Annotated in this window: 49 protein-coding genes (1 of these 49 running past the window's edge); 8 read left to right on the forward strand and 41 right to left on the reverse strand. The window is 35.8% G+C overall.

Annotated features, from left to right (window positions below):
* Window positions 1-287 precede the first annotated feature (287 nt).
* Both AC2CGN_RS23070 and AC2CGN_RS23075 read left to right on the forward strand, forming a co-directional pair.
* Window positions 288-965 carry a hypothetical protein gene (locus AC2CGN_RS23070; RefSeq protein WP_429980317.1) on the forward strand — a complete coding sequence of 226 codons (678 nt, stop codon included), beginning with the start codon at window positions 288-290 and terminating at the stop codon, window positions 963-965.
* A complete protein-coding gene (locus tag AC2CGN_RS23075) occupies window positions 965-2221 on the forward strand; it encodes an efflux RND transporter periplasmic adaptor subunit (RefSeq protein ID WP_484516477.1) in 1257 nt (418 codons plus the stop codon). Before AC2CGN_RS23070 ends, AC2CGN_RS23075 begins: the two co-directional genes overlap by 1 nt.
* A 685-nt stretch (window positions 2222-2906) precedes the next feature.
* Here the strand turns inward: AC2CGN_RS23075 and AC2CGN_RS23080 are convergent.
* Both AC2CGN_RS23080 and AC2CGN_RS23085 read right to left on the reverse strand, forming a co-directional pair.
* Window positions 2907-4400 (reverse strand): S-layer homology domain-containing protein, encoded by a 1494-nt coding sequence (locus AC2CGN_RS23080; protein WP_484516479.1) that lies wholly within the window; start codon window positions 4398-4400, stop codon window positions 2907-2909.
* Between the two features lie 177 nt (window positions 4401-4577).
* Entirely contained in the window at window positions 4578-7712 is a 3135-nt protein-coding gene (locus AC2CGN_RS23085) for an S-layer homology domain-containing protein (RefSeq protein ID WP_484516481.1), read from the reverse strand.
* Between the two features lie 511 nt (window positions 7713-8223).
* Here AC2CGN_RS23085 and AC2CGN_RS23090 point away from each other — a divergent pair.
* Window positions 8224-9648 carry an MBOAT family O-acyltransferase gene (locus tag AC2CGN_RS23090; RefSeq protein ID WP_484516483.1) on the forward strand — a complete coding sequence of 475 codons (1425 nt, stop codon included), beginning with the start codon at window positions 8224-8226 and terminating at the stop codon, window positions 9646-9648.
* Between the two features lie 10 nt (window positions 9649-9658).
* Window positions 9659-10840 (forward strand): DHHW family protein, encoded by a 1182-nt coding sequence (locus AC2CGN_RS23095; RefSeq protein ID WP_484516485.1) that lies wholly within the window; start codon window positions 9659-9661, stop codon window positions 10838-10840.
* Window positions 10841-10994: 154 nt separating this feature from the next.
* Here the strand turns inward: AC2CGN_RS23095 and AC2CGN_RS23100 are convergent, their stop codons facing one another.
* On the reverse strand, window positions 10995-12002 hold the full coding sequence (locus AC2CGN_RS23100) for an acyltransferase family protein (protein WP_484516487.1): 1008 nt from the start codon (window positions 12000-12002) through the stop codon (window positions 10995-10997).
* A gap of 170 nt (window positions 12003-12172) precedes the next feature.
* Between AC2CGN_RS23100 and AC2CGN_RS23105 the strand changes: the two genes are divergently transcribed.
* Window positions 12173-12400 carry a hypothetical protein gene (locus AC2CGN_RS23105; RefSeq protein WP_054770203.1) on the forward strand — a complete coding sequence of 76 codons (228 nt, stop codon included), beginning with the start codon at window positions 12173-12175 and terminating at the stop codon, window positions 12398-12400.
* A 56-nt stretch (window positions 12401-12456) separates the two neighbouring features.
* Here AC2CGN_RS23105 and AC2CGN_RS23110 read toward each other — a convergent pair whose 3' ends face one another.
* The 23 genes from AC2CGN_RS23110 to AC2CGN_RS23220 all read right to left on the reverse strand — a co-directional run bounded on the left by AC2CGN_RS23110 (window position 12457) and on the right by AC2CGN_RS23220 (window position 41737).
* Window positions 12457-14157, reverse strand: coding sequence for a phospho-sugar mutase (locus AC2CGN_RS23110; RefSeq protein WP_484516489.1), 1701 nt, complete (start codon window positions 14155-14157; stop codon window positions 12457-12459).
* Window positions 14154-15443 (reverse strand): glucose-6-phosphate isomerase, encoded by a 1290-nt coding sequence (locus AC2CGN_RS23115; RefSeq protein WP_484516491.1) that lies wholly within the window; start codon window positions 15441-15443, stop codon window positions 14154-14156. The genes AC2CGN_RS23110 and AC2CGN_RS23115 overlap by 4 nt, the downstream gene beginning before the upstream one ends.
* A gap of 89 nt (window positions 15444-15532) precedes the next feature.
* On the reverse strand, window positions 15533-16408 hold the full coding sequence (galU, locus tag AC2CGN_RS23120) for a UTP--glucose-1-phosphate uridylyltransferase GalU (protein ID WP_484516493.1): 876 nt from the start codon (window positions 16406-16408) through the stop codon (window positions 15533-15535).
* Between the two features lie 12 nt (window positions 16409-16420).
* Window positions 16421-17341 carry a glycosyltransferase family 2 protein gene (locus AC2CGN_RS23125; RefSeq protein WP_484516495.1) on the reverse strand — a complete coding sequence of 307 codons (921 nt, stop codon included), beginning with the start codon at window positions 17339-17341 and terminating at the stop codon, window positions 16421-16423.
* A gap of 46 nt (window positions 17342-17387) precedes the next feature.
* Complete coding sequence (locus AC2CGN_RS23130; protein ID WP_484516497.1) at window positions 17388-17951, reverse strand: sugar transferase; 564 nt, start codon at window positions 17949-17951, stop codon at window positions 17388-17390.
* Window positions 17952-17953: 2 nt separating this feature from the next.
* A complete protein-coding gene (locus AC2CGN_RS23135) occupies window positions 17954-18832 on the reverse strand; it encodes an NAD-dependent epimerase/dehydratase family protein (protein WP_484516499.1) in 879 nt (292 codons plus the stop codon).
* Between the two features lie 2 nt (window positions 18833-18834).
* Window positions 18835-19971 carry a glycosyltransferase family 4 protein gene (locus AC2CGN_RS23140; RefSeq protein WP_484516501.1) on the reverse strand — a complete coding sequence of 379 codons (1137 nt, stop codon included), beginning with the start codon at window positions 19969-19971 and terminating at the stop codon, window positions 18835-18837.
* Window positions 19956-20966, reverse strand: a complete 1011-nt coding sequence (galE, locus tag AC2CGN_RS23145; protein WP_484516503.1) for a UDP-glucose 4-epimerase GalE — start codon at window positions 20964-20966, stop codon at window positions 19956-19958. Before galE ends, AC2CGN_RS23140 begins: the two co-directional genes overlap by 16 nt.
* 51 nt (window positions 20967-21017) lie before the next feature.
* Window positions 21018-22091, reverse strand: a complete 1074-nt coding sequence (locus tag AC2CGN_RS23150) for a glycosyltransferase (RefSeq protein ID WP_484516505.1) — start codon at window positions 22089-22091, stop codon at window positions 21018-21020.
* An 11-nt stretch (window positions 22092-22102) separates the two neighbouring features.
* A complete protein-coding gene (locus tag AC2CGN_RS23155; protein ID WP_484516507.1) occupies window positions 22103-22978 on the reverse strand; it encodes a glycosyltransferase family 2 protein in 876 nt (291 codons plus the stop codon).
* A gap of 17 nt (window positions 22979-22995) precedes the next feature.
* On the reverse strand, window positions 22996-24111 hold the full coding sequence (locus AC2CGN_RS23160) for an O-antigen ligase family protein (RefSeq protein ID WP_484516509.1): 1116 nt from the start codon (window positions 24109-24111) through the stop codon (window positions 22996-22998).
* Window positions 24112-24456: 345 nt separating this feature from the next.
* Window positions 24457-25278 carry an SP_1767 family glycosyltransferase gene (locus AC2CGN_RS23165; RefSeq protein ID WP_484516511.1) on the reverse strand — a complete coding sequence of 274 codons (822 nt, stop codon included), beginning with the start codon at window positions 25276-25278 and terminating at the stop codon, window positions 24457-24459.
* A 176-nt stretch (window positions 25279-25454) separates the two neighbouring features.
* A complete protein-coding gene (locus AC2CGN_RS23170) occupies window positions 25455-26978 on the reverse strand; it encodes an oligosaccharide flippase family protein (RefSeq protein WP_484516513.1) in 1524 nt (507 codons plus the stop codon).
* Window positions 26978-28801, reverse strand: a complete 1824-nt coding sequence (locus AC2CGN_RS23175) for a polysaccharide biosynthesis protein (protein ID WP_484516515.1) — start codon at window positions 28799-28801, stop codon at window positions 26978-26980. Before AC2CGN_RS23175 ends, AC2CGN_RS23170 begins: the two co-directional genes overlap by 1 nt.
* Before the next feature lie 22 nt (window positions 28802-28823).
* The gene (locus AC2CGN_RS23180) at window positions 28824-29750 is read right to left on the reverse strand and encodes a Wzz/FepE/Etk N-terminal domain-containing protein (protein ID WP_484516516.1); all 927 of its coding nucleotides are present in this window, start codon (window positions 29748-29750) and stop codon (window positions 28824-28826) included.
* On the reverse strand, window positions 29734-31296 hold the full coding sequence (locus AC2CGN_RS23185) for an O-antigen ligase family protein (RefSeq protein WP_484516518.1): 1563 nt from the start codon (window positions 31294-31296) through the stop codon (window positions 29734-29736). Before AC2CGN_RS23185 ends, AC2CGN_RS23180 begins: the two co-directional genes overlap by 17 nt.
* The gene (locus AC2CGN_RS23190) at window positions 31289-31840 is read right to left on the reverse strand and encodes a tetratricopeptide repeat protein (protein WP_484516520.1); all 552 of its coding nucleotides are present in this window, start codon (window positions 31838-31840) and stop codon (window positions 31289-31291) included. The genes AC2CGN_RS23185 and AC2CGN_RS23190 overlap by 8 nt, the downstream gene beginning before the upstream one ends.
* A 621-nt stretch (window positions 31841-32461) precedes the next feature.
* Window positions 32462-36451, reverse strand: coding sequence for an S-layer homology domain-containing protein (locus AC2CGN_RS23195; protein ID WP_484516522.1), 3990 nt, complete (start codon window positions 36449-36451; stop codon window positions 32462-32464).
* A gap of 444 nt (window positions 36452-36895) precedes the next feature.
* Window positions 36896-37609 (reverse strand): WecB/TagA/CpsF family glycosyltransferase, encoded by a 714-nt coding sequence (locus tag AC2CGN_RS23200; protein ID WP_286925023.1) that lies wholly within the window; start codon window positions 37607-37609, stop codon window positions 36896-36898.
* Complete coding sequence (locus AC2CGN_RS23205; protein WP_484516524.1) at window positions 37606-38877, reverse strand: nucleotide sugar dehydrogenase; 1272 nt, start codon at window positions 38875-38877, stop codon at window positions 37606-37608. Before AC2CGN_RS23205 ends, AC2CGN_RS23200 begins: the two co-directional genes overlap by 4 nt.
* Before the next feature lie 270 nt (window positions 38878-39147).
* On the reverse strand, window positions 39148-40101 hold the full coding sequence (locus AC2CGN_RS23210) for a nuclease-related domain-containing protein (RefSeq protein ID WP_484516526.1): 954 nt from the start codon (window positions 40099-40101) through the stop codon (window positions 39148-39150).
* Window positions 40102-40178: 77 nt separating this feature from the next.
* On the reverse strand, window positions 40179-41024 hold the full coding sequence (locus AC2CGN_RS23215; RefSeq protein ID WP_484516528.1) for a flagellin N-terminal helical domain-containing protein: 846 nt from the start codon (window positions 41022-41024) through the stop codon (window positions 40179-40181).
* A 239-nt stretch (window positions 41025-41263) separates the two neighbouring features.
* On the reverse strand, window positions 41264-41737 hold the full coding sequence (locus AC2CGN_RS23220) for a transcriptional regulator (RefSeq protein ID WP_283870748.1): 474 nt from the start codon (window positions 41735-41737) through the stop codon (window positions 41264-41266).
* A gap of 211 nt (window positions 41738-41948) precedes the next feature.
* On the opposite strand from AC2CGN_RS23220, the gene AC2CGN_RS23225 reads away from it, so the two are divergent.
* Together AC2CGN_RS23225 and AC2CGN_RS23230 are read left to right on the forward strand one after the other, a co-directional pair.
* Window positions 41949-43523 (forward strand): hypothetical protein, encoded by a 1575-nt coding sequence (locus AC2CGN_RS23225; protein ID WP_484516530.1) that lies wholly within the window; start codon window positions 41949-41951, stop codon window positions 43521-43523.
* Complete coding sequence (locus AC2CGN_RS23230) at window positions 43520-46282, forward strand: DEAD/DEAH box helicase (RefSeq protein ID WP_484516532.1); 2763 nt, start codon at window positions 43520-43522, stop codon at window positions 46280-46282. The genes AC2CGN_RS23225 and AC2CGN_RS23230 overlap by 4 nt, the downstream gene beginning before the upstream one ends.
* 271 nt (window positions 46283-46553) lie before the next feature.
* On the opposite strand, the gene AC2CGN_RS23235 is transcribed toward AC2CGN_RS23230, so the two are convergent.
* Complete coding sequence (locus AC2CGN_RS23235; protein WP_286925016.1) at window positions 46554-46976, reverse strand: single-stranded DNA-binding protein; 423 nt, start codon at window positions 46974-46976, stop codon at window positions 46554-46556.
* A 316-nt stretch (window positions 46977-47292) separates the two neighbouring features.
* Between AC2CGN_RS23235 and AC2CGN_RS23240 the strand changes: the two genes are divergently transcribed.
* Window positions 47293-47718, forward strand: coding sequence for a YwpF family protein (locus AC2CGN_RS23240; RefSeq protein WP_484516534.1), 426 nt, complete (start codon window positions 47293-47295; stop codon window positions 47716-47718).
* A 94-nt stretch (window positions 47719-47812) separates the two neighbouring features.
* Here AC2CGN_RS23240 and AC2CGN_RS23245 read toward each other — a convergent pair whose 3' ends face one another.
* From AC2CGN_RS23245 to AC2CGN_RS23310, 14 genes are all read right to left on the reverse strand, one after another.
* Complete coding sequence (locus tag AC2CGN_RS23245; protein WP_429980288.1) at window positions 47813-48205, reverse strand: hypothetical protein; 393 nt, start codon at window positions 48203-48205, stop codon at window positions 47813-47815.
* A gap of 108 nt (window positions 48206-48313) precedes the next feature.
* Window positions 48314-48697: a hypothetical protein gene (locus tag AC2CGN_RS23250; protein WP_429984276.1), complete on the reverse strand. Its 384-nt coding sequence runs from the start codon at window positions 48695-48697 to the stop codon at window positions 48314-48316.
* A gap of 172 nt (window positions 48698-48869) precedes the next feature.
* The gene (fabZ, locus tag AC2CGN_RS23255; protein ID WP_429984275.1) at window positions 48870-49307 is read right to left on the reverse strand and encodes a 3-hydroxyacyl-ACP dehydratase FabZ; all 438 of its coding nucleotides are present in this window, start codon (window positions 49305-49307) and stop codon (window positions 48870-48872) included.
* Between the two features lie 61 nt (window positions 49308-49368).
* The gene (locus AC2CGN_RS23260; protein WP_484516537.1) at window positions 49369-49653 is read right to left on the reverse strand and encodes a DNA-directed RNA polymerase subunit beta; all 285 of its coding nucleotides are present in this window, start codon (window positions 49651-49653) and stop codon (window positions 49369-49371) included.
* Window positions 49654-49699: 46 nt separating this feature from the next.
* Window positions 49700-50539 (reverse strand): flagellar hook-basal body protein, encoded by an 840-nt coding sequence (locus tag AC2CGN_RS23265; RefSeq protein ID WP_484516539.1) that lies wholly within the window; start codon window positions 50537-50539, stop codon window positions 49700-49702.
* 24 nt (window positions 50540-50563) lie between these two features.
* Window positions 50564-51397: a flagellar hook-basal body protein gene (locus tag AC2CGN_RS23270; protein ID WP_286925009.1), complete on the reverse strand. Its 834-nt coding sequence runs from the start codon at window positions 51395-51397 to the stop codon at window positions 50564-50566.
* Between the two features lie 21 nt (window positions 51398-51418).
* On the reverse strand, window positions 51419-52414 hold the full coding sequence (mreB, locus tag AC2CGN_RS23275; RefSeq protein ID WP_286925008.1) for a rod shape-determining protein: 996 nt from the start codon (window positions 52412-52414) through the stop codon (window positions 51419-51421).
* A 1-nt stretch (window position 52415) separates the two neighbouring features.
* Window positions 52416-52562: a hypothetical protein gene (locus tag AC2CGN_RS23280; RefSeq protein ID WP_484516542.1), complete on the reverse strand. Its 147-nt coding sequence runs from the start codon at window positions 52560-52562 to the stop codon at window positions 52416-52418.
* 222 nt (window positions 52563-52784) lie between these two features.
* Window positions 52785-53045 (reverse strand): sporulation transcriptional regulator SpoIIID, encoded by a 261-nt coding sequence (locus AC2CGN_RS23285; protein ID WP_010858004.1) that lies wholly within the window; start codon window positions 53043-53045, stop codon window positions 52785-52787.
* Between the two features lie 214 nt (window positions 53046-53259).
* Window positions 53260-53925, reverse strand: coding sequence for a peptidoglycan DD-metalloendopeptidase family protein (locus tag AC2CGN_RS23290; RefSeq protein ID WP_484516544.1), 666 nt, complete (start codon window positions 53923-53925; stop codon window positions 53260-53262).
* 37 nt (window positions 53926-53962) lie between these two features.
* A complete protein-coding gene (gene spoIID, locus AC2CGN_RS23295) occupies window positions 53963-54898 on the reverse strand; it encodes a stage II sporulation protein D (protein WP_286925005.1) in 936 nt (311 codons plus the stop codon).
* A gap of 178 nt (window positions 54899-55076) precedes the next feature.
* Window positions 55077-56390, reverse strand: coding sequence for a UDP-N-acetylglucosamine 1-carboxyvinyltransferase (gene murA, locus AC2CGN_RS23300; protein ID WP_484516546.1), 1314 nt, complete (start codon window positions 56388-56390; stop codon window positions 55077-55079).
* 628 nt (window positions 56391-57018) lie between these two features.
* Window positions 57019-57258: a DUF1146 family protein gene (locus tag AC2CGN_RS23305; RefSeq protein ID WP_286925003.1), complete on the reverse strand. Its 240-nt coding sequence runs from the start codon at window positions 57256-57258 to the stop codon at window positions 57019-57021.
* 104 nt (window positions 57259-57362) lie between these two features.
* Window positions 57363-57671, reverse strand: partial view of a F0F1 ATP synthase subunit epsilon gene (locus AC2CGN_RS23310; protein ID WP_286925002.1) — the 3' portion only. 99 nt of this gene lie beyond the right edge of the window; 309 of the gene's 408 nt are visible here — the last part of the coding sequence; its start codon lies off the right edge, out of view — the gene reads right to left on this strand; its stop codon occupies window positions 57363-57365.

Consider the following 57671-nt stretch of genomic DNA (forward strand, 5'->3'; position numbering starts at 1 on the left):
CCTGGAACGGAAATCACCTTCATTTTGACTAAATATTCACAAAGAGTCCCTTGACCATTTAGTTTTTCAACACTATGGAATTATGTGCATTGATCCTGCACATAATTTGGCAACCCAGTGAATTTACTAGAAAAAAAGCTTTTGATGATACATCTTATAAATTTGATTAGAAATGTCTCTTAATCGAGAAAATTCCATGGAAAATAAGCATTTATCCTATGTTATTTACCAGTAATCAGGTGTATACTACATCTCTACTATTTAATTTACTAGAAAGGGAGCTCTATATGTTTTATCACTATAAGTTTTGGCATAGCTTAACGCATCCCAATTACTTTACCCAAGCCGTTGAAGAAGGAGAAATAAGAGGCTATAAAAAACGATCCTTCACTGTTTTTATACTCTTCATGCTACTATTCATCGTTCGTGAATTTTGGGGCATGGGAACTGAAAGCTTAACAACATTATTTGCAATGAATCATCAGGATGAATACTATACTGCTCGTTTACTTTCAATGGTAGGCGCTATTGCCTGGGGAATCATTTATTATGCCTTTCATTACTATGGCGTTACATATTTGTTGCATCTGTTAACTGACATACCATATAAATGGATACAAAAAGTACAACTTTATGTCATGGTATTGTTATTAATTGAAAAAACAATATTATTTACTGTGTTCTATTTAGTAGGCTATACAACAACCTTCTCCTTCCTATCACTTGCACCTCTTGTTCAGCAAGTCTTAGAGACAGATGTAGTATTATTTGTTATTAATCAATTAACTATAGCAACTCTATTCACTATAATTGTGCAATATACCTTTCTTTCTAAATGGGAAGAAGAATCAGATCGTAAGGTTTTGCTAGCAAAAATAATTATTCTTCATGTGCTAATGGCTGTTTTTGTAGGAATGATTAGTGTATTGCCTTTACAAGAATGGATTACAAGGGGGTTAGGATGATGCGCTTTTTTAAATCCAGACCTTGGACTAGTTTAAGTATGATTGTGCTAGCGACACTAATCGGCGTGAATGCTTATTTTGTATTTAAAGATGACAGTAAGGTTGCTCGTTCCTATTTTATCGATGAATTCCAAAGAGCTACCGTTGGTGATCGTGTAGAAACAATCAAAAAGGATGCAATAGTTGCTCCAGCACAAACATATACCATCTCTGCCGATGCAAAAAGCCTTTCTGCGATCGATGTAACACGTGGCCAGGAAGTTCGCAGCAGCGATGTATTAGCTACCTATAAAACGGAAGAAGTTGACGATGAATTAACAAAGCTTGAAGCTGAGCGTGATGCTTATGAAACGGAATTAAATGATCTAGAATCCGCTTTAGCACAGATAGAATCGGAATATGGTGGGCAAAGCAATCCTAAAAGCTCTATCGATACAGATCAAATTAGTGATAAGCTAAATGTCACGGTTAAATTAGAATTAGGCCAGCAAAATTCGCCTTCATCTGCAGTGGCGATATTAAATCGTCATATTGCAGAGGCAACTAGACAAGTAGCATTAATGGATGCTCAAATAGCCCAAATTCAGGCACGTCAAGGTGTTATCAGTCCAGTTGACGGCGTTATTTCAAACATAATAGAAGAAGCTGGTGCAGTAACATTTGAAATTTATTCATTAGAAAAATCCATGCTTGCCTATTTATCTGAGGATGAATGGCAGAAGGTAAATGATGGACAAACTGTTAATTTTGACTTGCAACATTATGAGGATGATTTATCTGGCATTGTGCTTCAAAAACAACTTATAGCGACTAATAATGAATCGCATTGGGCGAATGAATTAACTAAATCAGTAAAGCTGCCACAGCCTTCAAGCTATGAGGTCATATTGCAGCAGGACAATGTTTTAGACAACATTCCATTCTCTACAGTTGGTCAGGCCTCCATAATTGTGAATGAAGCCTTTGATGCCTTTAAAATTGATTCTACTTGGGTAAAGTCCACAAAGAAGGGCCAACAGAGTGTTTATATGATTGGTGAAGACGGTAAGATTCGTCTTGAGGATATAGATGTTGCCTTCAAAACGGCAGATGCTACAATTTTTACAGGCTATATGGAAGCTGGGACACCGATGATTGATAATGAAAAACGTAATATCTTAGCCCGTACCTTCCGTTCTATGCCAGTAAAAAGAATTGAATGGCAACAGTTTAAAGAAATAGGATGGAAAGACTATGTAAAATATATTGTCTTTTAACATATCAAAAACCTCCCTGTAAGCTAGGGAGGTTTTTTAGTGTTGAAAATCAAAATGGAAATTTCGTGAATACTAAGTCAAAATGAAGGTGATTTCCGTTCCAGGCTACTCGCTTTGTTGCTGACGCTTCGCTTTCGCACAGAGCCAAGCTTCCAGTGGGCGAGCGACGAGCCGCTTCCTGCGCTGACGCTCCGTGCAGGGTCTCGTCTGTCTCGCTAATCCCACGGGAGTCGAGTAGCCTTCCACTCCAATCAGCAATAGTTAAAACTTTAAATATTTTCTTGTCTCAAAAGTAAAGTAAAGGCATGTTACCCATCATCATTAAATGGATAGAATAGGGGTAAAATTCTTTAGCTGCCAACCTATTTTATGCATAAAACTACTTCGTAACTTTACATAAAATGCTAATCTGCTTTTGCATAGAAAAATGTTACCAAGGCACTATACTTATTCAATAATAAATAATGAAATGGCTAAGTCATCAATTTATCACTACAAAAATGCCGAAAGTAGATACTTTGAGTAGTGGTTGGTTGAAGTGTAGACTGAGTGGCTCATCGGACGCCCCCAGGAAAGCACTCAGTCGGTACGGAGACAAACCTCACCTTTTGAAAAAGGGCTATACTTTTTTTATTTGACACCTTGATTTCATTGACATAGTAGGATTTCAACAACGTGGTACCTTTTAATAAAAGGGTGTATTCTTCATTTGTTCTTCTGTTGCAAACTCATAATACATCGTTGTGACTCCACTTACTTCATAGATCATGCCATGAACATAAAGCTTCTCACCTTTTGTACCAGTTAGACGAATAGAGAAGAGCGAATCCTCTTTAGCTACTCCCTTTATCGTAACACCCCCTGGTGAAAGCTCCGCATCGATGATTTGATGATCATATCTTGCTCCTGTATATTGCTCTACTTTAATATCCTTTACTGTGAAGCCAATATCACTCATTGAAATAAATGCACTGTTTATTTCAACTGCGGACGTTGTATATATATCATAGCCGCTCGATTCGGCATGAATGCCAACTCGTACGGATTGGCCTTTATCGTCTGATAATGTTGCAATATAATCACCTGCTTGCAACAGCTTTAGCTCATAGCTTCCACCTTTCGGAATCATTTCTTCTTCCCAGCCCTCAAAATTCACTGGCTGATAGCTGTATACTTTTTCACTTACAGCATGTCCTCCAGCCGTCGTTAGCTGAATGTTTTTTGGATCAAAGCCTAAATCCTCCTCCAACAGCATTGCTATGCCTGGAGTCACCTCATCGGATTGCTGGCAATTCATCTGAAGCTTACCATCTACTTTGCTAACAGTAACTTTATATTTCATCATCTCTATCATTTCAAAATTTTCTTCATTATCGATATTGTAGCCCATTAGCATAAAATAGCCTGATCCTTCTCGTAATGCCTCAATTTTCACTTCATTATTAGTTTGATACATACGGAAAGATTCATGCTCACCATCTATCGACTGATTGTCTGTTGCATATGCCTCAATAAAATTAGAATCAAGATCTTTTGCCGTAAACGTTTGGGTCACTCGTTTAGCCTGCATCGCCTCCATACGCTGAATAAATACTGCAAGCTGTGAACGTTTTACAGTCTCCTTTAATCCAAACTTTGTTGGCGTAATCCCCTTCGTTATCTGATTTTCAAACAATGGCGCTATCGCATAATAAGCTTCGGAATATTTCACAATATCAGTAAAGGGTAAATTATCCACGTCAGTGCTTTCTAACTGGTAAGCAGCCGTTAACATTTGTGCTAATTGTTCACGTGTAATAGCTTGATTGACACCAAAGCTACCATCAGCCAAGCCTAGTAACGCCCCTTTATTTGCCAAGGCTGCAATAGCTCCATAATAGTCGTCACTCGGCTTAACATCCGTAAATTTAGGGTCTTCTACATTCTTTGTATCTAAATGTAATACATTGGCCACAATTTTCGCAGCCTGTCCACGCGTAACATCAGCAAATGGTTTAAATGTACCATCCGCATATCCTTTTATAATCCCCTGCACCGCCAAGTCCTTTATAGCAGCCCCATATTCCTGTGTATAATCAACATCCGTAAATTTTTCTGCTGCCTGTGCAGTCGGTACCACAATAGCACTTGTTGTTAGAGCAGCAATTAATGCGCCCTGAAATAAAGTATGCTTCTTCACCAGTTCAACTCCTCAACACGTTTTATCTATTTTACTATGATAATACGTGTAAGAGAAACCAAAAGTTTCATAATATACCAACACAACACTGATAGCCCAGCTTTTCTAGTATTTTAACCAGAAAAAAACAGTGGAGTGTTCGATTTACTCGAATCTCCACTGTTTAGAAAAACTATCTTATTTATTGAAGTCCTGTTTTGCTGTCACTTTTACAGGTGTTGCACTTTGACCACCAATGTTCACACGAGCATTGAATACGTCGTTTGCTTTACCTGTAGCGGCTGCAGTATCAGTACCGTTATTGCTGAATACTACTTCACCAGAAACTTTAGATAAAGTTAAAGTTGTAGCAGCAGTTGCAACACCGTTGAATGTTGCTTTACCTTTGTTAGCACCATTCTCATCAACTTGTGCCATTACACCGTATTGGTCAGTAACAACTACGTCCGCTAAACCGAAGAATGCATCTAAATTGAATGTTGTATCTACATTGTAAGAGTGAGTTGTTACAAGGTTCACAGATTCACCTGCAATAAAGTTAGCAGCTTTGTTGTTTTCTACAACAGCTACTTTTTCAACTTTAGGTGCAACGTTAGAGAAAGTTACATCTTTAACGATTTCTTCACCTGTAGCATTGATTGTAATTGTTACTTTTGCAGTTGCTGTTTTTGCATCTTTATCAAACACTACATTCGCAGCGTCAGTAGTCGTAATATTACCATCAGCTACACTTGTAAGAACTGCTGATTTTACAGTGTAATCAGAGCCAGCTGAAAGTGTAACTTCTCCACCATTTGCTGTTATAGCTTTTACTACGATATCTTTACCATAACCAGCTGGGATAGCACCATCAGTTACATAGATAGGTTTGATATCTTCTACTTTATAAGAAGTGAATGAGCTATCTTTTACTACTGAGAATTGTTTTGAGTAAGAGCTTGCTTCGTTAGCAGTGTTGTCTGCAATTTTTACAAGCTTAAATGTAACGTTTGCAGTCGTTTTCGTAGCGCCTGCTTTGTATTCTACTGTAATTTTGTTGTTAGCAGCATTTTTAATTTCACCAGTTACAGTAAATGGTGCATCCGCATCTGTAAATGCTTTAATTGTGTAGTCTGCAGTTGCAAGTTTTGCAAGAAGTTCGTCTGTAGAAATTACTTGACCAAATTGATCCTCCACTACGATGTCTTTTGCTGAGATGTCAACTTTAGCACCTGTAAGTTCTCGGATAGATGTGCTTACTTTGCTATCTAAGCCAGTAATTACTTTAGGTGCAGTTGCAGCTTTAGGAATAACTGTTTGTGTAGCCACTTTACCAGTTGAAGAAGTAACAACAACTGTTACAGGTGTGTTTTCTACTACGCCAGCGCCTGCTACTTTTGCATAAAGCTCACCGTCTTTTTCAAATAAAGTACCGCCAGTAATTGTGATACCTTTAGTGCCGTTTAATGCAGTAGCTTCTTTAATAGCATTGCCTTGTTTATCTAATACAGATAATGGGAATAAAATATCTGCTCCAGCAGTGACAACTTTTGTTGGCGCTCCTAATGTAACTGAATCAGCACGTACACCCTCAGCTACCTTCACTGCAGTTTGACCGTTTTTACCAGTTGCTTTAGCAATCACGATTACGTTTGTGTCACCTGCTGCTACGATGTTTGTAACAGGTAATACGATTACATCTTTTCCGTCGATAGTTTGTTTTTCAAACGCACCGAATGTTGCAACAGCTTGGTTTGTGTTTGTTACAAGAACCTCAGAATTTGCTCCATTTAAACGGTTAAGATCAGTAATTTCTTTACCATATTGATCCTTTACAGTAACAGGAAGATAGAATTTATCTTTTGCTAAATTAACATCTTCACTGAATGCTTTGCCATCTTTATTATAAAGAGCGCCAATAGTAATATCAGATGCTACAGTTTTAGCAGAAACTGTTACAGTTTTAGTAGTTGTTGTTGCAGTTTGACCGTGGATAGCAGTCACAACTACTTTATCGCCTTCTTTAAGTCCAGCAGCTTTTGTAATTGTGATAGAGCCATCTGCATTTGCAACAGCTGAATCAGCGCCTGCAGCAGTTAATGTTAAAGCAGAAGCATTAAGCTTTGTAATATCTTCACCATATTGGTTTTTTACTTGGAAGCCAACTGTAGCTGTTGTGTTGCTTGTAGATGGTGCTACTTCACCAAGAATTTCAATACCAGCAACTTTTTCATCTTCCGTTTTCACAGTGCCAGTTACTGCTTGATCAGCAACGCCAGATACGCTAACTGTGAATTCGCCTTTTGTAATTTTGCTAGTTAATTCAATTGTTGCAACAGTTTTGTCTTCGTTCCATGTAATAGAAGTAAAGTTAGATTTGAAGCCATCTTTTTTAAGCTCAAATTTAGCTTTTTCTGTTTCAACTGGTTTGTTGAATGTTACTGCTAATGTTTTTGCATTGACTGCATCAACAGTTTTTACTTTTAACTCAGTTACATATGTAACTACAGCTGAATAAGTTTTACCATCAATTACAAACTCTACATTTGTTTCTTTATTTTCTGGAAGTGGAGTTGGTAATGTTACTGTATGTTTTTTGTCATCAGAAAGTGTAACTTCTAATGTAGTTGCATCGACAACTTTAGCTTCTTTAACAGTTAAAGGTGCTTCTTCACCGATGTTAGAAATTGTACGGTGTAAGAATGATGCAAATTGACCGCGTGTTAATGTGTTTTTAGGATTGAACGCTTTCACGTTTGTAAGTCCAGCATATTCTAACGCGATGATTGCTTCACGATTTTCTGTAGCTGTAGCTTTGTCTAAATCAGTGATTGTTGATTTGAAGTCAGATTCTTTATAATCTGCCACTAGATCTACGTTATAAACCGTTTTGATAGCACGTACTAAAACAACTGCCATTTGCTCACGGTTCATGTTATTTGTGTGCATTAATTGGTTATTTGAGCCTTTGAATACGCCAGCATCTTTTACAAGAGCTGCATATTGTAATAACTCTTTGTCTGGAGCTGTTGTTGGTAGGTCAGTGAAGCGTGCTTCTGTAGCATAATCTGTAGGAATCTCATAGTTTTCAGATACTAACCATTTCCCTAAGAATTTTGTTACGTTCCCACGAGTAACAACTGCATTTGGCTTGAATGTTCCATCTGGATAACCAGCTACAATTTTAGCATCTGCTAAAGCTAAGATAGCCTCCTTGTGGTCACTTGATTCAATATCAGAAAAGCTTGCTGCGCTTGCTACTGGTACGATTGCTGATGCTACTAGGGCTGCTGATGCTGCGCCGACAACCCACTTACTATATTTTTGTTTCATATGCAATAACCTCCTAGATAAATTAGCCACTTTTGGTGACTACGAATCTATTATAAGATTACAAGATAATAAATTTCAAAGGGCAAGATTTGGAATGAAATATGTGGTAACGTTAGATTTATAGAGGGTTTATAACCATATTTTACTTAAATAGATGGGGAGCATCCATCCTTAAAATTAACATACAAACCTTACTGCCATGCGAAAAATATACCATATTGCCCATGTCATTTTTACCAACTAAATTTCGACAAAAATCGACTTTTACCCATTATTTAGTAAAAATCCACTGGTGAACAATTCGTGAATTTACGTTACAATAAGGTAGGTAATTTATTCATGCATTTCCTTGATTATATTAGAACTTTCTAGCAGTTTTGCAGATTATCACGATTATCAGTTATTTTGAATGTTTTAAACCGTTTATAGCAGTATAAGCAATGTATATGGCAATCTTCACAGTGACCATGTAGATGCATTTACAATAAATAAGAGATGGGGATTTGAAGGAATGGTTTTTAGTAGCCTTATATTTTTATATGTCTTTTTGCCATTAGTGCTCATTGTGTACTTCATCTCTCCAAAGATGTTACGCAACACGATTTTACTATTGGCTAGCCTATTCTTTTACGCATGGGGCGAACCGAAATATGTACTTTTAATGATGATTTCGATTTTACTTAACTATATTTTGGGCATAGTCATTGAAAATACGATTTCGCAGTCTAAACGAAAAGCCCTTCTTTGGTTAGTAATTTTCAGTAACTTAGCTATTCTAGGCTATTACAAATATGCCGGCTTTTTTGTAGATATCATAAACAACTATTTAGTGGAAGCAATTGAATGGCAGGCTGTACCTCTTCCAATTGGTATTTCATTCTACACGTTCCAGGCTCTTAGCTATGTAATTGATGTTTATCGAAAGGATGTTAAAGCCCAACGTAACTTTTTGGACTTATCACTCTTCATTACATTGTTTCCTCAGCTTGTGGCAGGACCGATTGTACGCTACCAAACAGTTGCAGAGCAAATTAAAAAACGACTCTCCACAGCGGAGGACTGGATGATTGGTACCCGTCGTTTTGTACAAGGGTTAGCTAAAAAAGTATTGATTGCCAATCCAATGGGCGAGGTTGCTGATCATGTTTTTAGTTTATCAGGCGGAGATTTAACAACAGGGACTGCGTGGATAGGAATTCTAGCGTACTCGCTTCAAATTTATTTTGACTTCTCAGGCTATAGTGATATGGCCATCGGGTTAGCGAGGATATTTGGCTTTAAATTTGAGGAGAACTTTAACTATCCATATATTGCACAATCAGTAACAGACTTCTGGCGTCGTTGGCATATATCACTCAGCAGCTGGTTTAGAGATTATGTTTACTTCCCACTTGGTGGCAGTCGTGTTAGCCATGAATGGAAGCTTTATCGAAATCTATTAATAGTTTGGACATTAACAGGCTTTTGGCACGGAGCCAGCTGGACGTTTATGGCATGGGGCTTTTATTATGGACTATTAATTTGCCTTGAAAAATGGGTGCTTTTAAAATGGCTAGAACGTATACCTCGTTTCCTACGCCATATTTATATACTTATTATTGTGATGATCGGCTGGGTATTCTTTAGAGCGAATGACTTTGCATATGCTTTTAGCTTTATCAAAACGATGTTTGGACTATCCGATGCAGCACTTTATAATTATGAAACGATATTACTAACAAAGGATTATGCAGTTTATTTTGTCATTGCCATTATTTTCGCAATGCCAATCTATCGACTATATCAAACTTGGAGTGAAGAAAGAGCTACTAGTTCTCTAACATTTGACTGGAGCCTACGTCTTGGACAAACAATTTACTATGGTGCACTGTTACTCTTTATTACAATGTTTTTAGTCAACGCAACACATAATCCATTTATATACTTTAGATTCTAGGTGGGACAGCATGCGAAAAATTCAAATGTATCTATTACCAATAACCTTTTTTTGCATCATTTTCGGTGGTCTTGTCATACATGCTATGACTGTGGATCGTAAACAGTCAGAAATGGAAAATCGTCCATTAGAAACTGCCAATCTATCACCTAGCTCACAGGAAATCTTCTCTGGCGCATGGTCAAAACAGGTAGAATCCTATATTTCTGATCAATTTCCTGCCCGTGATACATGGATGCGCAATTATGTGCACTTCCAGCGAGTAATTGGCAAAACCTATTTAAACGATAAGTACGCAGTAGACGATACTAGTGGCTGGATTATTTCAAAGCCAGCCCCAGCAAAATCTGATGAGGAACTTGCTGCCTTTGCCCATGATTTGCGAAAGCTCAGTGAGGGATTAGCTGAAAAAGAAATTCCGTTTACGTTTTACTCACTGCCAGCGAAGGCAACTTACTCACGGGAGCCGAGTCCTAGCTATATGCCAGAGGATGCTGGAATAGCCAATAATGAGCGCTTACATAAGCTTGTTACGGCTGCTGGCGTCGACAATATCCGTCTCTATGATGAAATGAAGACTGACTTCTCTGCAGAACAGTACTTCTTTAAAACAGATCATCACTGGACTATGCACGGTGCATACACAGGCTACGAGGCACTAATAAAAACAATGAGCGAGCGACTTGGTGAAGCTATTCAGCCCATTCCCTACAAGGAAGACAACGTCTATTGCTTATCCAATAAGTTTGCTGGCTCCTGGAATAAAATCTTATACATGACCGTCGATAACCACGATCAAATTTGCTACAACGAATCACCTTCGTTTGCAACACAATTCACAATCTATGACGGTACAATCGAGGGAGGCGTAACGGCCCCATATCAAGCTGTATATGGTCGCGCAAAAAAAATGAGCCCTGACACAGTCGTAAATTACGCAGATGCCTATAGCAGAGACTTTGCAGAGCTGACAATAGTTAATGAAGACTATGACAGTGATAAACATATTGTTGTCATCAAAGATTCCTATTTTAATGCTATTCAATTTCATGTAGCTAGCCATTTTAAAAAGCTAACCATTTTGGATTTACGATACTTGGAGAAGGATATTATTCCATATTTACAAAATCTACATCCAGATTATGTCGTGCTAGCATACAATGATCGAAATTTAAAATTAATGCCAGAATGATTTACTTTGTAAACTAGTGGTGGTATTTTTACTTTTACCAGCGATTGTGTTGAGGTTACCGGCGATATTAAAACTTCTAGCGGCGATCTCGGTGAAGCTACTGGCGATGATACAAAAAAGCAGTGATTTCTACTTTAAAAGAAATCACTGCTTTTTACTGTGTAGCACGTCTTTTTATTTTCCCCACAATAAATTGACTAAATGGCAGTAATGAAATGATTTTGGTCAACAGTAAACAAACAACTAACGTCCATAGCAACAACAATGGTACACGGACTAGCGTACTATCGAAATGCTCTACAAACCAGCCAGTTGATATACGCAAAACCTCCCAATGCATGAGATAAATCATAAACGCATATTGACTAAGTACTTTAACAATTTTTATATACGGTAAAGACTGCCCCCAGGCAATCACAAATAGCACCATACTAATCACAAATGGTATTAAATCGAGACGCCTTGAATGCACCTCTACGTAACCCAGAAGTAAACGAATATACAAAAAGACAGCAGCCAGCACAACTAATACAATCGTCGCATATCGATATTTTCGAGCTAATGCTGCAATCTGTGCATAATAGATACCCATTGCATAGGCAACAGCAAAATAACCAAGCCAGCCCGTAAAGAAAAATCGTAGCCAAATACTATTTTCTTGAAAAATAGGATAGGGCAATAAAATCACAGTATGATGAATAAGCGTAACCAACACACTTAATGGTAAAAACCATGCTATAGACCATTTAAAACGTGTTAGCAGCGTAAAAATCACATATAGCTGCATAATAACCACAACAAACCAGCCAACAAACTCTCCATAAACAATATTATCAAAATACTTTTCCCATAATAAACCCTTTTGATAAATGGTCTCAACAACTAATGCATCGACAAAAGCCCATACTAAATAGGGAATAAAAATATATTGAATCCTACTTGACCAAAAATTTCTCGGTATATTCTCATGATAACGATTAGCCAATATTAAAATAGACAATACAATAAACGTCGGTGTCGCATAGCACAACGCAATCCTTAAAAAAAGATAGATCGTCTGCTCTGGCTCTACCCCAACCTCCATAATAACCCATGAAGATGTGTGTAATAGTAAAATAGACAGACACGCCACCACACGTAGGTAATCCCACTCTTTAATCACTACAACATTCTCCTAGTTCTTTTATCTCTCTTTTAAGCATGTCATATTTTGTCGATGATTGCAATGGTGATACTTGTAAGCTTGTTTTCTATGCTATAATTAGAGAGATTACTTTTATAGAGAGAGATTAAAAAAATAGATAGATTTAAAATAGAAGAGAGGTGATAGGAATGGAGGAAGTTTTAAGCGAACTAAAAAAAATCAATCAACGTCTTGAGTCTGTGGAGAATCGTCTTGAAATAATAGAAATTGAACAGCAGCAAATTAAACAAGCTGTTTTAGAAACAAATGAAAAAGTGAATAAACTTGAGGCCATTCAAGAAAGCCAGCATCGCATTATCGAACTATTATCAGTGCGGTCTATTCAACAGGAAGCTGAATTAAAACGTCTTCAATAAAATGCACGCCCACTTTTTTAGATTAAAAAGAAGTGGGCGTTTTTTATAGGACTTCTTTAAACCTCAAATGCAACCTGAAGTCGCTTTAATTTATCTTTTGCCTCATCTGCTGTTTGTCCAACAACACCAAAATAAAATTTACATTTTGGCTCTGTACCTGATGGACGAATAGCCACCCAAGAGTTATCGTCTAAAACATACTTCAGCACATTTTCTTTCGGTAATGTAATGTTCTCAGTAGTGCCATCTGCTAAAGTCGAAATACCTGTTAAATAATCCTCATACCGTTTAACCGCTATCCCACCTATAGATGCTGGTGCGTTCTGGCGAAGGTTATTTAAGATAGCTTTCATCTCTTCCTGACCATTTTTGCCTTCAAATACTTGGGATACCAGTGCCTCCTGATAGGTACCAAATTGCTCATATAAGCTTTGCAGACCATCTAATAAAGTTTGCCCTTTCTTGGCATAAAAAGCAGCCATTTCTGCAACCTTCAGTGCAACCTGTACAGCATCCTTATCACGTACAAAAGTTTCTATTAAATAGCCATAGCTTTCTTCATAGCCAAATACATACGAATAATCTCCAGATTGCTCATATTCTGCAATCTTCTCAGCAATATATTTAAAGCCTGTTAACGTGTTTACTGTCGTTACGCCAAATTTTTCGGCAATCTGAGTGCCTAATTCCGATGTCACTATTGTTTTTAGCATAACGCCATTGCTTGGTAGCACTCCAAGTTGTTGCTTAGTAGACAATAAATAATGAAGCAATAATGCACCAAGCTGATTGCCTGTCAACAGCTCATAACTATCTCCATTTTTAACAGCCACACCTAAACGGTCCGCATCTGGATCAGTTGCCAGCAAAAGATCCGCTCCAACCTGTGTACCAAGCTTCATAGCTAACTCAAAAGCTTTCGATTCCTCTGGGTTAGGATAAGAAACTGTTGGAAAATCTCCATCCTGCACAGCTTGCTGCTCTACAATATGAACCTGTTGAAAACCAAATGCCCGCAACCCTTCACTAACGGGCACCAAGCCAGCACCGTGCAAAGGTGTATAAACGAGTTTCATATCTAACGCAATATCTTGATTTTCCTTTAAGCTTAAAAGACTCGATAAGTATGCATCATCCATATCACCTCCAAGCCAAGTAACAAGCTCTTGCTGTTCTAAAAACGGGAGTTCCTTCACTTGAATAGAAAAAATATCCTCAATTCCGTTCATATAGCCGATAATAGCTTCAGCAAATTGGGGTGTTAACTGTGCACCATCCTCACCATAAACTTTAAACCCATTATATTGCTTCGGATTATGGCTGGCTGTAATGACCACACCTGCATAAGCATTTAATTTCCGAACCGTAAACGACAGCTGTGGTGTTGGTCTTGCTTCCTTATAAACATATGAACGAATACCATGTGCTCCTAGTACACTCGCAGTCTCGCAGGCAAATTCATATGAAAAATGGCGTGTATCAAAGGCAATAACAACACCACGCTGTTTAGCAGCTTCACCATTGGATTCAATATAACGAGCAAGCCCTTCAGCAACACGACGAATCGTATAAACATTTATACGATTCGTTCCAGCGCCTAAAACACCACGCATCCCACCAGTACCAAAGGACACATATTGATAAAAACGGTCTTCGACTGCTTGTTCATCACTTGCAATTAAGGCAAGCTCCTCAGCTAAATAGCTAGGAAGAGACTGCTCTAACCAGCCATTATATAATTCATGGACATTCTTCATTTACTTATCACCTTTTCTTCTTTCAGCAACTCTAGCATTTTACGTTTATAGGCCTCCACACCAGGCTGATCAAATGGATTAACCTCTAGTAAACAAGCACTCATTGCACAGGCCTTCATAAAGAAGTAAATCAAATACCCAAGATGATAAGCATCTAGCTTAGGTAATTCTAATTGAATAACAGGCACTTGCCCCTCTGCATGTGCAAGGGCCGTTCCTTGCTTAGAAATCGCATTAATTTCATTAAAAGTACGAGTCGACAAATAATTCAAGCCATCCTCATTGCGAGCATCGAATGGTACAGCTAAATCGCCCTCTATTTCATGGAAGTGAAGCAATGTCTCAAACATAACACGACTCCCCTCCTGAATAAACTGCCCAATAGCATGTAAATCAGTGGAGAAATTAACAGTAGAAGGATAAAGTCCCTTATGCTCCTTCCCTTCACTTTCACCAAAAAGCTGCTTCCACCATTCGTGGAATTTATTGAGTCCAGGCTCAAAGGAAGCAAGCAATTCAATGGTATAGCCCTGCTCATAAAGCATATGTCTCATTACAGCATATTTGTAGGCATCATTATGCGCCAAATCCTCTTCTGCTAACTCTGTTGCCGCATAACGTGCACCATCCATTAAAGCACGAATATCCACACCTGCCACCGCCACAGGTAATAAACCAACAGGTGTTAATACAGAATAACGCCCACCCACATCAGCAGGAATGACAAATTGACGATACCCAGCCTTATCAGCGATTCCCTTTAAGATGCCTTTTTCCGCATCCGTCGTGACAATAATCCGCTCCGTTACCTTCTCGCCATAACGCTCTTCCATATATAAACGCATTACACGAAAGGCCAACGCTGGCTCCATTGTACCGCCTGACTTCGAAATCACATTGACATATACTTGTTTTGTATCTAAATAAGCGAGAAGCTCTTTAATATATGCACCGCTCATATTCAAGCCAACATAGACAACCTCAATGCCACCCTTAGCCAGCCCAAAATAAGGCATCAGCGCCTCCTGAATTGCACGCGCACCTAAGAAGGAACCACCAACGCCTACAACAACCAGGACATCCGCACAAGCTCTTATTTCACTTGCCACACGTTCAATAGAGGTAAGTAGTCCCTCTTGATTTTGTAAGGGTGACTCGATCCAGCCGGTTAATGGATAATGCGGTAATGCGTTATGGATATTTTTTACTCGATCTTTATATTGAATAAGATCACTATCATCTAGCGAACAATTCAGCAATGTTGTTTTTACAATTTCTGCAAACACCATAGAATCCTCACTTCTTAAGGTAAATTTTGATATGTATATTATGACATATCACAAAAAGAAAACCAACTCAAGCTCGAGTTGGTTTGTTATTTCATTAGTTGTTGTGCCTTTCTCAAAATTATTTCTTTCACACCTTCATTTAGATCCTCACGTTCTAATGCAAAATCAATCGTGGTTTCGATAAAGCCTAATTGCTCACCTACATCATAACGTCGTCCCTCAAATTCATAGGCAAATACTCGTTGAATACCATTCAAAGATTCGATAGCATCAGTTAACTGTATTTCGCCACCTTTTCCTTTTTTCTTTTCATCTAGGAAATGGAAAATTTCAGGAGTTAACACATAACGCCCAATAATAGCATAATTTGAAGGTGCATCCTTTAAAGCTGGTTTCTCAACAAATTGCGTAACTTGCATTAGACGATCGTTTGTGTTAACAGGGTCAATTATTCCATAACGATGTACATCCTCATCTGTTACTTCTTGCACACCGATCACACTTGAAATTGTTTTTTCATATTGTTTCATTAATTGTTTTAAACAAGGTTCTTCACTTTTTACAACATCATCGCCAAGTAGCACTGCAAAAGGCTCATCTCCTATAAATTTCCGAGCACACCAAATAGCATGCCCTAAACCAAGTGGCTCTTTCTGACGAATATAATGAATTTCCACATTCGCAGACTCCTGTACCTTTTCAAGTATCTCTAGCTTCCCTTTTTCAATTAAGTTCGTTTCAAGCTCAAGTGCATTGTCAAAATGATCTTCAATTGCACGTTTGCTTCTACCTGTAACAATAATAATATCCTCAATTCCTGATGCAATCGCCTCTTCTACAATGTATTGAATTGTCGGTTTATCTACTATAGGAAGCATTTCTTTTGGCATTGCTTTTGTAGCTGGTAAGAAACGTGTACCAAGTCCTGCAGCTGGAATAATTGCTTTTCTGATTTTTTTCATAATATCACCTCATTATTCACTAATTTTACCCGAATAAAATTCGCTATACATTTTTTTCCACACACGACAAAATATAATTGGAATAAAAAAAGGAGAACGGAACATTATTATCAAATGCTTAATTATTTTTTTGAAGCTTTTTTCTTTAAAAGATACTAATATCATGTCCCAACGATATCCACCAAGATGATAACGATATAATCTATATGATTTAATTATACCAACCCTAGATTTTTGTTTGCTAAATATTTGTTTTAGAGCTTTAGCACGCTCTGGAGAATAACCTTTTGATAACGATCCCGAACGAAACATCATTTCAACTAATGGTTCAGAATAAAAACCCCATTTACAACCACTTTCTAATAGTCTAAGCCATAAATCATAATCTTCTGCCTCTCCTTTAAGTGATTCATCATATCCACCAATACTAACTAATTTTTCTCTATTAATAATCATTAATGCAAAAGCTGTAGCTTCCTTTAATAATCTCTCGTACTGTTGATTTAAAGGAGGTTCTCGATATTCGCTTGAAAATGCTGTTTCCTTCCTAATTCTGTCTCTATTTTCATCAACATGATAGAAATTGGTGATCATTATATCAAATTTATTACTTTCAAGAATTGGTATTGTTTTTTCTAAACGTGAATCCATCCATCTATCATCGGCATCTAATGTAGCAATATATTTTCCCTGTGCAGCAAATATCCCATTATTTCTTGCTTTAGAAACTCCCTGATTTTGTTGATAAATTATTTTTATATGATTCTTGTATTTTTCTAAGATTATATTAGTATTATCTGTAGAACCATCATCTACTACAATAATCTCTTTACTAGGATAAGTTTGATTCAAAGCACTTACAATTGCCTCTTCAATATAAGCTGCGCAATTGTACGTAGGTATAATAACACTTACTAATGGTAGATTGTCCATCATTCAATCTCCTTTAATAATTAGATCTACACAATATGTATTCTAATCATTTCATTTTCACACCTTCAGATTTTAACACACTGCCAAAAGTCATAAAGATAATTTTCACATCAAAAGCAATACTCATGTTTTCTACATAATACTTATCATACTTTACCTTTTCTCTATCGGAAATAAAATCGCGCCCCATTACTTGAGCGTAACCAGTTAATCCTGGTCTGACAGTATTAATTTTCATTTTGTCACGCATCGATATTAATTCAAACTGATTGTATAGAGCAGGTCTTGGTCCAACTATAGCCATATCGCCTTTTAGGATATTGAATAGCTGTGGTAGCTCATCTAAGCTAGTTTTACGTATAATTTTCCCAACTTTCGTAATATATACACTCGGATCTCCTAACGCTTCTGTGGATAAATTCGGGGTTTCAGTAAACATTGAACGAAATTTATAAATATTAAACAATTCGCCATTTAAACCTACCCGTTGTTGTTTAAAGAAAATTGGACCTTTGGAATCAACTTTAATCCAAACAGCCAAAATAATCATTGGAACTATAAGAATAACAATAGCCATTAAAGACAAAATAATATCTAAACTTCTCTTCATTGTTAAATAATACCTTTTTTTCTCAAAATTTCAATTTCCTCAGAAATCCCTTGTTCAAATGTACGGGGTTTAAAATTAAATACTTTGATCGCTTTCTCATGAGAATAAACCTTATTCTCTTGTAGTCTTTCAATTTGTTCTACAGTAATAAAGCTTTTTCTAAATATTGTTCGAGCTAATTTTGCTATAAATATTGCTAGAGGTATAGGTACTTTGACTAGAATAACAGACTTATTTAGTTTCCTAGAAATTATTTTTACAATTTGCTGGTATTCTAGAACTGATGCGCCTGTAATATTAAAATCATCATTTACAATATCTTTCTTTTTGTAAATTTCACATATTGCGTTTGCTAAATCTTCAACATGAATTGGTTGCATCAACGATTTCCCATCACCAAAAAGAGGGAAAATAGGTGATTTTTTTAAAAATTTAATAAGTTTATGCATATTATAGTCACGATCATTTCCATAAATCATTGACGGTCTAACTATTACATAGGATGTATTTCGAAAGTCAGTATCTATAACACTACGTTCAATCAGATTATATAAACTACTGTATTCTTGATATTTAGAAAAAACACCAGTTGTATGGATAAGTATATTCCGATTTACACCATATTTTTCTGATAGCTCCATTAAAGCATTGGAGAAACGAATATTAGCTACATGGACTATTTCCTTAAAATTGTATTTTTTATATAATGATTCTAAAAAAGCTAAATCCGTTAAATCTCCATATTCAACTTGAATATCAAATAGGTTTACATATTGATATGATCGAACTACACCAACAATTTTATTTTTAGGAACCAATTCGCATAGTTTTTTTAATACATTCGTCCCTGTATTACCTGATATTCCAGTAACTAATATCAATTTTACACCCCATCTTTTATTCTTTTATAAACTTTTTGGTACTCTGACATAACATTTTTTAATAAATAACTTTCAATATCCGATTTTGCTTGTTCACCAAAAATTTCTCTTTTTGAGGGGTTATTTACCAGCTCGGTAAATACTTTTGTTAATCTTTCGTTATCTCCTAAATTTACCACATATCCATTTTTTTTATCATGAATCAAATCTCTTAATCCCCTTGTATTACTTACAATACAAGGAAGTTCGTTTACCATAGCTTCCATAATACTTTTAGGTAATCCTTCCCTTTTTGAAAGAAGTGTTACTATATCTGAAACCTTTAAAATGTCATCTACATCACGACGATATCCCGTAAAAGTAATATCATCCAATAACTTGTCTTTAACATATCTGCGCAAAATATGTTCATGACTACCTTTTCCAATAATCAATAGTTTTGCATCAGGTACCTGCTTTTTTATAGCTGGCCAATTTTTCAATAAAAACATATGATTTTTATTATCATTTAGCTCAGCAATATATGAAATAACAACATGTTGTTTCTGAATATTAAATTCTCGCTCTAATTGTTCCTGAATTTCCATAGAGATACTTTGCTTCTTTACCTCAACCCCTACACCATGAATATATGAAACGTTTTCTTTTGGATAGCCTAACTTTTTTGAAATATTATAATCTTCTTGATTAATAGTTATTAAATGCGAAGTCCATGAAGCGGCAATTTTTTCTGCAGTATAATACAAAAGCCAGTTAATAAGAGGTGCACCTTTAAAGAAATGAAATCCATGAGCGGTGTATACTACTTTAATATCCATTAAATCTTTAGCTGCAAATCGAGTGATAAAAGAAGCAATAGGTGTATGTACATCTACATAATCAAATCTCTCCTCTTTTAGCAGTTTTTTCATTTGCATTATAGCTTTTAAATTATCCTTGCTTTTCAGGCTCCTCGAAAATGAGATATCAATACACCGTACATTTTCCTTTTCTAGCAACTTGCGATCATATAAACCTTCTCCAGAGGCTGCCCATACCTCATAACCTAAACTTTGAAAATATTTCATATGTGGTATATGAAAAGCTGTTAAATGTCTATAAACTGTTGCAACAAACAATATTTTCATGACTTCACGCACTTTCTATATAATTCCCATCTCCATGCATCTCTACACATATCACTTAAATTTTTGGTAGCCCGCCAACCAAGTTTTTCCTTTATTTTAGTAACATCTGCATAACTAACAACAATATCTCCTTTTCGCGGTTGAACAATATCATATGGTACTTTCACATCATTTACTTCTTCAAAAGTATGAATAAGGTCTAATACTGAATAGCCAACACCTGTACCTAGATTGAAAGCCTCACAACCTGAATGCAACTTTATAAATTCTAGAGCTTTTACATGCCCATCCGCTAAATCCATAATATGTATAAAATCACGTACACAGGTACCATCGACTGTATCGTAATCACCCCCAAACACTTTTAATCGTTCTGACTCACCACTAGCAGTCTTCAAAATATGGGGCATTAAATTATTTGGTGAATCATAGGGAATTTCCCCAAGTTTACCACTTACATGTGCACCAATTGGATTAAAATATCTCATAAATACAATTTTCCAACTTGTGTCTGCATTAGCTATATCCCTTAGAATTTCTTCAAGGATTAATTTTGTGCGACCATACGGGTTTGGAGCATCTAGTGAATAACTTTCAACTAAAGGAGGTTTTTGCAAGTCTCCATAAACTGTTGCCGAAGAACTAAAAACTAGTTGTTTTACATTAAATTCCTTCATCACTTCTATTAAATTTAGAGTACTAATCAAGTTATTTTGATAGTAAATTAGCGGATTATTTACAGATTCCACAACTGATTTTAAGCCAGCAAAATGTACTACTGCTGATATATCGTAATTTAAAAATATATCTCTAAGTTTAGAAAGACATAATAAATCAACCTCAACAAAAGGAACTCTTTTTTCGACAATAGATTCAATTCTATCTAGCACATGTATTGTAGAGTTTGATAAATTGTCTATTACTATACACTCTTCACCTTGTTCTATCAATTGAACAACTGTATGACTGCCTATGAAACCAAGTCCACCAGTAACTAATATTGTCACATTATCACCTTCTTTAAGATTACATTTTCTATTTAAAATAATTCAACGTAATTATTTATCTAATAAATTTTTATAAACACATAAATACTCTTTGACTGTGTTTTGAATTGTATATTTTGAAACATTCAATGCCTCTTTTTTTGTTTCAAGCTGTTTTACAATTTTTTCGGCAAGATCCTTTTCATTATATGGTTCAAATAATTGTCCACCAATTGTTTGAATTACGCTATTTAGCCCATCTACATTAGAAGCTATAACAGGTAAACCTGTAGCAGCAGCTTCTACAACTACCAAACCAAATCCTTCCCATTTAGAAGAGAGAACAAATACATCTGAAGCTTTCATTATAGAAGGAACATCCGATCTTCTACCTAAGAAAAGTATATTATCCCTACCGTATTTTTCTGTATATTGTTGTATTTCTTTCATACGCTCACCATCACCTACAAAAATAACTCGGTAATTTAAAGGCAAAAGTTTACTTGCACGAATTAAAGTTTCATGGTCTTTTTGTTCACGCATTGCGGCTACCATTAATACAATCTTTTCATTTTCTCCTATATTTGCAGATAGTTGTTTTCTTTCAATAGGAAGGGCATTAGCATATTGCATTATTTCAATCCCATTTTCAATAACTTGAATTCTTGAGCCTATATTAGGTAAAAACTTCTTCAGATTATCTTTTGTCTCTCCTGTGATAGCTATTATAATATCATATTGAAGATATAACCAATAATCTATCAAATAAAGCTTTTTACTGTCTCTACGTTTATTATGTGTGCTGTGTTCAGTAGTAATCAAAGGAATAGATTGTCTTGCCAACTTTAGAGCTATAGGCATAAATAATTGAGATGCAAACAAGTGTGTATGAATACAATCATAATTATTATTTCTAATTATCTTCTTTAAAAATAATATATTTTTAATTGAATATACTTTAGGAGTAGGACCATAGAAAACTGGGATGCCTAATTTCACTACTTCTTGGCCGAAGAAATTATTCGATTTAGTTAGCACAGCTAACTCGCAAGTAATGCCTTGAATTTGCATTTCACTTATTATATCAACCAACATTTTTTCAGCGCCTCCACTATCTAATGTTGTTATGACATGTAGTATTTTCATTAACTCCCTCCCTACTGTCTGTATCTATAAAAAAGCTTTATTATTATTTCTTTTGGAAGTATAAATAATGGTATAAAGAGAATCTGTTTTTTTGAATACTTTAAGGACGTTTTAAAATATTTCCATGAATTCCTGCGATTCCCTCCCAAAAGAGAATAAGTGATAGCTCCCCTATACCTCATAATTAAATAATCTATATCCCCAGTTTTAATAATATCTTTTTCAAAATTATTTATTATATCTTGCTGATATTCTGCAAAAAGACTAGCTTTATTAATTTGTCTATTTATATCAGTAAGTCTTTGGCTAGCATCTTCCATTAAAGTTACTATTGTTTTATTAACTATAGGATAACCATATTCAATTGCAATCCTATACCAAAGTAATAACTCTGCTCCAATCCTTGAATTAGGATACATATATCGTTCTTTTTTTAAAAATATGCGTTTATTTATTACTGGAGTTAGATCACCTTGGATTTGCCCATTGACCATATCTTTAAAAGTAAATATAGAAAAATTATTTTTTTTTGTATAAATGGCATTAGATCTCAAAAAATTGTATACGGGAAGGTCTTGTTCTTCGGTTTCTACTAAAAAGTTGTTTATACATTCAAAAGCATCATTCACAAAAACGTCGTCGTCATCCATAATTACAATATAATTATATTTAGCTTCTTTAATCCCAAGATTTCTAGCATGACCTGGACCTGTGTTAACTTGCTGATAAAAATATTTTACATTAGGGAAGTCTTTAATAATGTTATTTTTATAGTTTGGTACTGAATGATCATCAATGATAACAATTTCATATTCATCATAACTTTGTTTTATTATTGATTCTATACATCTACGTAATTCTTTTTCACGATTGTATGTTGTAATCACGATGCTTAGCGGTATCTTCATTTGTTATGTGTCATCCCTTTCTGAATGGAACCTTTGTAAAAATTATAAACATATGCTAAAGGTATAATGAATGTTATCCATTCCGAAAATTCTGTACTATAAGGATGAAATAGTCCATTTAATACAAAATAAATCAACATTATTATTGAACTGCATGCAATTGCTTTTTCATAATTATCATTAACTAATTTCAATTTCACCATTATTCTAGGCATTAAGACTAACCATCCAAAATAGATGGATATCATCCCTAACAGGCCTAAAAAACCAAAATCCCCCCACAACTGAAGATATGTATTATGAACCACCATATTACTACCATCTTCATGCATTCCAGTAGTTGTAAAAGCACCCGTGCCGATATAAGGGTTATCGTGGATTTTATTAATTGCCGATTTAAGCATTATATATCGGATCGAATCTATCGACTCCATTCCCTGAGCCAATGAGGTAGAATTTATCAGATTAGAAATACTATTCCCTAGTCTTGATTTTAATAAATATGGGACCATGATTATAAATAAGCCTAAAAAAAGTACAGTGATTACAAATGGAATCATGACAGATTTTATTTTATTTCTAAAGTTCACTACAGAATATAAAAGTAAAATTACAACCCCTGTGATAAATGTTAATAACATTCCAGTTCTAGATCCATCCATATACATAATAAATATACTTAAAAGTATTAAAAAAATTGAAATAAGTTTATGATTACCTTTTATCAAAAGTATTTTCATTATATTTAAGTATAAACCATATGTTCCGATTTTAACCAAAGAACCTGGATATGCAAGAAAAGTACCCCATCTTCCATCACTGGTCATTAGGTGTGCTACATTCGTAACGCCTATAAGCCCTAGTAGTAAGAATAAAGAATTTATTACTACAGCCATATTAATTACATTAAAAATTTTTGCCCATTCAATTTTGATATAATAAAGAAAGTGATATAATGTCAAAAAAATAAGAAAAAATTTAATAACCTGAATTAAAGTTTCTAAAGAAGCACCATTTATAAAGCTACTTATACAACCTACAAAGAAAACGATTAGCCCCCCTCCAAAAAATGGGCTAACTACAAAGCCTTTCTTGAAAAAATCACTTATCATGAAAGGAAATAACAACACTCCCCATGCTACCCAATGTATATATGGAAAAACGGTCACTTTTAAGTCGGCACACAAGACTAGGAAAATAAATATTAATAAAAATGCCTTTCTCATCGCAGTCCCTTTCTACCATTACTTTCTAGTAAAGCATGATAAATAAATTATTTTTTTATTGTTATAAGTCTACGATTAATTTTAATCAGAATTAATACTTTACTCCGATGAAATTTAACGTTTAATTGAATCATATAATAGAAAAAATGTCAATGTAATTTTGATTCTGTATCATCAAAACCCATCCCATTAATATCCTATTAATTCACTTAAATGTATACAAAGGAAATCTTATTGTATTTTCAATAAAATAGATTTTTCATATGATTCATTGATTACATTTAAGTCACTTTCATTATTCTTACCATTCACTTCATTAACATTTTTCCCCTCAATAGCTACTTTTTTGTTAGTATTTTTTTTAAACCACTCATATTCTATATCTATATGTCCTATATCTAAAGCTTGATAACCTACACAAGACAAATCATACGCCAAAATAGTTGCAGTTGGTCCTAATGCAATTAATATTAGGCAATCAACTTCTGCATTACTTGTTACAGAGTCATAAATATCATCATATTTTTCAAACGCATTTATAGAAGGGCATATTATCCTAGTAGTATTTTTGGTGTTATCTAGCAAATCATTCCCTACTCCAAAGAGAGTTTTATCGCCTTCAACAACTAAAACATTTCTATTTTCCCATAATTTTTTTAAGTCTTTAAATCTTCCTTCTGATTTACTCTTATCAATATAATCTATATATGGTCTAGTAATACTAGCATTACAATAAACCTTCTCTTTTGTCATTAGTTTTGATATCGATGAATATCTTTTCACAATAAATGGTGCCCAAAATAGCCGGGCATGTAAAGTATATTCTTTATCTTCTTTTAATATTTTAGGAATGCCAATTAGTATTTTTTCATTTTCTTTTTGCAATAGAATCTCTTCAAGTCTTTTACTAAGAATTGAAGAACTATTTTGAAAACCTATTCCTGATTTGTCTATTATTAATTTTAATTCACCATCTCCAAATCTAGCCATTGATAGTTTTTCATTAGTTATTTTACTAATAGTTACATCGTCTTCTAAAATTGATATTTTCATGTATTTATTTAAAATTTTCCTCTTTAAGTAAACGAAAAAAGAATACAATTCAAGTAACCTCTTCATTAAGTTCTCCTCGAAATAGATAAAATATTTTTATCAAAAAATAAACAGTCTTACATCACTATAAAAGATCGATTATCTCCTAATATTATTAGTAGAATTTAATAATTCTACTATTGTCTACGAAATAACCTTCTAAATTTATCAATTATAACAAAAATTTTATTTTTCTCCTCGCTATTCAAACAAAATAACCACAAGACAAAAAGATAAACAAAACAATAAACTATTATAGTTATTGCTAGTAAAAAGTAGTTATTTAGATTTAATAACTTAACTTTTAAAATATATATAATAAATACAAGGAAAATCACTGGATAAATCATCTCAATCATATTTTTCCAATATAACCATAAATCTAATTTAATTTTAATTCTATAATATATATTAAGAATTATCACATTACCGATAGCTAAGGATATGGCAGTTACAATTGCAGTTCCCTTACTCCCATATATATTAATAATAGGTATAGAAATCAATATATTTAATAAAGAAAATACCAATAAACTTATTGTCCTAAAAGCATAAAGACCCTTTGCTTTCAGTATTATTAGGCCAATATTTTGTATCAATTCAAAAAAGAAAGGAATCATTATAATTATTACTATAAAGTATGCTTCTTTATAGGGAGCTCCTACCCATAATGCAATGAACTCTTTTCCAAATAATATAAACCCACTAAATGCCAAAGCCATTATTATAAATTGATACCGTCCCACATTTACAAATAGTAGATTTAATCTATCCAGATGTTTCTCTTCTGACACAAGCATAGATATTTTAGGCAAATATAAACTACTAATCGCAATGGAAAGCGAAATAAATATAGTTATAAATTGCATAGCCACTGCATATACAGCCACAGTATCAGAGTCCTTTAAAATACCCAGAAGAATTTGGTCTGTTTGCCAATATATCTTATCCGCAATACCTGTTAGTAAAATAAGGGAAGAATATACATATATCTCTTTCTTTAATTTTTTTTCTAAAGGTACAAATGAGACTTTAAGTTTCAAATTAATTTTACAGTAGACAAATGCAGCGAATAATAGGCTGAGGTTTACAATAGTTGTTATAATAACCATTGTAATTAATCCGCCGCCTAACCATAACGCAATTAAACTTAATATTGGAACTAAGATAATCCGAATAATATTATTTGTTTTTAAAAAAAGAAATCGTTCATGTGCTTGCATTACTGAGCTATATACATTCAGTGGAAATGATAGTGCAAAATTAATTATTAAAATAATTATCATTTTCTGAGCTGTCGTAATTTCGCTAGGTGTTAATCCATTTTGAAATATATTAGGTACTTTATTATAAATTAAAAAACCTACAACTACTGTTAGTAAGCTTATAAAACCATAAAACTTTAAAAACTGACCAACTAGATTAGACTCTGATTTAAAATCTCCCGTCCTTCTATTCCGAGCAACATAACGAACAATCGCGTCTCCTAACCCCATATCTAAAAGACTCAAATATGCTGCAACGGATAGAACTAAGGAATATAATCCATAATCTGATTGACCAAGCCACCGTATTAATATTGGTGTATATATTAAGCCTACAATAAATGTTAAGAAAATTGAGATGTACGAAAGTATAGCACCCAACCTTATTTGATTCATTAAACATGTTCCTTTTTTAATATAAATTGTTGGTTATTCGCAATATTAATAAGTAATATTTTCATTTCTTCCTCTCTTAATGTTATAAGAGAGTTAAGCACTTCTTTTAATTCTGTATTAATTAAAGGATTTGCCTTTCCAATATGAATACCTGGAAATATATGTTCCTCTTGAATTTCTTCTTTATTAAGTAGTTCTTCAAACATCTTTTCACCAGGACGCAACCCCGTAAATTCAATCTTTATCTCATCCTCTGAAAATCCAGACAACTGAATTAGATTACGAGCTAAATCCACAATCTTCACAGGTTCGCCCATATCAAGGACAAATATTTCTCCATTCCCTCCAAGGGTACCAGCCTGTAATACAAGACGTGAGGCTTCAGGAATAGTCATAAAATAACGTGTCATATCTGGATGTGTTACAGTGACTGGACCACCAGCAGCGATTTGCTTTTTGAAAAGCGGAATCACTGAGCCTCGTGATCCGAGTACATTTCCAAATCGTACAGCTGCAAAGTTTGTATAGCTTTCTTTTGCTAGGTTCTGAACTACCATTTCAGCTATACGTTTTGTAGCTCCCATAACATTCGGAGGGTTTACTGCCTTATCTGTAGAAATCATTACAAAATTACCAACATTAAACTGGTGGGATGCTTCCGCAACATTTTTCGTCCCAAATATATTATTTTTAACAGCCTCATGTGGATTATATTCCATTAATGGCACATGTTTATGTGCTGCAGCATGATAGACTACATCAGGCCTATAATGTTCAATTACTTCAAAGATTCTTTCACTGTCTTGAATATCAGCAATAATTGGCACTAACTCTGTAAAACCTGAACTTCTTTGTTGTAGTTCCATATGAATTGTATAAATGGAATTCTCCCCGTGTCCTAAAAGGATAAGTCGCTTCGGTTGGAAATTCATCACTTGACGACATATTTCAGAACCAATTGATCCTCCTGCACCTGTCACCAGAATAACTTTATGTGTCAACTTATTAGAAATTGCGACCATATCAAGCTTTACTTCATCTCGTCCAAGTAAATCTTCAATTTGAACCTCTTTCATTTCATTGACTGCCACTTTACCTGTCATTACATCCTCAATACTAGGCATGATTTTTACAGGAAGATTAGTTTCTGCACAATCTTCATAAATACTCTTTATACCAATACGACCAAGCGAAGGGATAGCGATTATGATTTCATCAATTCCATGTTTAACTACAAGTCTCGAAATATCCTTAGTTGTACCAGCCACAGTTACATTCATTACTTTAAGTTGCTGTTTGCTGACATCATCATCAACAAATATAATAGGTAATCGATCTGGGTTCGGAACATGTAATAAATTTCTAACAAGCATTGTCCCACCTTGCCCTGCCCCTACAATTAGAACTCGCTTGAGATTCGCTGTATTCTGAAATGATTCTCGATCATTTAAAACACGTAGAAAAAAGCGAGAGCCACCAATCATAATAATGTGTAACATCCAAGTAATTGCCATAATACGAACATATACATCGTTTTTAATTAAATATTGTATGCCACTAGCAGTTGCAACAGATATTGTAACGGCATAGGCAATTGTTAATAGCTCTCGAACAGATGCAACACTCCACATTCGATTATAGAGATGAAAAAAGTATGCGGCAATATGATGACTAACTAATAGCGTTACAGCACTAACTAAAATAACTTTATCAGAATAGCCTTTGATCGTTGGATTTAATAGCCAATAACTCATAAATATAGCTGATAACACTATACAGGAGTCAATGATAAAAAATAGCATATAACGCATTCGATAACTCATTCAAAGCTGACCTCTCTTATATCTATTTAACTACTGCACTATTCTTCCAATAATGTCTGAAAAATACTAAACCTAGCCCAAGCATCATACCAACCATAAAACCAATTGCTAAATTCAACACTTTGTTTGGTGAAGAAGGTCCTTCAGGTAATGTTGGCTCTGCGATTACTCGAATAAATGGATCTGGTTTAAAACTATCTAAACCTGATTTAACCGACTGATAGTCAGCCAGTGCTTTTCGATATTCTTCTGATTTTGTTTGTATTTGAGCCTGCATTTGTAATAATTGATTTTGTAAACTTCCCGTTACATTAGCTAAAGCCTTTGTTTGTTCTTCAGAGATATTTAATGTAATTTCTGTATTTAGAATTGTTTGCAATATTAACAGCTCTGGCAAATTATTCTCAAGGATTATTTTGTTATATTGTTCAATAATACCATCAATTTCTTTAGTTAAAGTAGTTGATTTTGTATTATAGTTCACTTCCAAATCTTGCAAGGTATTCTGTACAGATTCATTCATCTTTTGTTTCGTTGCTTCCATTAAAATTTGCAATTGTTGTTGAGCTTCTTTTGGTGAACTAGAAGTAAAATTTAATTCAACTAGGCTTTTAGTAGGGTCCGCATCCACTGTTGCAACTAAATTTTTTTCATTGTAAATTATTTTAATGCCTGCTTCACTTAATGCCTGCTTCATAATTGGTTTATTTTGAATACGTTGTGCATAAATAGTTGGTGTAAATTCCGTCGCTACATAGTTAGCCATAATTCCTGTATCTTGCACAGCACTTGCTACTTGTACAACAGCCTTTGATTCATATTTTTCATCTAATACAAACCAGCTTGCAATTCCTGCTAAAAGCATACATACAATTGTACATACTACAATAACAGCTTTTCCCTTCCAAACAATCTCTAGTAACTCTCGTAATTCAATCGTATCTTCCATTTAACTGCTCCTTATTTTTAAATGTCATTGCTAGTACAATACCCGCAATAGCCCACATTACAGCTGATGTCCCTGGCAAGCTATCATTAAATAATGCCTGTATTAAATAAGCACCCCAAGCTATTCCTAGTATCCAAATTATAGATTGATTACTTTTAATAACAACCTTTAATGGATAAAATAATGACATGACCAATAATACGATTGCACATAAAAAACCTATTATTCCTGTACCGTATAACCAGCCAATATAAATGCTATGTGGTTTATCTGTAATAGTATTTTCCTCCCACATGCTTGCACGTGCATCAATATTAAAATGAGGAAAGTTATACATAAATGTATCAAATCCATAACCAAATAATGGTCTTTCTTTTACCAAATCTACAGTTTTAGTCCAAATATAAATTCGTCCTGAACCTGCTCCTAATGCTCTTTCTGGTAAAACAGGTAATTCAAATTTCCTTTCAGCAAACGCCTTCGTCATCCAGTCAAATTCTATATTATTAATTAGGCTTATCGCTGGTGCGGGTTCTTCCTTAACATACGGATTTGATTTCAAGACAAAACCAACCGATTCCGTCCAAACACGAGCATCCTTACTAGCCAGCACATGAAACACAGGTGCACTTGCAACTAAAAAGACTACAATTATTGCAAAGCTTTGCACTCTCTTCTCAAATCTAAATGCTGCCAAAAGTATAACGAGCACCATCGCAGAAACTGTTAAAAACCCACTAGTCGAAAGAGACATTAGCATAACCGCAACAGACATAACTGCAATCACTAAATGTCCTATTGCTCGTCCAATACTTTTCTCTAAAGCTGCTGCTGCCAAAAACATAACAGTCATAATGGCAAACATACCACTCATATAGTTCCACTGGTTTAACGTACCTACCAGAATAGAGCCTTCACCAATATTTGCTCCGACAGGTAAAAATGCCATAACTAATTTTTTAACTGCTGCCTTTTGTAATAAATCATTTCCATAGAAATTCATTGTAATAATAAATAAGTTAATTACTACAAACGGATATAAAGAATATAAAACATAGTTTAATACTTTTTTTGGATAGTCGATATTCATCGCAATAAAGAATAACGCTAAATAACATAACCAACTAATTGCACCATCAGTACGATTGTATTGACCATGCAATGCAATAGAAATGTTTGGTGAAAAAATTGTTGATAACACAATTGCTACAGCAAATGCTCCTATTGCATAATTTAGTTTAGTTTTTCGAACTTTACCGTTCATAAATAAAATTTTGGCCAAGAACATAATCCCTGCTAATACTGTTATAACTAATACAGCTAACGCTTTATAGTGCGTAAAAAGGTCACCCTTTGTTCCACCTGTTAGTGCACTTACATTAGTTATCATTGGTGATTGAACCTCAACTACGCTCGCCATAACGATTAAAGGTACAATTCCGATGACAATAAGAAGTAGCCCAAAAATCCATTTGTCTACAGATTTTTGAGATTGTATATCTTCTTCAGTATCACGATAGGCGACTTTTTCGTAGAACTTACTCATTTTTAGTACCTTCCTTTAATTGCGAATTTTCTATATGGGCTAGCAATGTTGTTATCTGCTCCTGATAATTAGGGATATCTTCTGGTGCCCAAGCAGATTCTTGGCAGCGTAAGAGAACAGTTTTAGCTTCCTCAAATCTCTCTGCACCTACAAAAATTTCTCCTAATTGAATCATAAATGTTGGATCTTCCACCTTATGTGGGTTAATATCTAAGACTTTTTGCATATGAATTGCGGCTGGCTTCATATCGCCATTTTGTGCAAAGATTAAAGCTGCTGCATAATTTGCCATCTCTGAATTAGGCTCTTTTTTCAGAACTTTTTTAATGGCGTCTGCTGATCCAGCTAGGTCACCAGTCGATTGGAGCTGAATAGCTTGTGTATATAAGGCTTCATTTATTTTAAATTTGTCATCTTGCTTATTGGCCATCACATTTGCCACAATTAGACCAATTACAACAAATGCCACCAAGCCCGATAATATATATTTTCTAATTGGTTCAGTAAATGTCATTGTAACTCTACCCTTCTCACACTTTGTCATTTTTTCGCATATGGTTATTATACTATAAAATAGCATCCACATGTAGGGTAGACTACCAGTTAATAATAGATATTGTTACTTTTAAGAGAATTTATTTGAAATTAAGTGTACTTAAATAAAATTATTTGTTCCGAACGGAGGTTACAAGCAATCAAGAATTATGAATTGCAAAAAAATTTAAATGATCTAAGTTTCGTTATATTTTGTTGTTTTAATAAATACCAGCAAATTAATTGAATATCCACTAACTAAAATCTAATCACCCCCTCTTCTTACTCTGTCATAAAAATAGTTACTATAACCCACTTTCTTTTCTTTGCCCACGAAAGATTCAATAGAAATATTTTTACTTTTCATAAAAAAGAGTATCCATTTGTATGTATAACAACATACATCACCATTAGTATTGCCTATTATTTTATAATATGACTATAAATTATATAGAAAAAGCGACACAAAGAGATTATTTTTAATATCATGCCTAAAAAAAGATTTTATAGAATTTAATAACTTTTCATAACTTATACATATGAATATTTCATGCAAAAAGACTCTATAGAGAAATATCTCTATAGAGCCTTTTTTAATTTAGATACTAGATTCAAAAATAGTATTTGAAAATTAGTATTTACGTGTAATAGTACTTGAACCACCAATAGTTGGATTCACTACTAATGAGTATTCTTTAGTAACACCATTTTTTGTAAGTGCTACATATAAAGTTTTACCAGCAACTGGAGATGTAAATGTTACAGTTGCAGCATCACCTGAAGTAACACTTACAGTGCCACTACCTGTAGTTGTACCATCAGTTACTGAAATATCATTATTTGTTAAGTTAGAGCCAGTTACAAAAGTTAAAGTAATTGTATCGCCTGAAGTTGTAACTACTGATGTTAATGTTTCAGTTGTAATAACTGGTGTATTACTTAAAACATTATTTCCAATTGTAGGTCCATTCACAGAACCAATAGTTGTAATAAAGTCAATAATACCAGTACCGTTACCAGTAACTTCAGTACCACTTACTTTAACAATTAATTCTTTAATAGTTGATGCAAGAATATTTACACGTTCAGCTTTTTCTAAGAATACACGCTCAAATACTGATCCATTAATAAGGTTAAATGTTTCTTTAGCGTCTGTGTGAACATACGCGTTACCATTTAATTTAACGTTATCTGCTGTAAATTTACGTACAGTTTTTTGATTTTGGTAATCAGAAGATGAACCTTGACCACCAACAGTTAAAGTACCAAATACATCTGCATTTTTAACTGTAACGTTATCTGCATTTATATAAATGTCAACTTTTTTAGTTGAACTTCCTACTAAACCTTGAGTTGGCACTGAAGGTGTAGCATTTGAATATGCACTAGCAAAATCATAAGAAGCGTTAGGGTTTGTTAAATGGATTTTCGCACCATCTTTAAATTGAATAGCAGATGTTACGCCAGAGTTTTTCACAGTTGTTGGTGTTGAATCTTTAGCAAGTGTGAATGTTACTTCTTTACCTAATAATTTTACAGTTGGATTACTTTCAAAAGTTGTTTCAGAAATATCAACTAAAGATCCACTTTCATAGAACTTAGTATTTGCTCCGCTATAGTCAACATCACGAACTGTTACACCATCATTTAATAATAGTAATAAACGGTTGTTTTCAAGATCTGTTGCGATAACTTTACCAGTTACAGGTACTCCTGGTTGTACACCTTCATTATTGCTTAAGTTAAATACAGCTGAAGCTGTTAAGTTTTGTGGTAATGATGGAGTATTAGCACTTGCAGTTGCAGTTACTGTTGTACCACGTGTTGCTTTTACATAGACTGTTGCTTTACCATCAACAGCATCAATTGGGAATGGAGACGTATTAGCGCTACCCATATTTACATAACCAATTGGTTGTGCACCAGCAACTAATTTACCATTAACAACATCTTTTGCTGCATATACTTCAGCACCAGCAAATGTAGATGTGAATTGGAATGTTACACGTAGATTTGATTGATTGTAAGTGTTATATGGTTTGTTGTTTTGATCCACTGTTTGATATGTGAACGCAGCTAAATCTCCAACACTTACAGTTTTTTCATCTTTACCATCTACAGTTAAAGTAGCTGATTTAACAATTGCATCACCAAAGTAAGCAATGCCACCAACTTGTTGTAAATCGTTTTTATCTAATCCAGCTTTATCGCCTGTTTCAGTGAATACAGTTGGTGTTGCGTATGCATCTTTTGCACCAATTAAAGTGAATGCTACTTCACCTTTTGCGTTAGTAGCTAGGTTAGCAACTACTTTATCTGCATTATATGCATTCTCAGTTAGACGGTGAATTGAGTTAGAATTTTTATCTACTAAATAAACAGGACCGCTATTTGTTTTCACACCAGAACCAATTTCTACAGATACGCGTACTTGTGTTCCAGTTGGTGCAAGATTACCTTTTTCATCTTTTAATACAGCTTTATAATCACGTCCACCTGCATTGAATAGAGCGTCAGCTAATTGTTTAGAAGCTGAGTCACCGTTAGGAATATTGTAGTATGTGTGAACTGATTTTGTAGCTGAGAAAAGACTGTTAAATCCTGGAACTGTAACGTTAGTATTAACGAATTTTTGAGTGAATCCTGCTGGTACAATTTCACCTGCACGTAATGGACTATTTTGGTTAATTAAAGTTGCATTAGCTGGAAGTGTCGCATTATTTGCAAGAATAGCTAGGTGTCCTGCTCCATCACGGTATAATTTGTCGCCAGCTGCATTTTCATACGTATATGTTGAAACATTTGAATTTAAGCTACCAATGTAAGCAGCTGCATATTCAGTTCCAACTGAATCTAAAGTTAATTGTAAGTTTTGGATTTTACCGAATGTTAATTTTGGTGCCTCTGCAAATAATTCAGTTGGGTTGAAACGACCACGGTTACCTGTTGCATTTTGTGGGTTCTCTTTATTATCCACAAACACGATTGGCGTAACGTCAGCATTGCTACCTGTTAATGTAACGATTGCTTCACCATTTTTATCAACTGGAATTTTCACAACTTTAATACCTTGGTTTTGATCACCTAAAGATGTTGTAAATTGAGCTGGATAACCTAAGTTTTTACCATACGCATCAATTACATCTACAGTTTTTACTGCTTTATCAGGTGCTACATCAATATTTTCTTTGTAAGCAATATTTACGTAGTTACCTGCTGGGTATACTTGACCATTTTCTGTGAATGCAGCAGTATAGCCTTCTGTGTGGTATAGAGCAGCTTTAATTTTATATTGCTTTTTAGCGCCATTATTTACTGAGTTACCTGTTGTTAATTCAGTAATTGTTAATGGTTTAATAGATGCCCAGTATACTTTTGCAAATGAACGTACTGAAGCTTTACCAGTTGAGTATGCTTGTACTTCATCAGAAGAAGCGATTTGTTGGCTAGTTTGTGCATAACGAGTGTAAGTATAAGTTGCTACACCATCTGCATTTGTTGTTGATTCAGCAATGATTGGTTGGTTTAGTGTACCTGTGCTATTATCACCATAGTTATTGATGATGTTGAATGTTACAGGAATACCTTCTTTAGATTGACCTTCAGCAACAGTTACTTTAGCTTTAACAGTTACTTGGTTACCTACAACCTCTTGTTGAGATTTTTCAACGATGTCGATAGCAGTTGGAATTACAGCTTCTACACCTTTGAATTTACCAATTTCTTCACCGTTTAAAGTTACAGTGTATTCTTTACCTACTTCTTGAGCAGCTGTAGTTAAAACAACAACTTTTTTGTTAGATTGTTTTACAGCAGCATTTTTAACTTCTAAACCTTCAATTTTGAAGTCAAGATCTTTGATGTTTCCAACTTCTTCATCGAATGTTACTTCAACAGTTGTGTTGTTGATAGCTTTAACAGTAGCGTCTACATCTACTGCGATATCAAGGTTGATTGTACGGTATAGGAATGAAGCAAATTGACCACGAGTGATTGAATCAGCTGGTTTGAATGCTTTACCAGGTAGGTTAGCAGCATTTGTAAGCTCAGCATATTCTAAAGCAGTGATAGCTTCACGTTGTTCAGCAGAGTAAGCAGCACCTAGGTCAGAGATTTCGCTCTTGAATCCAGCTTCTTTGTACTCAGCAATTAAATCTAAGTCATAGATTTCGTTGATAGCACGTACTAATACAACTGCCATTTGTTGACGTTGCATGTTTTGTGTGTAATTTAAGTTGCCGTTTGAACCAGCGAATACGCCTGCATCTTTAGCAAGTGCAGCATATTTAACTAATTCTTTTTCAGCTGTTAATGGAAGATCCTTGAAGCGTTGAGATGTTTCCCAATCAGATGGAGCTTCATAACCTTCAGTTTCTAACCAACGACCTAATAATTTAACCACTTGACCACGGTTAATTGTTTGGTTTGGTTTGAATGTACCGTCAGCGTATCCATTGATGATACCAGCATCAGAAAGAGCATTGATTGCATCTTTATGAGTATTGTTTTCTACATCTGTGAATCCTGCAGCAGAAGCCACTGGTACGATAGCAGAAGCTACTAATGTAGCTGTCGCAGCTGTAGCTACGAATTTTTTGTATTTCTTTGGTTGGTTAGCCATAGAAAAATTTCCTCCTCTAAGTTCAAAAATTATGTCTCTACTACATAGAAATGCAGTAAATAAACAACTACACATAAAAGTATAGTAGTATCCCTAAAAGTTGTCAATCATATTTTGGGAAAGTTTCTAATTAGTTTCCGGAAAAATAAGGACACACAACTCTCTTTTACCATTGTTATCTATTTGCGCTATTTTTTCAAGTGATATTACGCAACTTTTCCAACAAAATTCTGATACCCTATCAATAAATGTTCAAAAATTCTAGTGTTGCACATATTAAAGCACGAAAAAAGCTCAAGCATATAAATGCTTGAGCTTTTTTCGCTTGGGCTACCAACCGTTGTTTCCTTGCAGGGAATTCTATTTATTTCATAGAGGAAATTCCTATACACATACAGTCTAACACTTTCATTCTAAAACGACAATACCAATTTTCAAAAATTACTAATGTTTCTTTCTAGCAACTTCCAATAAAAATAATGGAAGAGCGATTTGACGCTTGATACGCTTGGGTTCCTTCAATAATCTGTAAAACCATTCAAGGCCAAATTTCTGGAAAATTTCTGGTGCTCGCTTCACTGTGCCTGCGAGTACATCAAATGATCCCCCCACACCTTGATAAATAGTCGGATGCAATTGATCTCGATTTGCGTTTATCCAATTTTCCTGCTTGGGACTGCCCATTGCAACAAAAAGTAAATCAGGCTGTGCTTCGTTAATACGGTCGATTACCTTTTGTTCATTTTTTTCATAGCCGTCCTGTGTGCCGACTATTTTAATAGAAGGAAATAATGATTCTAGCTTTGCTTTAGCTGCATCTGCCACACCAGGCTTGCCACCATAAAGGAAAATAGGCTTGCCTCGTTTTGACGCTTCCTCGCACAGCTTCATCATCATATCAACACCTGTAACGCGTTCACGTATTTGCCCTTTTTGGATCTTTGAGGCAAGTATAACACCTATGCCATCAGGAATTTGAAATTCCGCTTCGTTTAGAAGTTTCTTGAGAGCAGGGTCCTCTTTTGCTTTAATGATTTTTTCTGGGTTGATGGCAACGACAAGCGCCTTTTGCTTTTTTTCAATGCGTTCAAATGCCAATTCCATTAATTCATCGTAGCCTTCTGTATTGACGTTTATGCCAAGTACTGTTTCCTTCATCGGTTTTTCGCATCTCCTAATAGGTGGAACTGGAAGCCTGCATCCTCCCATTTTTCACGGTTTAAGCAATTTTTCGTATCGAAGACGATTTTTGATTGTGCTGTGATATCCGCAGCATTTAATGCCTTGAATTCATTATGATCTGTTAGAACCACAATGATATCTGCATCTTTAGTTGCTTCCTGTAAGCTTTGTGTTTGTGTAGCATGCTTGTTCTCTTTAATATGTGGATCGTATGAAATAACCTCTAATCCAAGGTTTTGTAATTCTTCAATAACAATTGTTGATGGGCTTTCGCGCATATCATCGACATTTCCTTTGAAGGCTAGTCCAAGTACTGCCACTTTTCCACCAGCAATTTTGTTTTGATTTAAGATAGCCTGTGTTTGTTGTGCTGTAAAGCTCGGCATACTATCATTCGTATTACGTGATAGATGAATAATTTGTGCCTGCTCGCCCCCAAGCTCTACTAAGAACCATGGGTCAACAGCAATACAGTGACCCCCTACACCTGGTCCTGGGAAGTGGACATTCACACGTGGATGGTAGTTTGCGAATTTAATCGCCTCCCAAATATTAACGTCCAGTTTCTCTGCTAATTTTGCTAGCTCATTAGCAAATGCAATATTCACATCACGATAAGTGTTTTCCATTACTTTCACAAGCTCAGCTGTTGTTGCATCTGTTAGGTGGATTGTTCCATTAACAAATGTTTGATAAAGCTCTTTTGTCATTAGTGCAGATTGTTCATCAATACCACCAACGATACGGTCGTTGTTCACTAATTCCTCGAAAATGCGACCTGGAATTACACGTTCTGGGGAGTGAGATACAAATAAATCCACACCAAATTCAAGATTTGCCTTGATTAGTTCAGGCAGCATCACATGTTCCACTGTTTTCGGAGGTACTGTTGATTCAAGAATTACAAGGTTGCCTTTTTTCAAGTATGGCACGATTGAAGCTGTAGCTTGACGTACATATTCTAAATTTGCTGTATTGTCAGGATTAATCGGCGATGGAACCGCAACGATAAATACATCTGCTTCCTGAGGCGTTGTTGATGCTGTAAGGAAACCTTCATCAACGGCTTTGTTCAAACGCTCCTGCAGGCCATTTTCTTCTATATGAAGTTTTTTATCTTGAATACTTTTTACTGCTGCTGGGTTTACGTCCACCCCATGTACTTTTATGCCGTGGTTGGCAAACATTACAGCCGTTGGTAAACCGATATAGCCAAGTCCAACGACACAAATTGATTTTGTCATTCTCTATTCTTCCTTCCGTTATCAAAAACGAGTAGTTATATATGTTCTGTAAATGTATCATACATTTTTGTTCTGCATTATAGTATACATCTTTCAAAGGAAAGTGTGAATCAATTTGTTATATTGAAGAGGCTTTCTGTGTCTGATTAGCAAAAGTTTTGTTTGTTAGCGGCGGAATTATGAGTTTTAGTGGCGATTTTCACAAGTTAAGTGGCGCAAGCAGAGGTTTTAGCGGCGTTCCACACAAAATAAGTGGCGGAACTTAAACAATTAGCGGTGATTCAAATATAAACTGGATAAATTGTACTGCCTATATCGATCTGAACCAGTACTAGTTGCACATACTTTTTGTAAAATGCGTTTTACAACATATTGACTTTCAATTTTTAAAAATTCTCGACATTCCCCATTCATAATCGTATCTCCAATAAGCATGTAATAATCCAGTAGTGCCTGTATATGTGCGTTTGTACATTTATTTTGGCAATGCTGACAATACCAAGTCATGCGTAACTTCAACATGCCAAACTGACCACAGCTCTCACAATAAACGCCTTGTTGCAAAGCCGAACTGTCAATCTGATAATAATGGCAAAGCGGAAATGGTGTTCTATGCTGTAACTGCGACAAAATAATTTGTTTTATTTCTGTTGTTGTCTCTTTGCTTTTTTCTATATGTTTATGCAGAAATAACGGTAGCTCTTTTGCCATTATTATAGGCAGCCCCTCATACGCTCTAAGAATATGTACATTATTAAATGGGAACACAACAGCCCCATATACAGGTATCGTAATATGATGCTTTCCTAAAAAATGCTTCAATCCTTGGATATATTGTTCAAGCTGTATTTCAGGATGTGTAAAGACTTGTACTTCTCCTATTTCAGAAGTACGAATGAGCTGACGAGGATTATTTTTAAAATGGACTGTTCCTCGAATGTTTTTGATTTCTAGTATTATGATAGCGTTGGGGACGATGATTAAAATATCAATTTGCATGGGAAAAACAGAGGGAAGCATAACATTGTGGAAAATGTAACATTCATTAAGGAGGGCCATTTGCAGTAGCTCTTTCACTACATATTGCTCACCAAAATCACCCGCTTCTTTATTTTTAAGTTCACGCTGAAGTTTTTGATATTGTGGATGAGTGGGGTGTAAACGAGTCACAAGCGCTTGAAGTCCTTTTGTCAACGGGGATGGTTCGAAGGGTTTTATGATCAATTAATACTCTCCTTTTCTATAGTATCAGTCGCTTTTTAATCTTTTCTCTGATTCACCTAAATAAAAAGGAATCACCATTAATATCGGGGATTCCTCATTGTTCCACTTTCAAGTAATTTTAAAATGGACTGTGCCTGCTGCATATGCATTGCCAGCACATATTGACTCGCCTGCATTAAAATTTGCGCTTTGACCATGTTCATCATTTCTTTTGCGATATCTGCATCACGAATACGGGACTCGGCTGCTTGTAAATTTTCTGCAGTGTTCACGTTCACATTATAGGCATGCTCTAGACGATTTTGATAGGCACCTAGTCGAGAACGCTCGTTTGATACTCGTTTTAAAGCCTCGTCCATTGTAGAAATGGCTTTATCAGCATCTTCTTGGGTTGCTATAGAAGCATCCTTCAAGCCTAGTGCCTCTGAGCCCATACCATTAATGAACAGCTCAATGTTTTGACCTGAATTTGCCCCTGCCTGAATTTTAATGCCCTTTGTAGCATGATCCCCATTCAGTAATGTTTTTGTATTAAATTCTGTATCAGTTGAGATGCGTTGGATTTCCTTTTTTAACTCTTGGAACTCAAGCTCAAGCTTTTGCCTGTCATCGTCTGTCAATGTATCATTGGCTGCTTCAATTGCTAACTCACGCATACGCTGGATCATATCATGTGTCTCATTCAATGCCCCTTCAGCTGTTTGCACAAGTGAAATTCCATCCTGAATATTTTTTGCAGCCATATTCAGTCCACGAATTTGGGCACGCATTTTTTCAGAAATCGCAAGTCCTGCAGGATCATCGGCTGCACTATTGATTCGGTAGCCAGAAGAAATTCGAAGCATGGCCCTGCTCATAGTATCGTAATGCCTGTTCATATTATTCAAAATTGACATACCTGTAGCTGACCACTTTCCAAGCATGATTTCACCACCTTTATTGTTCTTTATATCGGAATACCTAAAAATCTTTTTAGTCTTTTTGGTAATGTATTCTAATTTAATGGGTTTTATATAGTAAAAATTTCTAATTTATTCTTACCATTTTAACTTTAGACCTAGTCGTAATTGCGTCCAATTTTTTTTCGAGCGCGGGCGTTAGTATATAAAAGCACCCGCTTCTCGTATACGAAAAGTAGGTGCCTAACTAAAATACCGTGTATTCAATTTTCGAAACCCCCAGGTTGATGGCTCTTTTGATGTAGAAGCTCAAAAAAGAGTGTTTTATTATGATCTAGTAATGCCTGATCAATTAAATAATCTAGGTTTTTTTGCTCCAATTCTGCAATAAGCTGATCGATTTCACCAGCAGTTACAGAGGAAATAAGAGGTAGCTGTGGCTTTGGTGTAGCGTTTTCAAGAATTGGTGCTAGATGCTCGTGAACATTTGTGATTAGTAATAATTGATATAATGGTAATCGAATAAAGCGATTACCCTTTTGGAAAACAAAGACCTCAGATAAATTTTCAATTTGCTGAGTATTCAAGTTGATAATCATCTCTTTACCTTCTATGGGAATGAAATGGAAAATCTCATTCTCTTTTAAAATAGAGAAATATTGATAAGCAAATACGAGACGTAATTTGTCTCCCGTGATTTTTGTATAGAATGGCTTCATATATTGAACTTGCATCATCCTTCATCCCTCCCTATTTATCTGATTATTCAGATTTTAACACAAATCAATTAGCTTGTTAACTATCTGAACCATGATTTTTTTCTTTCTAACCATTCAGCTTATCATGTACGGATTTTAATCGTATAATGGAAGGACAGTCTTTTTTCTTCCATACGTAGATGCTAAAAAAGCATAAGCCACTAGCTATATTTTTGAAAGGAGTGAGGTTATGGCATTGTCTATTTCTCAAATAGCTAAGGAGCATCAAGAATTTGTCCTTACCAAATTGAAGGAAGCTGAACAGGCGTTACACCCTTCCTCTACTGAAGACGAAGAGCTAGTGCGTCGTGCTGTTTTTTCAGTACGGAACAAATCAGTGATATTTGAACGTTTTAATGGGGCAAGTTCTATATTATATGCAAGCGTACAGGATGTCAGACCTGCCTCAGTAGAAATCGATTTTGCTAATGAGCATTTAAGCTGTAACTGCCCTCAGCTAAAATGGTGTCGGCATCAGGTAGGTGCATTGCTCGCCCTTTATCAATATTTTGATTCTGTTCAAAACTGGTCCAGTGCTTGGCGCTCCCAAAAAACAGTTCAGCTCAAATTTTTAGCAGATGAACGTAGTCCGGAAAGCTGGCAGCGAATGGTCCATGAAGTGATGCGTCGCCTATTACCACCAGGTCGTATTTTAGAGGGCTACGGTATCTCTGCAATACGAACAGATGTATTAGAACGACTTCAACGTCATATGCCCTTCGAACGTGAATGGCAGCCACTTTATAAGCTTTTTGTAGAGCTTTCGATCTTTAATACCATTTGGCGTCATGTCAATGAAACACAAGGACATTCAATCGATTCTCCATATATGAAATATTTTATTGATCAAAGTGTTCAATCATTGGAAAGTATACTGACAGAGCTAACTGGGCGATCACGACTTTTTGCCACTGATCCATTTTATGATGCACTTCAGCATTTAGTGAGAGAAATTTTATTGGAGCGTCAAGGATTATTTGCTAATCGATTACAAATATATATGCTTCTGTGGGCGGTATTATTTTATGAGAAGCCAAGGCGTGAACAGGAATTAGCACTCTTAAACAAACTTGATGAGCCTTCCTCAGAGATCTCTTTACAGTCATTAAAAATGCTATTTTATGTACTGTTACAAAAAGAAGAATTATTGCAAGAGGGTATTTCACATATTCAGTTGCAGCAAATGGCTGATTTAGTTGAGCTTGCTACGTTTGCAAAAAGAGCTGGTGAGTTACCTGCTCAAACGATTATACTGCGAGCCATGCTACCATTTACTGAAGTGTTTCTACAGCAAATTGTGCCAGTTGTTCAGAGAGCACAATATGTACGGCAATTCCAGCTTTTGTATGAAGATATACAGCTCACAGACGAAGAGGAGGCCCTCTTGTATAGTGCCTTTGGTGTTTATGGGCTTCAGCCATTTTCATTCTTTCTAATTAAAAAAGGACGTTATCAGGATTGGGCTGCCCTTCACCAATTAAATCCTTCTTCTCTATCTTATTTAGAAATGTGTGGATTAAAGGATGTTCTACAAGTTGCCCCAGCGACTGTAATGCCCTTATACCATCTATATGCCATGGCTGAAATAACGCAAAAATCTCGCATGAACTATAAGCAAGCAGTTCGAATTTGGAAAAGTATGCGCAGCGCTGCAAAACGGGCTGGCAAAGTGGCTTATTTTGAAACCTATATGCAAACAATTCGTAGTGAATTTAAACGACTTCGTGCATTACAGGAAGAAATTGAGAAAGGAAACTTAGGATGATGACTATCAATGCTCCTTCCCCATTTTCAAAAAAACTACAGCTTCAGATTGAAGTCGCTCAGGAAGGTTATTTTACATTACAAGGCTTTACAGCTGATGACGTGGCACTAGAAGCAGATGCACTTATTTCTTCATTATTTTTTAACTATGAAGAAAATGTCTATGGTTTGTTAAGTAATCGGACAGATTTTACTGTTGAAGTTTCCTCGTCAGAGCTTCTTGATATAGTTTCACCACGCTATCAGCATCCATTTATAGAGTGGCGTGGAAAAAATACTGAGAGTAACATTTGGCTAGAAAAAATCTCAATTTTGCAAGCGTATTGGCAAGAGCCAAAACTTTGGTCATACGCCGATATAGCAGATGACTTTTCCGCGCTGACTTTCTCTATTGCAGGTATAGATACAGCATTATTAGAAATAGCTGTTCAGCAAAAGCTCAATCATGCTGGCCTTGTATTAGCTGATTTACCAAAGCTGATGCCATTTTTCCAACGTGGTGGCTGGCCATTAGAACAGAATCGTCAGGCTGGTGCAATTACAGTCTCCTTACGCTTGAGTGAACCGGAGGAGGATGCAGATGTTTGGCTTTTAGAAACAGTCCTTAGCACTGCTACAACTAAAAACTATTGGACACCTGCCATTCGTAAGCAGTCTCATCCAATAGTTGAAGCCCTACCTGTAAAATGGCAGATATTCGCTGAGGACATTGAACAGCAGCAAGCCCAAATTGCTGAGCTTCTTTCCTTAGAAGAGTTACGTAGTGATATTTTTATCCGAGTGATGTTAGAGGATTTACAAGTACGAACTTTTTTACGTGAGGATCTGGCTAGATTACAGGCGCTGGGCTATGAGGTGGTACTTCCCGCTTGGCTTAAGGATTTAAAGCAATCCAAAATCCGTGTACGTGTGAGTACTGGTAATATAGCAACCAAAAGGGTAGCTGGGCTAGATGATATCTTAACATTTAAATGGCAATTTTCAATGAATGGACAATCCATTTCACCTGAACAATTTAAAAAGCTTGTAGATGAAAAACGTGAATTTATTCGTATTGGTACCGAATGGTTTCGAGTGGATGCAAACTGGATGCAGGAAATGCGAGCACTGATGCAGCAAGCAGAGGATGAGAGTTGGACAGTTCGTGAATTGCTCTTCCATGAGTTGCCAGAAAGCTTATCTTCCCCCCCTGAAGAAGAGGAAGCTGATGATGAAATGCGAGATGATCCAATTTTTGCATTCGAGTTACAGCAATCCCTTAAATCCTATATGGAGCAGCTTCAGGAGAAAAAGGGTCTTCCAACAGTACCAGCTCCTTCAACATTACAGACTGAATTACGGCCCTATCAACAGGAGGGCTTTGAATGGCTTGTCTTTATGCGTGAACAGGGCTTTGGTGCATGCTTAGCTGATGATATGGGTCTTGGAAAAACGGTTCAGCTTATTTCTTATTTGCTTCACCTTTATGAAACAGCCGATCTTACAAAGCCCTCTATTATCATTTGTCCTACGTCAGTACTGGGTAACTGGCAAAAGGAGATTGCCCGCTTTGCGCCTTCGTTAATTGTGCATACACATTATCAGGCCAATCGAGCAAAGGAGGATGTATTTAAACAGCTAGTGGAAAGAGATAAACCACATGTGATTTTATCAACTTATGGTACCGTTTCACAGGATGCAAACTTTTTGCAAGAGATGAATTGGGCAACAGTTGTACTTGATGAGGCGCAAAATATTAAAAATATGCAGACATTACAATCAAAATCGATCCGTAAATTACATGGTGCTCACCATATTGCACTAACAGGAACGCCTGTTGAAAACCGTTTATCTGAGCTTTGGGCAATATTTGACTTTATTCATAGGGGATACCTTGGTAGCTTTGGTCGTTTTAATGAAGAATTTATTTTACCAATTGAAAGAGATGAATCAGAGTCTCATAAACAAAAGCTACGTGCAAAAATACAGCCTTTCTTATTGCGTCGTACAAAAAGGGACCCGAATTTACAGCTTAATTTACCAGATAAACAAGAATCTCATGCTTATTGCCCATTAACAACTGAGCAAGCGTCTCTCTATGAAGGATATATTCTAGAAACGCTCGATCAGCTTGAGCAATTAACAGGCTTTCAGAAAAAAGGGCGCGTTTTAAAGATGCTCAGTAAATTAAAGCAATTATGTAATCATCCTGCCTTGTATTTAAAAGAACCTTTCGAGGATGCTGAAACAATGCTAACACGCTCTACCAAATTAGAGCGTATCGTGCAAATGGCAGCAGAAATCGTGGACAATGGGGAGCAGTGTCTCATTTTTACACAATATATAGGAATGGGTCAATTACTCCAGCACTGCTTTAGCGAGCTATATAACGTTGATGCACCATTTTTAACTGGCGCAATGCCTAAGCAACAGAGAGATCGCTTAGTTGAGGCTTTTCAGGCAGGAGATTTCCCTATATTTATCCTCTCCTTAAAAGCAGGTGGAACAGGGCTGAATTTAACTGCTGCAAATCATGTTTTACATGCAGATCGCTGGTGGAACCCCGCTGTGGAAAATCAAGCGACAGATCGTGCATATCGAATTGGCCAAACACAATTTGTGCAAGTGCATAAGTTTGTGACGATTGGAACAATTGAAGAAAAAATTGATAAAATGCTGGTGCAGAAATCTGCATTATCAGAAGAATTAATTCAATCAAGTCAGTGGTTAACTGAACTTGAAGATGATGAGCTTCGAGCATTAATGACACTTGATTTTTAATTATTTAGATGCGCCAAGAGCAAAAATGTTCTTGGCGCTCTTTTAGTTTTGAGAATATCAGTGGACAATTTGATTACTTCTTTTCCTGCTTACTTCATACATTTATTAAGTTGTAAAATACTCATCGCTGTGCGGTCTTCAGCAATGAACTTCAATAATAGGTATACATCATTCCTTTCTTTTCTTCATGCATTACGGTGCAAGCAAATTTAGGAGAATGGCGGATCAGACAACATTATCACTTGCCCCGTATGTAACACTTGGCATACTGCTAAACTACTGGTAATACAGCCTCTGCCTCTGGTAACACGAAATCCTTCAAGCCTTCCTGTTCATCAGACAGCTTTGTGGGTACAATAGTCTCGTCACTGTCTCTTGGCTTAAGGTGATAAAATCGGACCTCTTCAACGACTACCTCTGTTATAAAAATCTTCGTACTTTGTTCATTTACAAATGACCTTGATTGGATACGGCCATTTGCTCCAATTAATGAGCCTTTCCCGCAATATTTGACGATATGCTCTGCAAGTCTTCCCCATACTGTACAAAGAATAAAGTCAGCATCTACTTCCCCACGATTGTTTTTGTAATTGCGATTAATGGCTAAAGAAAAATGTGTTTGCACGCGATTCTCAGATAAGTGTCGTAACACAGGATCTTTTGTTAATCTTCCAACCAGTCCGACTTGATTCATCAATTCACCTCCTTCACTTTTGATGTTCTCATCTTACAAGGACGTATACTGAATTGGCAAAAGTCGGTTTTTATCATTTCCTTTTGTTTTTAATCATAAATTGGTTATATTAGCCGTTTTCTTTTGCAAAAATCAAATTAATTTATTGGCTGAATGCTTTTGATTGTAATAGCAAATGCTATTTCAAGAAATATGAAATTTCACAGTTTTTTCTTTTTCATTATTGGCTAGGAGCAAAGCAAAGGCCTCATCATCACATGGCCCAATTTAATGTGTTATACTAATAAAGATGACAGACTTAGGAGGATTATACATAATGAAAACATTTAAAATGCTTTCCTTTGACCTTGTCACAAAAGATGGCATACAAACATTTCCTTTAGTCGATGGCATTATTATTAATCAGGAAAACAGCCATCAATCATGGATTCTTGAACTGTTTATGGATAGACAATATTGTTCAACTTTTCAACATCTATTAGAAAAAGCTGCTGTCTTTAATGTGCGTGCTGTAATTTCATTTCCAGATAATGAGCCTGCTCCTTTTCAGGTTGCCGTACATACTGTTCAAGAAATCGGAGAACATATTTCTGTGCTCTTAAAGGGTAAACTTAAAACAAAACGTTCAAAATATGCTGAACAATTATTAGCTGAACTGCTAGCGGAAGGCGTTTCTTTAGATAATTTACTTGATCGCTTCTCCCATGATATGAAAGAACGTCCAAAACTTAAAAATGATTAAATTAACGTTGCTGTCTAATTGCATCGTTATTTTTTCGATCTATTTTAACTGTAAAAAAAAGAGTGTTCCATTTCTGGATACACTCTTTTTATTATTATCGCGTATTCATGTTGTTACGCTCGCGAATATCTACTTTTTCTTCCACGACATTTTCTTTAACAGTGTTATTTCGTTCAACACCATTTGCATTTGGTGCGTTGTCAAAGCCATTTGTACTATTTAAATCTGCGTTTGTTCCTGGCGCTGTAGCTTCAGGTATTACAGTAGATTCGTTAACTGTACCACGTCGCTCAACACCATTCACATTACGATCGTAAACATCATGTCTTCGAGCTGGTTCTACCACATCTTCTACCCTGTCAACACCTCGGCGAACATCGTTTTTAACGTTCTCCACAGGTCTTTCTTCAACCGCTCTGTTTCCCCAGTTACATCCTCCAAGGAATAGCGTAGCAAAAAGAATAGTCAAAAATGACATTTTCCACATATTAAAAACCTCCTTTCTTGGGTGCTATGTCAGCAAATACAACAGGTGTATTTGTGATCCTACATAGATTGCCCGGGAAAGGAGGGAACTATCCGATTTTCGTAAAAACTATTTTTGTTTTTCTTTTAACAATTGTTCAATGTAAGCTGCTTCTGCTTTACAAGCATACGTATATTTTGTACCTAGCTCTTTTTGCAATGTCTCGATTGTTTCGATTTGCTTTGCTGTGGGCTCTTCATTTAAAATTTTCGCAATTACTTCATCGATTTTTTGCGCCATTTCTTCATGAAATTCAGTGCTCAGCAAAACATTTGCTGGAATTTTTTCAATCCATGCGGCATTCTCTTGAAAATAAGTCTGCCAGCTAGCAATGAAGTCTTCCATAGAGAAACGCTTTTCATCCCAATCAATACTTGCTAAGTATGATTCAAAAGATGTTGAAATCGAACGCGTAATGCTAATTTTAACACCTGAAGACAGATCCTTATACATCTATATAATCCTCCTACGTTTTAAAAAACCTAAAATTACATGTATTTCAATTTACAATCGCTAATACGCCATCGCATTTTAGAACATAAATAAACTGCTAAAAAAATTAACAGCAAGGACATGATTCGACATAAATATTTTATAACTTTTAGCCTATAAATGCAAATTAAGCCTATTTTGGCTGTTCAGGTCCTATAGCAAATAGAATATCTGCTTCACAAACCAGCTCTCCATCAACTGTTGCTACACCGTGACCTTTGCCCATTGCACCTCTTAGTTTAACAAACTCTACTTCCAGTCGAAGCTGATCCCCAGGTACTACTTGACGTTTGAAACGGCAATTATCCACACCTGTTAAGAAGGCTAAGCGACCTTTGAATTCTTCCGCGTTTAATAATGCAACACCACCAACTTGTGCTAGTGCCTCAACAATTAAAACACCAGGCATTACAGGATAGCCTGGGAAGTGTCCATTGAAAAAATCCTCATTGATAGATACATTTTTTAAACCTACTGCACGTTTTCCCTCTTCTAATTCAACAATACGATCAACAAATAAAAAAGGATAACGATGTGGTAAAATCGCTTGAATTTGCTCTGCTGATAACATTTCTTTTCCCCCTCAATTATTAATAAAGTATGTAAACATAAAGGATGGTAAAGAATAAAATTTATTCTTTACCATTCATAATATCAAATATATGCTGCCATGTTTCTGTTTTAAATACATCCATAGCTTGCCCTTGTCCAATAACACTGTAGCCAAATATTGCACCTAAAACTGCGGCAACAACGACTAATACGAGAACAAGTACAACGCGTAGCCAAATCGGAATCAGCCGTATTTGCACCCATCGAACCTCTCGTTGCTCTCCATTTGAGCGGCGTTCCTTCTCTTCTGGTGACGTATCGGTTTCTTTTGTCGGCACAGAACGTCGACGTGAATCGTTTGTCATAGATTGTACTCCTCTTCATTCCTACTAAACAGTAATCATGGATTTACTAGCGAATGCCATTAATAAGCCCAAGCATTTGGTCTGCTAATGTTACAGCTCTTGCATTGAATTGATAAGAGCGCTGTGTTTGAATTAAATCCGTCATTTCCTTTGAAAGATTCACATTCGACATTTCTAGCGTGCCACTTTGCATGCCAATCTGCTGGCGATTTGCACCTTGTAATTCGGTAACGACCTCAGCTTGCGTATATCCCAGTTGAGCGAGATTATCTGGCAATCCAACATATTGGCCTGAAATGTGCTCCATTAGCTGTGGCTTTTGAAATTCTGTCACGGCTAAATCTGTACGGATAATATCTCCATTTGGATAGGAAGCCTCTAAGACGCCTCCATTACGTACAGCAAAGTTTTTTACATTATCCGGTAATGTAATAGCTTGTCCTGTAGCATTAGCTAATGGATATCCATCTGCATTCACAACCATTACTGTTCCATTATTTAATGGTGATAAATAAAAGTCACCCTGACGAGTATACACTGTTTTTGTACCATTTTCACCATCTGGCATTAAAATATTGAAATATTGTTTTGCTTTATTGAAAGCTAAATCTAAATCTCGGTTTGTTGTTTGTAATGAGCCTTGCTTTTCATTTGATTGTATTTGTCCAAGCATTGCACCCGAACCGTATCGAATACCTAGCGGAGATAGACGCTCTGCACGATCTTGCTTGTCATTATTAAACTGCTGATAAAGAAGCTCGTTGAAAGAAGCCTCTTTTGTCTTATAGCCATGTGTGTTGCTATTAGCAATGTTATTACTAATCGTATCTAATTTATTTTGTAATTGTCCCATTGTATTTGTTGCAGTAATCATTGTACGTAGCATTCTCTAACGCCTCCAGTTCGCATATTATACTTTTCCGATTTCATTGACAGCCTTTTCCATGCTTCGATCATAAGCCTGTAGCACCTTTTGATTGGCTTCAAATGCGCGATAAGCTGTCATTAAATCTGTCATCGTGCGACCAGAATCTACGTTTGAACGCTCAAGATAATTTTGACGAAGTGAAAATGCGACACCGTTAGCACCATAAGCAGTAGGCAAGTTTTCTCCATTCTCTGTTCGAACTAAGCCATTATCTTGTTTACGTAGCATGTTCGGATTAGCCGCAAATGATACGCCAACACGTGCTACTTGCTGCTCATTGACGTAAATCGCTCCGGTCTCATCTAGACGAAAATCATCATTTGGAAGCTGGATGCGTTGGCCAGTATCTGATAAAACATACAGTCCCTGTGCATTGACTAAATTGCCTTGACCATCCAACGTAAAATTCCCATTTCGTGTATATGCCTCTCCACCATCTGGATGTGCTAAACGGAAGAAAATAGACCCAGTGATGCCCTCTTCATTTTGCGGTAAGTATCCATCGATCAAGGCCATATCTGTTGAAAAATCTGTATTATAGATTTGACCCTGTATGTAGTTTGGCAATGTTTCTTGCATATAAATCCCAGTATTTAATGCTCCCACTTGACTCATATATTGAGAGCCCATTTGTTGCTTGGCAGTTGCATTCGTATTTCCGACACTTGACATTAGCATGTCTGGGAATGAACGAATTGTTGATTGATCCGCTTTAAATCCTGGTGTATTCGCATTTGATAAATTATTTGTTAATAATTCTGTTCGTCTTTGTTGTGCAATCATACCCGTTGCAACTGTATAGAACCCTTTAAACAAAGGAATCACCTCATTTTATTTTTATAAGGATGCAGGCACTCGATCAATATTTTCAAGCATAATGCCTGTACCAATTGCTACACAATCCATTGGTTGCTCTGCAATGAAAACAGGTACCTTTAACTCTTCAATTAAGAGCTGGTCCATACCATGTAGTAACGCACCACCGCCAGTAATAATAACTCCACGATCAATTATATCAGCTGATAGCTCTGGTGGCGTTTTTTCTAGAACATTTTTTGCAGATTGAACAATCATAGCTACTGATTCATGTAAAGCACGTTCAATTTCCTCTGATTGAATCGTTATTGTGCGTGGGAGACCTGTCACCATGTCACGGCCACGGATATCCATGGAATCATTTCTACCGCCCTTAAATACTGTACCAATTGTCATTTTTATTGCTTCAGCAGTACGTTCACCAATTAGTAATTTATATTCTTTTTTAATATATTGTAATATATCATTATCAAAAACGTCACCTGCAACTTTAATGGATTCACTTGTTACGATATCTCCCATTGAAAGAACTGCTATATCTGTTGTTCCACCACCAATATCCACTACCATATTGCCACTCGGTTGAAAAATATCCATTCCTGCACCAATAGCAGCGACTTTTGGCTCTTCCTCTAAATATACTTTTTTACCACCAGATTTTTCTGCTGCCTCACGGATAGCTTTTTGCTCGACACTAGTAATATTAGTTGGACAACAAATTAAAATACGTGGTTTCGTTAAGAATCCCTTTAAGTTTAATTTATTGATAAAATGTCTTAGCATCGCTTCAGTAACATCAAAGTCTGCAATAACACCATCGCGTAATGGTCGAATTGCAGTAATGTTACCTGGCGTGCGCCCTACCATTTGGCGGGCTTCTTCCCCTACTGCTAATACTTTATTTGTTTTTTTATCAATCGCCACTACAGATGGTTCATTTAAAACAATTCCTTTACCTTTCACGTGGATTAATACATTTGCAGTTCCTAAGTCAATGCCAATATCTTTCGAAAACATTCTATAATTTCTCCTTCCCGCCAGTTCCCACTACATAACGTTCATTTTTATCCCGCATAAACGGACAGGTGACTCCCACTTCCAGACGTAAGTCAAGTAAATCATATAATTGGGAAATCAACTGCCCGTAATAGTTCGGTTCGTTCACCTAAGAATCAGTGTGAGATGAGGATAATCCACACTGATTGAAGCTTCACTTTATCTCTTTATCTAGAATATTTTATCATACACTATTGGTAATTTCACCTAAATTTAGTGAATGTGGCTGTTTTCTTTATATTATATGAACAATTCTAGAAAACAATAATACGTTTAAAATAATCTTTTAATGGTTCCATCTCCTTCTTTTTAACCACAAAAAAAGAACGAATCATTCTTGACTCGCTCTTTCTTTCCACTTGTTTTTTGTTGCCTCTCCTCCGCGAATATGACGTACGGCCTTATGGTAGGCGAGAATTTCCTTCACCTGCTCTGCTAATCCTTCATGAATTGTTGGCAATCGCTCTGTTAAGTCTTTGTGCACCGTACTTTTTGAATAACCTGTCATTTTCGCGAGGACACGCACAGTCTCACGCGTCTCAATCAATAATTCACCGAGGCGTATGCAGCGCTTCCGAATGTGCTCGTGCACGTTCTTCGTCCTTTCCACACAATTTCACAAAATGGCTTTGGCATCAGATGCACGTATGCGCATTTCTTCACCTTATGTAAGGACAAAGCTATTCAGAACACGTTTTACACTTTCTCGATAAATTGCTGATGATTTGTGCTGCATCAATTGACAGTAAGTTTTCATATATCATAAATATCTTTAACTGTCATTGTGGCAGCTGATTTTTCCTATTTTAAAAGGCTAGTGATTTTTTCGGATTCACATATTTTCCGTTTTCAAGTACTTCGAAATGTAAGTGAACGCCTGCTGCTTGATTCCACTCATTGTCAGTCGTTTTTCCTAATACCTGACCCTGTGTAACTTCATCGCCTTCTTTTACAGCAATATCTTTTACTGAGCTATAATGTGTTTGCTTACCATCTGCATGCTCAATAACAATTTTATTGCCTGTAAATGCATCTAGCTTTACTTCTAGTACTTTACCACTTAGAGCAGCTAGTACTTCGAATTCTTCACCATTCATAGCAAGAGAAATACCAGATGACGTTGTAAATGTTTGATTAAATACCATTAGTGCATTTTCACGTGCCTCTGCATTTGCCTCTACTTCGTAAAATTCTTGTAAAACTTGTACTTTACTAAGATTTGCTTCTTTGAATGGGTACTTCATTGTTTCTGCACGAGCATTTGTTTCAACTACAGGACCTGGATCTACTTCTGCCAAATCTGGTAATGGAGCCTCTTCTACCTTTGATATGAGACTATTGTAACCAAATAACATACCTGCTAGCATAAGTGCACCACCAGCATAAACTGCTGGCCAAAACCAAGGTTTCTTCTGTAATTGACCTTTTTCATTTTGTTTTTGAGAAGTTTTACTATTTTTATCCTCTCTCATTTTCATCACCTCTAGTTGCAGTGTGAACAACTAGAAGTTATTTTAAACATGCATCTATCTTTTTTATCTCAATATCCTGATAATAATAGTGTAAAATTTCGTCAGCAGTTTTTCCTTCACTTGCCATTGCCTCAGCTCCATATTGACTCATCCCTACGCCATGACCATATCCTTTCGTACTTACTTGTATTTTTCCTGTATTAGTATCATAGGAAATATTAAAATCAGTAGATGGTATTTGCAAAAGTGTTCGAACCTCTCGTCCTGACCATACATTTTTACCTAGCTGTAAACGTTCAACTCGTCCTGAATCATTAAAAAAATACTGGATGCGAGAGAAATCACTTACCTGCCATTTATCAGGCCAGATTGTATTCCACTCTGCTAATGTCCATTCCTTGACCGCAGAGTATTTTGGAGAGGATTGATCAGACATACTTGCTACGCTTTGCAAATATGGAAGATCATTACCACTATAACCATAGGCACTTTCCGTTTTACCGTTACTGGTAGAATGGAACATAGCTGTGATTAATTGATTATTATAAAGAAGAACTTGTCCTTTCGTTTCATTAATCGCCTCGACAATTTTCTTTTCATTTCCTGGGAAATTGCTAGTCCAATTCGCTTTTCTTTGCTCTTTGTTATAAAAGACTTGTCTAGCAACTGTGGGAGCAATTGCTTCTCTACCGTAATTTGTCGATTTTAATGCATAAGTTCTTGCTGCAATGGCCTGTGCCTTTAACGCCTCTTTTTTAAATGAAACAGGCATTTCAGCAGCTACTACACCCGTAACATATGTTTCTAAAGGGATTTTCTCCTGTTGTCCCTCCACTTCTATAAATATTTCACAAGCATTGTCTGTGGTTTGGACTGATTCCTCAGTTGCACGTCTTTCACTAAATGCCACAGGAAGCACATACAATGACCCAATCAAACAAATGATACCAACACTCATTATCCATTTTTTCATAAGGAATAATATGCTAGAATTCTTCTAAATATGTGAACCTTAGCAAAACAATATTGAGTAGGTTATTAAGAATTACTATTTTTAAGTACATAATGAGCTATTTTGTCTTCCAAATGGCTTCCTGATCCTTCAATAAAAAAAACCCTATGCTTATAGTCATAGGGTATCAATCAACTATTTAGTTTGTTGGTAATTCCACCGTAGATTTCTCTTTCATTACAACATCTTCAACCGGTACACGTTCGATATGAGCACCAAGTGCAGCCAATTTCTCATGGAAATCTACATAACCACGATCTAAGTGATGAAGCTTTGTCACACGTGTCATGCCTTCAGATACAAGGCCAGCTAAAATAAGAGCAGCTGCAGCTCGTAAATCTGTTGCCATGACCTCAGCACCTTGAAGATTTACAGGTCCCTCAATAAAGACAGAGCGTCCTTCGATTTTAGCACCCGCATTCATGCGACGGAACTCCTCAACATGCATAAAACGATTTTCAAATACAGTTTCCGTAATAATACTCGTACCTTCAGCAGTTAGCATTAAAGCCATCATCTGTGATTGCATGTCTGTGGGGAATCCTGGATGTGGCATTGTTTTTATATCCACAGCCTTTAATTTATCGGGAACTCGTACACGTATGCCTTCATCTAATTCGATAATTTCAACGCCCATTTCACGCATTTTAGCAATTAATGCTGTCATATGCTCAGGGACTGCGTTTTCAATCGTCACATCCCCTTTGGTAATGGCTGCTGCAACCATAAATGTGCCAGCTTCAATACGATCAGGAATAATATGATGCTCTGTTCCATATAATGTTTCGACACCTTCAATACGGATGGTATTGGTACCTGCGCCGATAACGCGACCACCCATACTGTTAATAAAGTTTGCCAGATCTACAATTTCAGGCTCTTTCGCTGCATTTTCAATTACAGTTGTTCCCTGTGCCAATGATGCAGCTGTCATAATATTTTCTGTAGCACCAACACTAGGGAAGTCCAAATACACATTTGCTCCTTTTAAACGGCCATTTACTTTTGCCTCTACATATCCGTGACCAAATGATATTTTCGCACCCATTGCTTCAAAGCCCTTTAAATGCAATTCGATTGGGCGAGAACCAATTGCACAGCCTCCTGGCAAAGCAACCCGAGCATAGCCATTGCGAGCAAGTAAGGAACCCATTACTAAAATAGATGCACGCATTTTACTTACATATTCAAATTGGGCTTCACTGGAAAGTTCTTTTGTTGCATCTATATATACTGCGTTGTCTTCTGGTATATATGTAACTGCTGCATTTAAACTTTTAAGTACTTCATTTATTGTAAAGACATCTGCTAAGTTAGGGACTTCCTTAATTACATTTTCTCCTTCAGAAGCAAGTAAAGCCGCCGCTAGGATTGGTAACACTGCATTTTTTGCGCCCTCTACACGTACTTTTCCTTGTAGCTTTTGGCCACCAGTCACTATTATTTTTTCCACCCTATGTCCCTCCGAATTTAATCTATTAAGCTATTAAAATTTTATTTTAAAAAAGAAGTATAATGTCATAATCAGTAAACAAACAACTCTATAGTACAACTTTTCTAACGCTCATTCAAGCATCAAAATCACTATTTTAAGCCATTCATTAATATTTTGCTATTTATTTATTGTACGCATGAAATTTTATTTTGTGAATGACCAATAACATAGAACGAAAGCGTTATTTTCTAATACATACCCAAAGATTTATGAACAAAAAACAACATCTATTAAAATTAATAATCCATATTTTTTACATATTTCAAAGGACCACATAAGTGAAACTACAATCAGTAGAGGTTTTACTTAATCCCCTTGAATGCTGTAGATTAACACGAGCTCAGTACTCTCATCCTGCAAGAAACGCTTGTGTGACCAACATCGTGTTGGCCTCAATAGGGCTTTTACAGGCTATTGATCCCCAACTTCACTTAAATCTTGAGATGGGATCTACCTGACAAAGCTTTCTGTATAGAAAAATTACTGCCGATTTTATGCAGGGATTACATTTTTGTTATAAAGCCCTGTGAAATATGTATATTCATTTTCTTCATTTTAGGTTAGTAATAAGGGGCTATATAATATATTAAAATAAATAAGGGAGCTTACCTGACCAATTTGACACTTGGAGGAAAAAATTCGAAACAGTTGTTCCAATCGCAATACTCAATAATATATAGATCAACTGAATTTGAAATACTTTATTTTTCTTGAATATTTTCTCAAGCATAAAGGCTTGTAGCGCATAAAAAGTAATAGCGACAAAAAAAATATGAGACAAAATACCTAACAAAGCTTCTTGTCCTATCGATTCATATAATTCCATTGTAATCCCTCCATATTCATTAAGCGTCATTTATCTCACTTGCTCAAAACACTGAATAATGTTAAAAAACGGGCAGATGTTGAATCTGCCCGTTAAAATTTGAATTAGATATTACCCTCATGAACGTTGATACGATTCAACGCACGTTTTAATGCTAGGTCAGCACGTTTGAAATCAATGTTGTCTTGTTTACTTTGAAGACGTCCTTCAGCACGTTTAACGGCTTCTTTTGCACGTTGAACATCGATGTTTTCAGCAACTTCAGCAGAAGGAGCTAAAATTGAAATCTTTTCTGGACGAACTTCAATGAAACCACCGCTTACAGCTACAATTTCAGTAGAACCGTTTTCTTTTTTAAGCTTCACAGCACCAATTGCTAGTGGAGCAACCATAGGAATATGGCCAGCAAGAAC

Source organism: Lysinibacillus sp. DFXJR4 (assembly GCF_057196045.1).

Coding starts and splice junctions, on each gene's coding strand:
- AC2CGN_RS23070 (WP_429980317.1), top strand. CDS start 288: ATGTTTTATCACTATAAGTTTTGGCATAGCTTAACGCATCCCAATTAC.
- AC2CGN_RS23075 (WP_484516477.1), top strand. CDS start 965: ATGCGCTTTTTTAAATCCAGACCTTGGACTAGTTTAAGTATGATTGTG.
- AC2CGN_RS23085 (WP_484516481.1), bottom strand. CDS start 7,712: ATGAAACAAAAATATAGTAAGTGGGTTGTCGGCGCAGCATCAGCAGCC.
- AC2CGN_RS23090 (WP_484516483.1), top strand. CDS start 8,224: ATGGTTTTTAGTAGCCTTATATTTTTATATGTCTTTTTGCCATTAGTG.
- AC2CGN_RS23095 (WP_484516485.1), top strand. CDS start 9,659: ATGCGAAAAATTCAAATGTATCTATTACCAATAACCTTTTTTTGCATC.
- AC2CGN_RS23105 (WP_054770203.1), top strand. CDS start 12,173: ATGGAGGAAGTTTTAAGCGAACTAAAAAAAATCAATCAACGTCTTGAG.
- AC2CGN_RS23110 (WP_484516489.1), bottom strand. CDS start 14,157: ATGAAGAATGTCCATGAATTATATAATGGCTGGTTAGAGCAGTCTCTT.
- galU (WP_484516493.1), bottom strand. CDS start 16,408: ATGAAAAAAATCAGAAAAGCAATTATTCCAGCTGCAGGACTTGGTACA.
- AC2CGN_RS23125 (WP_484516495.1), bottom strand. CDS start 17,341: ATGGACAATCTACCATTAGTAAGTGTTATTATACCTACGTACAATTGC.
- AC2CGN_RS23130 (WP_484516497.1), bottom strand. CDS start 17,951: ATGAAGAGAAGTTTAGATATTATTTTGTCTTTAATGGCTATTGTTATT.
- AC2CGN_RS23150 (WP_484516505.1), bottom strand. CDS start 22,091: ATGAAAATACTACATGTCATAACAACATTAGATAGTGGAGGCGCTGAA.
- AC2CGN_RS23160 (WP_484516509.1), bottom strand. CDS start 24,111: ATGATAAGTGATTTTTTCAAGAAAGGCTTTGTAGTTAGCCCATTTTTT.
- AC2CGN_RS23165 (WP_484516511.1), bottom strand. CDS start 25,278: ATGAAAATATCAATTTTAGAAGACGATGTAACTATTAGTAAAATAACT.
- AC2CGN_RS23170 (WP_484516513.1), bottom strand. CDS start 26,978: ATGAATCAAATAAGGTTGGGTGCTATACTTTCGTACATCTCAATTTTC.
- AC2CGN_RS23175 (WP_484516515.1), bottom strand. CDS start 28,801: ATGAGTTATCGAATGCGTTATATGCTATTTTTTATCATTGACTCCTGT.
- AC2CGN_RS23180 (WP_484516516.1), bottom strand. CDS start 29,750: ATGGAAGATACGATTGAATTACGAGAGTTACTAGAGATTGTTTGGAAG.
- AC2CGN_RS23185 (WP_484516518.1), bottom strand. CDS start 31,296: ATGAGTAAGTTCTACGAAAAAGTCGCCTATCGTGATACTGAAGAAGAT.
- AC2CGN_RS23190 (WP_484516520.1), bottom strand. CDS start 31,840: ATGACAAAGTGTGAGAAGGGTAGAGTTACAATGACATTTACTGAACCA.
- AC2CGN_RS23195 (WP_484516522.1), bottom strand. CDS start 36,451: ATGGCTAACCAACCAAAGAAATACAAAAAATTCGTAGCTACAGCTGCG.
- AC2CGN_RS23200 (WP_286925023.1), bottom strand. CDS start 37,609: ATGAAGGAAACAGTACTTGGCATAAACGTCAATACAGAAGGCTACGAT.
- AC2CGN_RS23205 (WP_484516524.1), bottom strand. CDS start 38,877: ATGACAAAATCAATTTGTGTCGTTGGACTTGGCTATATCGGTTTACCA.
- AC2CGN_RS23215 (WP_484516528.1), bottom strand. CDS start 41,024: ATGCTTGGAAAGTGGTCAGCTACAGGTATGTCAATTTTGAATAATATG.
- AC2CGN_RS23220 (WP_283870748.1), bottom strand. CDS start 41,737: ATGATGCAAGTTCAATATATGAAGCCATTCTATACAAAAATCACGGGA.
- AC2CGN_RS23225 (WP_484516530.1), top strand. CDS start 41,949: ATGGCATTGTCTATTTCTCAAATAGCTAAGGAGCATCAAGAATTTGTC.
- AC2CGN_RS23230 (WP_484516532.1), top strand. CDS start 43,520: ATGATGACTATCAATGCTCCTTCCCCATTTTCAAAAAAACTACAGCTT.
- AC2CGN_RS23235 (WP_286925016.1), bottom strand. CDS start 46,976: ATGAATCAAGTCGGACTGGTTGGAAGATTAACAAAAGATCCTGTGTTA.
- AC2CGN_RS23240 (WP_484516534.1), top strand. CDS start 47,293: ATGAAAACATTTAAAATGCTTTCCTTTGACCTTGTCACAAAAGATGGC.
- AC2CGN_RS23245 (WP_429980288.1), bottom strand. CDS start 48,205: ATGTGGAAAATGTCATTTTTGACTATTCTTTTTGCTACGCTATTCCTT.
- AC2CGN_RS23250 (WP_429984276.1), bottom strand. CDS start 48,697: ATGTATAAGGATCTGTCTTCAGGTGTTAAAATTAGCATTACGCGTTCG.
- fabZ (WP_429984275.1), bottom strand. CDS start 49,307: ATGTTATCAGCAGAGCAAATTCAAGCGATTTTACCACATCGTTATCCT.
- AC2CGN_RS23260 (WP_484516537.1), bottom strand. CDS start 49,653: ATGACAAACGATTCACGTCGACGTTCTGTGCCGACAAAAGAAACCGAT.
- AC2CGN_RS23265 (WP_484516539.1), bottom strand. CDS start 50,539: ATGCTACGTACAATGATTACTGCAACAAATACAATGGGACAATTACAA.
- mreB (WP_286925008.1), bottom strand. CDS start 52,414: ATGTTTTCGAAAGATATTGGCATTGACTTAGGAACTGCAAATGTATTA.
- AC2CGN_RS23290 (WP_484516544.1), bottom strand. CDS start 53,925: ATGAGAGAGGATAAAAATAGTAAAACTTCTCAAAAACAAAATGAAAAA.
- spoIID (WP_286925005.1), bottom strand. CDS start 54,898: ATGAAAAAATGGATAATGAGTGTTGGTATCATTTGTTTGATTGGGTCA.
- AC2CGN_RS23305 (WP_286925003.1), bottom strand. CDS start 57,258: ATGGAATTATATGAATCGATAGGACAAGAAGCTTTGTTAGGTATTTTG.